We start from the raw sequence: 57671 nt of genomic DNA, 5'->3' as shown, positions 1-57671 counted from the left end.
AGGACGTCGACTTCGCCCAGGTCGGCTACCTCTTCCTGCTGTCCACGCCCGCGGAGGTCGAGGACTTCACCGCCGCCGTCGCACTGCAGAACGACCTCGGCGTGCCCAGCCGGGTGATCGAGGTCGCCGAGGCGCAGCGGCTGTCCCCGCTCGTCGACGGCGACGGCCTGCTCGCCGCCGCCTGGTCGCCGACCGACGGCCACTGCACGCCGGAGTCGGTCGTCCTCGGCTACGCCGCCGCGGCCCGCCGGGCCGGCGCCACGCTCGTGCCGCACTGCGCGGTCACCGGCGTCGACGTCGCCGAGGGGCGGGTGACCGGCGTGCGCACCCGGGCCGGGCGGGTGCGGACCGACGCCGTCGTCGTCGCCGCCGGGCCGTGGTCGGCGGAGGTGGGCCGCCTCGCCGGGATCGACCTGCCGGTGGAGCCGCTGCGCCGGCAGATCCTGGTCACCGAGCCGGTCCCGGGCCTCGACCCGCACACCCCGTTCACCATCGACTTCGCCACCTCCTTCTACTTCCACCGCGAGGGCGCCGGCGTGCTCATGGGCATGTCCGACCCCGACGAGACGCCGGGCTTCCGGCTCACCCGCTCCGAGGCGTGGCTGCCGCGGCTGGGCGAGGCGGTGGAGCGGCGCGCGCCCGCGCTGGCGTCGGTGGGCATCGCCGGCGGCTGGGCCGGGCTCTACGAGATGACCCCCGACCACAACGCCCTCATCGGCCGCTCCGCCGAGGTCGAGGGGCTGCTGTACGCCACCGGCTTCTCCGGGCACGGGTTCCTCATGGGCCCGGCCGTGGGGGAGGTGGTGCGCGACCTGTACCTGGGGCGCGAGACGCTGGTCGACGTCGCCGGCCTCGACGTCCGGCGGTTCACGACCGCGGGCGCCCGCCCCGAGCTCAACATCGTGTGAGGACCCCCGTGCCCCCACCGCGCGCACGCGCGCCGTGGGACCCCGCACGGGGCCACCAGAACAGTGGAGGATCGCAGAACGTGACCAGCCTGCCCACCGCCGAGGAGCTCCGGGCCCTCGCCCGCGAGGCCGCCGGACGCTGTGGCGTCGACCTCGACGCCGTCGCCGGGGACCACCCGGTCACCTCGCCGCTGACCGGCACCCCGCTGGCCTCGGTCCGCTGGGACACCGGCGCCGACGTCGGGACGGCCGTCGCCCGCGCCGGCGAGGCGTTCCGCACCTGGCGGACGACGCCGGCGCCGGTGCGCGGCCAGCTCGTGCGCCGCCTCGGCGAGCTGCTGCGCGAGCACAAGGCCGACCTGGCCACCCTGGTCAGCCTCGAGGTCGGCAAGATCACCTCCGAGGCGGCCGGCGAGGTCCAGGAGATGGTCGACATCTGCGAGTTCGCCGTCGGCCTGTCCCGGCAGCTCTACGGCCGCACCATCAGCTCCGAGCGTCCCGGCCACCGGCTCATGGAGACCTGGCACCCGCTCGGCGTGGTCGGCGTCATCAGCGCCTTCAACTTCCCGGTCGCCGTCTGGTCCTGGAACACCGCCGTCGCGCTGGTCTGCGGCGACCCGGTCGTGTGGAAGCCCTCGGAGCTCGCGCCGCTGTCGGCGCTGGCCGCCGCGGCGCTGCTGGACCGGGCGATCGCCGAGACCGGCGCGCCGGCCGGGCTCAGCCAGGTCGTGCTCGGCGGCGGCGACGTCGGTGAGGCGCTGGTCGACTCACCCGGCGTCGCGCTGCTGTCGGCCACCGGGTCCACCCGCATGGGCCGCGTCGTCGGCCCGCGGGTGGCCGACCGCTTCGGCCGCTCGCTGCTCGAGCTCGGCGGCAACAACGCCGCGATCGTCACCCCCTCGGCCGACCTCGACCTCGCCACCCGCGGCATCGTCTTCTCCGCCGCGGGCACGGCCGGGCAGCGCTGCACCACGATGCGCCGCGTCATCGCGCACGTCGACGTCGTCGACGCGCTCGTCGAGCGGGTCGCCGCCGCCTACCGGAACCTGCCGATCGGCTCGCCGATCGCCGCGGGGACGCTGGTCGGCCCGCTCGTCCACGACGCCGCGTACAAGGCCATGCAGGACGCGCTGGAGGCCGCGCGGCAGCAGGGCGGCGAGGTCGTCGCCGGCGGCGGACGGCGGCTGGCCGACGAGGCGCCCGACGCGTACTACGCCGAGCCCGCGCTGGTGCGGATGCCCGCGCAGACCGACGTCGTCCGCCACGAGACGTTCGCGCCGATCCTCTACGTGCTGCCCTACCGCACGCTGGAGGAGGCGGTGGCGCTCAACAACGACGTCCCGCAGGGCCTGTCGTCGTCCATCTTCACCTCCGACCAGGCCGAGGCCGAGCGGTTCCTGGCCGCCGACGGCTCCGACTGCGGCATCGCCAACGTCAACATCGGCACCTCCGGGGCGGAGATCGGCGGGGCCTTCGGCGGGGAGAAGCACACCGGCGGCGGCCGCGAGTCGGGGTCCGACGCGTGGAAGGCCTACATGCGCCGGGCGACCAACACGATCAACTACTCCGGCCAGCTGCCGCTGGCGCAGGGCGTGGAGTTCCCCATCTGACGCGCCGACACGGACCCAGTCGTCATGACGACTGGGTCCGTGTGGGAACGTCCTCCCATGGTCGTCTCCGCGGACCTCGCCGTCCGCACGCTGGGCCCCTGCCGCATCGACTCGCCCCTGGCGCCGCGGCTGGGTGCCCGGGAGACGACGCAGCACTCCGTCGTCGAGGAGGACCGCATCCTCTTCGACGACACCCTCTCGATGGCCGGCGCCCGCGGGGTGCCCCTCGAGCAGCTGCCCAGCCTGGAGCCCGGCGGCCCGCGCAAGAAGATCTACTTCGACCCGGCCAAGACCCGGGTCGGCATCGTCACCTGCGGCGGCCTGTGCCCCGGCCTCAACGACGTCATCCGCGGGCTGGTGCTGGAGCTGTCCCGGCACTACGGCGTCCGGCGGATCGTCGGCTTCCGCAACGGCTACCGGGGGTTCATCCCGGAGTTCGGCGAGGACGTCCTCGACCTCACGCCCGAGGTCGTCATGCACATCGACGACGAGGGCGGCACCATCCTCGGGACCTCCCGCGGCAAGCAGGACCCCGAGGCGATCGTCGACGCCCTCGAGCGCCTCAACATCAACATCCTGTTCGTCATCGGCGGGGACGGCACCATCCGCGGCGCGATGGACGTCGTCGCCGAGGTGGAGCGGCGCGGCCTGAAGGTCGCCGTCGTCGGCATCCCGAAGACGATCGACAACGACATCCCCTACATCGACCAGAGCTTCGGCTTCCAGACGGCGATGTCGGAGGCCACCAAGTCGATCCACGCGGCCAGCGTCGAGGCGCGCTCGGCGCCCGGCGGCATCGGGCTGGTCAAGCTCATGGGCCGGCACTCGGGCTTCATCGCCTGCTACTCGACGCTGGCCAAGGACGACGCCGACTACGTGCTCATCCCCGAGGTGCCCTTCACCCTGGACGGCGAGCACGGGTTCCTGGAGAACCTGCGCCACCGGGTGCAGGAGCGCGGGCACGCGGTCGTCGTCGTCGCCGAGGGTGCCGGCCAGGAGCACGTCGAGGGGGAGGAACCCGGCCGCGACGCCTCGGGCAACGTCCGCTTCGGCGACATCGGCCGGCTGCTGCGCCGCAAGATCGTCGAGCACCTCGACGCGCACGGTGTCGAGAACAACGTGCGCTACTTCGACCCGAGCTACGCCATCCGCAGCGTGCCGGCCAACCCCTACGACAGCGCCTACTGCCTGCGGCTGGCGCACGCCGCGGTGCACGCGGCGATGGCCGGGCGCACCGAGGTGATCGTGGCCCGCCGGCGGCGGAGGTTCGTGCACATCCCGATGGCCCTGGCGGTCAGCCGCCGCAACCACGTCGACCCCCTCGGCGACCTCTGGATGTCGGTGCTCGAGGCCACCGGCCAGCCGGTCCGCTTCGGCTGACCGGCGCCGGTCCGGGGGCTCAGCCCCCGGACCGGCGCCCGGCGCGGCTCACCGGGCCGGCGGGGTGGCGCGGCCGGGTGCCGCGGCGTCGTCGGGCCCCTCGGCGAGCAGCAGATACAGCGCCCGGCGGGCCTCGGCGAGGACGGTGGCCGCGGCGGTCAGCTGCGCCTCCGACCCCGTGCGCGACACCTGGCGGACGGCGCCGTGCACCTGCTCGAGCAGGCCGCGCAGGTCCGGGCCGGCCGCGCCGTCGGCGGCGCCGCCGAACGGGTCGGGCCAGGTGCCGCGGCGCTCCTCGACGTGCTGACGGCCGGCCTCGGTCAGGGTGACCAGCTTGCGGCCGGCCTCGGCGGTGACGGTGGCCAGGCCCTCGTCCTCCAGCGCGCTGATCGTCGGGTACACCGCGCCGGGGCTGGGCGTCCAGCGGCCGCCGCTGCGCTCGGCGATCGACTGCATGAGCTGGTAGCCGTGCATCGGCTGCTCGGCGAGCAGCAGCAGGACGGCGGTGCGGACGTCGCCGCGCGGGGCACGGCCGCGGCCGCCGCCGCGCCGGCCGCCACGGGGACCGCCGGGACCGAAGCCGGGGCCGAAGCCGCCGCCGGGGCCGAAGCCGCCGGGGCCGAAGCCGCCGGGGCCGAAGCCGCCGGGGCCGCCGGGGCCGCCGAGCGGGCCGCCCTCGCGCGGGTGGTGGTGGGGGCCGCGGAACCCGCGGCGCGGGCCGGGCTGGCGGCCTCCGGGGAAGGGGTGCGAGAACATCGCCGGACCTCCTCTGTCGTATCGGATGACGCTAACGATACATCGCTACTTGCCCACCGTCCAGGCTCGCCGCGGGGCACGCGACGGGCACAGGAGGAGCGCCACACCCATCGGCCCGGGTGACCAGCAGGCCGGCGAGCATGGCGCCGACGGCGTTGAGCAGGGCGTCGAGGGGTGAGACCACGCGGCCCAGCGACAGCAGGAACTGCAGCGCCTCGATCGCCCCGCCGGTGGCGAGCGCGGCCGCCACGAGCCGCCCGGGGGAGCCGAGCCCGGGCCACAGCCGGGCGGCCAGGGCGGCCGCCGCCACCAGCAGCAGCAGGTTGCCGCCCAGCTGCAGGAGCGTCGCCGGGGAGGTGGGGCCGGTCGGGTACCCGTGCAGCTCGGTCAGCGGCGCGCCCCAGGCCCCCCCGTCCCCTCCGGCAGGAGGGTCGGTGCCGCGACCACGAGGAGGGAGAGGGTCAGCCCGCCGGCGAGCAGGAGGCGCTGTCCGGAGGGGCCAGCAGGGGAGCGGGGGCGGTGCCCACGACCCCAGCACCGGCTCGCCGGCCGGGCCCGCCCTGGACGCGTCCTGGCAGTCCGCTGGCGACCGACCGTTATCCCCAACTGGATTGACGACCGGACACGTCGAACACCACGACCACGAGGTCACAGCAGGAGAGCGGCCCGTTCCCAGGTCGGTCACAGGAAAGCGGTCGATGCTGGTGGCTGACGGCCGGAGGGACCGGCTGCCCGGACTAGGAGTGACCCGTGCGCAAGAAGATCGTCCTCGCCGCCACCGCCGGTGCGCTCACCCTCACCGGTCTGGGACTCGCCGTGCCCGCGATGGCCGACGAGGAGACGACCACGACCGAGAGCACGACCGGGTCCACGACCGTCGAGGACCGCATCCGCGACGCCCTCTCCGGCCTGGTCGACGACGGCTCGATCACCCAGGAGCAGGCCGACGAGGTGGCCACCACGCTCGGCGGGGCCGGGTTCGGTGGTCACGGCGGGCACTGGTGGGGTGGCGGCTTCGGCCTGGAGGTCGCTGCCGAGACCCTGGGCCTGAGCGAGGAGGACCTCCGCGCCGCACTGGAGGCCGACGGCGCCAGCCTGGCCGGCGTGGCCGAGGACCAGGGCGTGGCCGTCGAGGACCTGGTCGCCGCGCTGGTCGCCGCCGCGCAGGAGCACCTCGACGAGGCCGTGGCCGAGGGCCGGCTCACCCAGGAGCAGGCCGACGAGCGCTCCGCCGAGCTCGAGACCTGGATCACCGAGCGGGTCAACGACACCGACGCCGACGGCGGCCCGCGCGGCGGCTGGGGCCACTGGGGGGACCGCGACGGCGACGGCGACTGACCCCACCGCCGACCCGAGCCGCACGCGCCGACGGCGCCGCCCGCACCGCGGGTGGCGCCGTCGCTGTCGTCCGGGCGGCCCCGGTGGGGGAATCGGACGGGGGTGGACCGATCCGTCTCCTGAGGTTAGGCTCCCCTCACTGCGAGGCGAGGAGGCGTGGGTGGGGCTGCGACTGCCGGTCGGCGACGTGACCGTGCTGCTGGGACCGGACGGTGCCCGGAGCCGGGTCATGACCGCCCTGGACGACGACAGCGGGCGCTGCGCCTCCGGGCACGCGTCGGTGCGGGTGCACCGGCTGGCCGCCCGGGCCGGTGAGGACGTGCGCGACCGCCTCGTGGCGATCGACGCCGTCGCCGCACAGGGCGCGACCATCGTGCTCGTCGACCGCTTCACCGACGGCCTGGCCGCTCCCGAGCGCCGCCGGCTGCTCGCCGCGCTCCGCCCGGTGGCCACCGCCGGGCGCGCGGTCCTCGTCGACGACGCCGACCCGGTGGCCGCGCTCGCCGTGGCCGACGGCGCGCTGCGCGCCGACCCGGCCGGCGGGCTCGTCCACGAGCCCCTGGGCGCCGACCTGCTGGCGTCCTGACCTGCTGGCGTCCTGACCTGGCGCAGGCCGGCCTGCGGAGAGGGGACTAGCGGGCCTGGTAGGTCAGGCAGTCCGCGGCGTCGGCCTCGGGGCCGACGCTGATCCCCGGCGCGGTGCACTCGAGCTTGTCGTTGTGCACGCAGTCGGAGCGGTGGCAGGCGCCGACCATCCCGTTGCGGTCGAGACCACCGCGGAAGCTGATCTCCACGAAGGTGCCGCAGTGGGCGTGGTCACCGCCGACGGTGATCGCCCCCGCGTGGCACTGGTGCTCGGCGTTGTAGGAACAGCTGCTGACCGCGCAGTCCTGCACCTGGGGCATGTCCTGGAGAGAGGTCATGGCACCCAGGCTGGCACGCCCGCGGAGGGCCCGCCAGCCAAGGAAGGCTAGCCTGACCTGCACGGACGCCGTCGGGCGGGCACGTCCGGCGGGTCCCGCGCGTTGACCTCTCGACGGCCCCGGCCGGGCACCGGCACCCTCCGGGTCAGCCACCCGGAGGGTGCCCTCGGGAGGTGTGAGATGACCGTGTCGACCGACGAGGTCCCGGTGCCCGGTGTGCCCGGTGCCGCGGCCGACGGCCCCGCGCTCGTGGTGATCGGAGGGCTGCCCGGTAGCGGCAAGACGACGCTGCTGCGGCAGGTCCTCGACCGCGAGGTGCCCGGGGTGACCGGGGTGGACTCCGAGCACGTCGCCGAGCGGCTGGCTGCCGCCGGCGTGCCCTACCGCCTGCTGCGCCCGCTGGTGCACGCCGTGCACCGCGTCGCCGTGCTGCGGGCGCTGGCCGGACCGGAGCCGGTCGTCGTCCTCACCGACCCCTGGACCAGCACCGCGTGGCGCGCGGTCGTGCTGCGGGTCGCGCACCGGGCCGGCCGGGGCGTGCGGGTGGTGCTCCTCGACACCACGCCGGAGGAGGCCGCCGCCGGTCAGCGCGAGCGCGGGCGGGCCATCTCGGCGCGGCGGATGCGCGGGCACGCCGCCCGCTGGGCGCGTCTGCAGCAGGCGCGCGCCGAGGCGGCCGGGCCGGAGGGCCCCGACGACGTCCTCGTCGTCGACCGCGAGGGAGCCCGGCGGCTCACCCTCGACGAGGTCCTGGGCCGCATCCGCGACTGAGCCTCAGTCCGCGATGCCCAGGGCCCGCTCGAGCAGGCGGAACCGGTAGACCGCGCTCAGCACGGCGAACCACAGCAGCAGCGCCGGCAGCACGGTGGCGAACACGGGGTCGGCGGCGTCGGTGAGCCCGAAGTAGTCGGTGAGCACGGGCACGAACAGCAGCCCGGTGAACGCCACCACCAGGCCGGCGACCAGCAGCGCCGGCCGCCGGTCGCCGTCGGGGTCGGTCCAGGAGGCGAAGAACCGGTTCGGCGGGCGCAGGAACAGGATGAGCAGGAAGGCCGCGTAGGACACGAACGTCGACAGGCCGGTCTGCGCGCCGATCGTGGCGGCGGCCTCGGCGAAGCCGACGTCGGAGGACGCGACCCCCGTGTAGCGCTCGAAGGCGGCCACCACCTCCTCCGGGGTCCGCGCCGTGCCGACGACCTCGATGAGCGCGGTGTAGAGCGTGGCGTACACCCCCACCCCGGCCGCCGCGGTCACCACCATCGCCGGGACGACGAACCGCCACAGCGAGGTCAGCAGGTGCGGGTCGGGCCGCTGGGGCCGTGCCCAGGTGGTGAGGAACAGCGTCGGCACGCCGACGGTGAGCAGCGTCAGCCCGACCTGCGCGGGGGAGTAGGGGAACCCCAGGCCGAGCATGGTGACCGCGACGATCACCAGCCCCTGGGTGCCCACGCGCGCGAGGAACACCTGCATCGAGGTGCCGATGCCGGTGATGATCCGGCGGCCCTCGTGCTGGGCGGGCAGCAGCGCGCCGATCGCGTCGTCGGTGAGCACGATGTCGGCGACGTCGCGGGTGACCGCGCTGCCGCTGCGCATCGCCACCCCGACCTGCGCCCGCTTGAGCGCCCGCGCGTCGTTGACGCCGTCGCCGATCATCGCGACGTAGCGGCCCTGGCGGCGCAGCGAGTCCACCAGCCGCTCCTTCTGCTCCGGCGCGATCCGGCCGAAGACGGCGGTGCGGGCCACGAGCGCGTCGAGCTCGGCGTCCGTCAGCGCCTCGAGCTCCGCGCCCGAGACCGGGTCGCCGGCGGCCATCCCGGCCTGCCGGGCGAGCGCAGCGACGGTGCGCGGGTCGTCGCCGGAGACCACCTTGAGGTCGACGCCGTCGGCGGTGAAGCGGGCGATCGTCCCGGGCACGCCCGGCCGCAGCTCGTCGGCCAGGACCACCAGCGCCAGTGGCTCGAGGTCGGGCAGGCGCGCCCGGCCGCCGTCGTCGCGCAGGGGCGCGGCCGGGTCGACCGGGCGGGCGGCGACCAGCACCCGCAGGCCCTGCGCGGTCCGGGCGGTGACGGCGTCGGTCAGCTCCGCACCGGGCACGGCGGGGGCGAGGGAGTCCGGTGCGCCCAGCACCAGCACGCCGTCGTCGGTGCGCACGGCGCTCCACCGCAGCGCCGAGGAGAACGGCACCTCCTCGAGGACGGGGCGCTGCTGCCCGGGCAGCGCGGCGGCCAGCGCGGTGGAGGTGAGGTTGGCCGCGGCGGTGCTCGCGGCCGCCGTCCCGACCAGCCGCTCCACCTCGTCCTGCGGTAGCGGGCCGACGGGCACCACCTCGGCGAGGGTGAGCCGGCCGGTGGTGAGCGTGCCGGTCTTGTCGGTGCAGACGACGTCGACGTTGCTGATCGACTCCACGGCGTTGACCTGCTGCACCAGCGCGCCGTCGCGGGCGCTGGCCGCCGCGCCGACGGTGTAGGCGAGCGCGACGAGGAAGAACAGCCCGTAGGGCACCAGGCCGGAGAGCACCGCGGTGGTCTGCACGACCCGCTCCACGGAGAACCCCTCGAGGGCGGCCTGCAGCAGGATCGTGGCGCTCATGAGCGCGACGAGCACCATGACCAGCCGGACGACGAAGTCGATCCTGCGCTGCAGCGGGGTGGCGTCGGTGCTCACCCGGCGGACGTCGGCGGTCAGCCGGCTGGCGTAGCTGGCGCCCCCGACGTCGCGGGCCAGCTGCCAGCCCTCGCCGCCGGCGGCGAAGCTGCCCGACAGCAGGTCGTCGCCGGAGCGCTTCGGCTGCGGGTCGGACTCGCCGGTCAGCAGCGACTCGTCGGCCTCGACGGCGCCCTCGAGCAGCGGGCCGTCGACGACGACCTGGTCGCCGGGGCGCACGTGCAGCACGTCGCCGCGGACCACCTCGTGGGGGAGCACCGCCACGTCGCGGCCGTCGCGGACCACCGTGACCGTGCCGCGGGAGAGCAGCTGCAGCCGGTCGAGCTTGCGCTTGGCGCGGATCTCCTGGACGGCGCTGATCGCGGCGTTAACCAGCCCCAGGCCGACGCTGGTGACCGCGTCGCTGTAGCGACCCAGGGCCAGCAGTGCCGCGCCGATGGTGAACAGGATCGTGTTGAAGAGGTTGAAGACGTTGGTGCGCAGGATCTGCGCGTACCCGCGGCTGGACCCGCGCGGCGCGGTGTTGCCCTCGCCGCGGCGGAGCCGGGCCTGCGCCTCGGCCGAGGTGAGGCCCCAGGTGCCGGCGGCTCGGTCGGTGGTGCCGGTGGACTGCACGGCGGCCACCCTGACAGGCGCCGCGCACGCGGGCACGGCGGCGGGCCGCTGCGTCCAGGAGGGGCGCGCCACGATCAATCCGGTGACCTGATCGTCGCGCGTCCTCCCGGGTGGTGGGCGGTGAGGGAGGACGCGCTGCGGTGGGGGAGGACGCTCAGGCGGGGGAGATCGCCCGGCACCGGGGACAGGGGTCGGCCGAGCCCAGCCCGCGCCGCCCGGCCCACGACCCCTGGACGACGGCGACCGGCGTGCCGCAGGCGGCCACCCACGGCGGTGGCCCGTCGGCGGCCGGGCGGGGCACCGCGTGCGCCCGGTCGCTCGCCTGGTCCCGCCCCGCCGCGTACCCGGCGGCCGCCTGCGCGCTCGTCACCGCCCCAGTCTGACCGCCCGCCCGAGAGGGACGGACGCGGGGGACGGAGCTCTCCGCTGCCGCGGCGTGACGCAGCGCACACCCCGGCGGACCGAGCGGTCCCGCCGTGTGGTTGGCTCCCGCGCACCCCACCGCGCTCCCAGCGGACTCCCAGGAGGGCGTCCCCGGAGGCTCGGTGCGGCCCGGGTCCGGCAGCTCCGCCGGGCCCGTCGCCTGCGTTGCGGAGGACCTCCATGACCCGGTTGCGCCGGACCGCCCTCACCCTGGGCGCCGCGGTGGCGCTGGCCCTGACGACCGCTCCGGCGGCCGGTTCGGCCGACACCGCCACCCCGACCCCACCCCCCGCGGCGGCGGAGTGCGCGCACGTGCACACCGACGACGTCAGCCACGGCGCCGAGGCGCGCGTGCGGCCCGGTGCCACCCGCGGCGAGCCCAATGCGGTCTCCGCCGACCAGGCCGCGGCGCTGGGCAGCCCCAAGAGCCGGCCCGTGCTGGGGCTGGGCTCGCAGACCATCACCACGGTCTTCCACGTCGTCACCGCCACGGAGGTCGACCGGGAGCGGTACCGGGCGATGATCGACGCGCAGGTCGACGTGCTCAACGACGCCTTCGCCGGGGAGGGCGCCGCCGCGGACTCGCCGGACACCCCCTTCCGGTTCGCCTACGACCCGGCGGCCACGACGTTCACCGTCGACCCGGCGTGGGCCGGCCTGGTGCCCGGCAGCCGCGAGGAGCGGGCGGCCAAGACGGCGCTGCGCACCGGCACCGCCGCCACGCTCAACGTCTACGTCGCGCCCATCGGCGGCGGACTGCTCGGCTACGCGACCTTCCCGCAGTCGGCCAAGGGCGGGCAGCTGTGGCGCGACGGCGTGGTGATCCTCGACGAGTCGATGCCCGGCGGCACCGCCGCCCCCTACAACGAGGGCGACACCGCCACCCACGAGGTCGGCCACTGGCTCGGGTTGTTCCACACGTTCCAGGGCGGCTGCACCGGCCCCGGCGACTACGTGCCCGACACCCCGGCCGAGGCCCTGCCGGCCTTCGAGTGCGCGGTCGACGCCGGCCGCGACAGCTGCCCGCGCCAGCCGGGTCTCGACCCGATCACCAACTTCATGGACTACACCGAGGACTTCTGCATGGACACGTTCTCGGCCGGCCAGGTGGCCCGGATGAGCAACGCCTGGGAGGCCTACCGGCTCCCGTCGCAGGCCTGAGCACCGACCGCACGCCGCCCGCGGCGGACCGCCCGCGGGCGGCGTGCGCCGCCGGTCTCCGGAAGCGGCCCGCCCGGTCCATGCTGTCGCCGTGACCGCCCCCGTGACGCCGCTGCCGTGGTTCCCGGCGGCCGAGGCGCCCGGCGGGACGCGGTCCCCGGCACCCCGCGGGCCCGTCGACCGGCTGGTCCTCGACCCCGCCGCCGTCTCGCTCGCCGGCCCGCGCGGGCAGGACCAGGACGCCGGCCTCGCCGGTCCTGCGCTGCTCGTGGTCGCCGACGGCGTCGGTGGCGGCAACGGCGGCGCACAGGCCGCGCGGCTGGCCGTCGCCGAGGTGGTCCGCCGGGCCGCCGCCGCACGGGAGACGGGGGAGGACGCCGCCCCCGACGCGGGCCTGGCCGCCGCCGTCGCGGCCGCCGACGCCGCCATCCGCTCGGCCGCCGCCGCCGACCCCGCCCTGGCCGGCATGGCGACCACCTGCACCGCCGCCGTCCTCACCCGCGACGGGCGGGTCGTCGTCGCCCACGTCGGCGACAGCCGCGCCCACCTGCTGCGCCGGGGCGTGCTCACCCGGCTGACCACCGACCACACGCTGGTGCAGGCCCTGGTCGCCTCCGGGGAGCTGACCCCCGAGCAGGCCGCGGCCTCCCCGATGCGCTCGGTGCTGCTGCGCGCGCTGGGCGGCTCGGCCGACCCCGGGCCCGCCGACCTCGTCGCCGTCCGGGCCGAGCCGGGCGACCGGCTGCTGGTCTGCTCCGACGGGCTCTCCGGCGTCGTCCCGGCCTCCACCCTCCAGCGGGTGCTCGGCGCCGAGCGGCGTCCCGCGGCCGCGGCGTCCCGGCTGGTCCTGGCCGCCCTTGCCGCCGGCACCCGCGACGACGTCACCGTCGTCGTCGGCGACGTCGCCCCGGCCGGCTGGGCGGGCAGCACCGCAGCGGTCGCGGTGGGCGCCGCCGACGGCTGAGACCGCGTGGGCGGAGGCCTTGCCCGGCGCCTCCGGACGGGGGCAGGGTGTGACCCGAGACACATCCCGTGACGACCCGGGAGGCCGCGGTGGGCGACCCAGCAGTCGACAGGACCGATCCCGACAGCGAGGGACCCGGCCGCCCGGCCGGGGACGACCGGCCGGGCGGCCGCCGTGGGTAGGGACGTCGTCCCGGCGCCGGCTCCGCGCGAGCCCGCCCGGGTGCGCAACGTGGCGCTGGTCGGGCACGCCGCCGCGGGCAAGACCACCCTCGCCGAGGCGCTGCTCGTGGCCACCGGGGCGCTGCCGCGTGCCGGGCGGGTGGAGGACGGCACGACCTGCCTCGACAGCGACGACGTCGAGGTCCGCCAGCAGCGCTCGGTGACCCTCGGCGTGGCCACCGTCGAGCACGAGGGCACCCGGATCACGCTGCTGGACACCCCGGGCAGCCCCGACTTCGTCGGCGAGCTGCGGGCGGGGCTGCGCGCCGCCGACGCCGCGCTGTTCGTCGTCTCGGCCGTCGGCGGGGTGGACGCCTCCACCGTGGCGCTGTGGGAGGAGTGCGCCGCGGTCGGCATGCCCCGGGCCGTCGTCGTCACCCAGCTCGACCGGGCCCGCGCCGACGCCGAGGAGACCGTCCGGCTGTGCCGGACCGTGCTCGGTGCCGGCGTCTACCCGGTGCACCTGGTCGACCGGGGGCCCGACGGCTCGGTGCAGGGCGTGGTCAACCTCTTGCAGCCCGGCGCCGAGGCACCCGACGCCGACCGGCTCCGCAGCGAGCTGATCGAGGGGATCATCGGCGAGAGCGAGGACGAGGCGCTCATGGAGCGCTACCTCGCCGGCGACGAGCTGGTCCAGGGCGACCTGATGAGCGACCTGGAGACCGCGGTCGCCCGCGGGCACTTCCACCCCGTCCTCTGCGCGGCGCCGCTGCTGGGCATCGGCCTCGACGCGCTGCTGTACCTGATCGTCCAGGGGTTCCCCTGCCCGGTGGAGCACGGCTGCCCGCCGGTCACCCGGCCCGACGGGTCGCCGGCGCCGGCGCTGTCGTGCGATCCCGACGGCCCGCTGGTGGCCGAGGTGGTCAAGACGACGACGGACCCCTACCTGGGCCGGGTGTCCCTGCTGCGGGTGTTCTCCGGCACGCTGACCCCCGACACCCCGGTGCACGTCTCCGGGCACGGCGGCGCCGACCGCGGCCACCCCGACCACGACGCCGACGAGCGGGTGGGCGCCATCTCCTCCCCGCTGGGCGCGGCGCTGCGGCCGGTGGCGGCCGGCCCGGCCGGGGACGTCTGCGCGGTGGCCCGGCTGGCCTCCGCCGAGACCGGCGACACGCTGTCCTCGCCCGGCGACCCGCGGCTGGTCCCGCCGTGGGAGCTGCCGGTGCCGCAGCACCCGGTCGCCGTCGAGGCCGCCTCGCGCAGCGACGAGGACCGGCTCGGCCCCGCCCTGGGCCGGCTGGCCGCCGAGGACCCGACCCTGCGCGTCGAGCGCTCCCGCGACACCGGCCAGCTGCTGCTGTGGTGCGTCGGGGAGGCCCACGGCGAGGTGCTGCTCGAGCGGCTGCGCACCCGGCACGGCGTCGCGGTCACCACCGTGCCGGTGCGGGTGCCCATGGTCGAGACCCTCGCCGGCCCCGCGCGGGCCACCGGCCGGCTGGTCAAGCAGTCCGGCGGGCACGGGCAGTACGCCGTCGTCGTGGTGGAGGCCGAACCCGGGGAGCCGGGGGCGGGCATCACCTTCGAGCAGCGCGTCGTCGGCGGGGCGGTGCCCTCGCAGTACCACGGCAGCGTGGAGAAGGGGATCCGCGCGCAGGCGGCCAAGGGCGTCCACGACGACCGGCCGCTGGTCGACGTCCGGTTCGTGCTCGTCGACGGCAAGGCCCACTCGGTCGACTCCTCCGACGCGGCCTTCCAGTCGGCCGGGGCGCTGGCCGTGCGGGAGCTGGCGGCCGCCGCCGGCACCAGGGTGCTCGAGCCGTGGTGCGAGGTGGAGGTGGTCGTGCCCGCCGAGCACGTCGGGGCGGTGATGAGCGACCTGTCCTCCCGCCGCGCCCGGGTCACCGGCAGCGATGCCGACCCCGACCGCGACCGCACCACCGTGCGCGCCGAGGTGCCCGAGCTGGAGCTGCTCGGCTACGCCGGAGCGCTGCGCTCGGTCAGCCACGGCACCGGGTCGTTCACGCGCCGCCCGCTGGGCCACGAGCCGGCACCGGCGTCGCTCGTCGCGGTGCCCGCCTAGCGGCCCGTCCGGGCTCGCCGCGGGCCTTCCGGCGGAGAGGAGGACGTGGGTCCGTCGACTAGCCTCGGGCACGGTGTGCAGCGGGGTGGAGGAGCAGTGACGTCGTCGCAGGGGCCGTCGGCCGCCGTGCCGGTGTCCGACGTCGACCGCAACACGCTGCCGCGCCGCGTCTGGACGGTGCCCAACGCCCTGTCGGTGCTGCGGCTGCTCGGCGTCCCGCTGTTCCTCTGGCTGCTGCTGGGGCCGCAGGCCGACGGGTGGGCGGTCGTCGTCCTCATGGTCGCGGGCGTCACCGACTACGCCGACGGCAAGCTCGCCCGCGTGCTCGGGCAGTCCAGCCGGCTGGGCGCGCTGCTCGACCCCGCCGCCGACCGCCTCTACATCGTCTCCACGCTGATCGCCTTCGTGCTCCGCGACGTCGTGCCGCTGTGGTTCGTGGCGCTGCTGGTGGGCCGCGAGTTCGTGCTCGGCGTCATGCTGCTGGTGCTGCGCCGCCACGGCTATCCGCCGCTGCAGGTGCACTACCTGGGCAAGGCGGCCACCTTCATCCTGCTCTACGCCTTCCCGCTGCTGCTGCTGGCCGACGGCGACGGCGCGCTGGTCGCCGTCGTGACCCCGGTGGCCTGGGCGCTGACCATCTGGGGCGGTGCGCTCTACCTGCTCGCCGGCGCGCTCTACGTCGTCCAGGTGCTCGGCCTGGTGCGCGCCGAGCGGGCCGTCCCGGTCCGGGCGGGTGCCGCGCCCCGTCCCGCGCCGTGAGCGCCCCCCGCGGGGGCGGGGGGGCGCGGTCGATGGGCGCCTCGCTGCTCGACCAGGTGCTCGCCGAGACCCTCGACCCGGCCTACGCCCGGGCCGCCCGGGCCCGCGCGGCCCGCGGGGCGGACGTCCGACCCGGCTGGCGGCGCCGGCTGGGCCCCGCGGCGGTCGCGCTCACCATGGTCGCCGCCGGCGTGCTGGCCGCGGTGACCTGGCACCAGGCCGCCTCCGGCGCCGAGGGCCGCCAGGAGGTCCGCGCCGCGCTGGTCACCGAGATCGAGGCGCAGTCGGTGACCACCGACGACCTCGCCGCCGAGCTCGAGGCGCTGCGCCAGGAGGCCACCGGCGCGCGCGAGGACGCGCTGGCCGCCACCGCCCAGGGCCAGCGCGCCATCGACGACCTCGACGCCGCCGAGCAGGCCGCCGGCCTCGTGCCGGCGACCGGGCCGGGGCTGCTGGTCACCCTGGCCAACGCCGAGCCCGACGCGGACTCCGACCCGGTCGGCGGCGCCGGCACCGAGGACACCCGCGGCCGGGTCCAGGACGGCGACCTGCAGCTGGTGGTCAACGCCCTGTGGGCCTCGGGCGCCGAGGCGGTGTCGATCAACGGCCAGCGGCTGGGGCCGACGACGGCCATCCGCTTCGCCGGGGAGGCGGTCCTCGTGGACTTCCGCCCGGTCACCAACCCCTACGAGGTCAGTGCCATCGGCGACCCGGACGAGCTCCGGTCGCGGTTCTTGGCCAGCCCCGAGGTCGGTGCGCTCGCCGTCGTCTCGGACCTGTACGGCCTGCGCTTCGAGTTCGCCGAGGAGGACGAGCTGTCCGTGCCCGCCGGGGGAGTCCCCGAGCTGCGATCCGCCGTCCCGGCCGGAACGGGGGGCTGAGGCGTGCTGCCCGTGATCGGCCTGGCCGTCGGCATCGTCCTCGGCCTGGTGTTCGACCCCACCGTGCCGGTGGGGCTGCAGCCCTACCTGCCGATCGCGGTGGTGGCCGCGCTCGACGCGGTCTTCGGCGGCGTCCGGGCGCGGCTGGACGGCATCTTCGACGCGAAGGTGTTCGTCGTGTCGTTCGTCTCCAACGTCGTCGTCGCCGGGCTGATCGTCTTCCTCGGCGACCAGCTGGGGGTCGGCGCCCAGCTGTCGACGGCGGTCGTCGTCGTGCTGGGCATCCGCATCTTCGGCAACGCCGCGGCCATCCGTCGGCACGTGTTCCGGGCATGAGCGGCACCCTGCGTCCCGACGACGCCGAGCAGCCCGGCCCGCCGGTCGAGGGGACCGCCGCGGAGGGGACCGCCGCGGAGGAGCCGCCTGCCCAGGAGCCGCCTGCCGAGGAGTCGCCCGCGGAGGAGCCTGCCGCCGGGGCGGCGCCCGCCCCGGCCCGGCGCCGGCAGCGGCGGGTCGCCGCCGCGCTGATCGCCGTCCTCACCCTGCTGCTGGGCTTCGCCATCGCCGTGCAGGTGCGCAACACCGACACCGGCGAGGCGCTGGCGGCCACCCGCGAGGAGGACCTCGTCGGCATCCTCGACTCGCTCGACGCCCGGGAGGCGCAGCTGCGCCAGCAGATCGCCGACCAGCGCGCCGCGCTGCGCGAGCTGAACGACACCGACAGCCGCTCGGCCGCCGCCCTCGAGGACGCCGGCGAGCGCGCCGACGCGCTGGCCGTCCTCAACGGCACCGTCGCCGCGGAGGGTCCGGGGCTGGTCATGACCATCCGCGACCCGCAGGGCCAGGTGCGCGTCGCCGACCTGCTCGACGCGGTCCAGGAGCTGCGCGGCGCGGGCGCGGAGACGATGCAGATCGACGGCGTCCGGGTGGGCGTGTCCACCGCCGTCACCGGGGAACCGGGCGGCCTGCGGGTCGACGGCCGGCCGGTGACCGCGCCCTACGAGGTCGTCGTCATCGGCTCGCCGCAGGACCTGCAGACGGCGATGAGCATCCCCGGCGGCGTCGTCGACCGGGTCGGCCGGCAGGGCGGCAGCGTCGACATCGAGCAGCGCGACCGCGTCGTGGTGGACGCGTTGCGGCCCCTCGACGAGCCTCAATACGCTCAGCCGCAGACGGGCGACTGAATTGCACCGCCCCCACCACCGACCTCCCGGAGACGACGCCGCATGACCACGCCCGACGACCGCCGCTACACCGACCAGCACGAGTGGGCGCTCGTGCAGGGGGGCGGGGACACCGGCACCGTGGTCCGCGTCGGCATCACCGACCACGCGCAGGACGCCCTGGGCGACATCGTCTTCGTGCAGCTGCCCGAGGTCGGCGCCGAGGTGACCCCCGGCAACCCGATCGGCGAGGTGGAGTCGACCAAGTCGGTCTCCGACGTCTACTCGCCGGTGGCCGGCGTCGTCTCGGCGGTGAACGAGGCCCTCACCGACACGCCGGAGACGGTCAACGCCGACCCCTACGGGCAGGGCTGGCTGGTCGAGATCACCGTGTCCGGGGACGGCGGCGACCCGACCGCCGACCTCCTCGACGCGGCCGCCTACCAGGCGCTGGTCGACGCGTCCTGACCACCCCCGGGTCCCCGGGAGGACCCCGGACGATCACTATGCTGCCCTCGGGAACGGGTCCCGCCCCGACCCGCTGGGACTGCTGTGACGTCGCCGCGACGCCCGGTTGACCCTCGGGTCGACCGCTGGTTCCATGACCAACGGCCCGCCGTGCCCGGCGCGGAGGCCGACCCACGCACGGACCGTCCGGTCCGTCGTCCGCCGGCCGCCCGCGGCAACCCCTCGCCCGCGGCGGTGCCCCCTGCACCGGAGGAGACAGACGTGCACTGCACTCGCTGTGGCCACGACAACCCCGAGGGCAGTCGCTTCTGCGCGCAGTGCGGCGCCGCCCTCTCCCAGGAGCGCGTGGGCGAGTCGACCAGCGTGATCCCCAAGGTCGGCGGCGAGGACTCCGGTGAGGTCCCCGAGGTCTCCGAGCCCGCCCCCGACGCGCACGCCGGCGCCGTCGAGTCGCTGCCGGCCGGGTCGGCCCTGCTGGTGGTCAAGCGCGGCCCCAACGCCGGCAGCCGGTTCCTGCTCGACCAGGACGTGACCACCGCCGGCCGCCACCCCGACAGCGACATCTTCCTCGACGACGTGACCGTCAGCCGCCGGCACGTGGAGTTCCACCGCGAGGGCGGCGGCTTCTCCGTCCACGACGTCGGCAGCCTCAACGGCACCTACGTCAACCGCGAGCCGGTGGACGTCGCGACGCTGGCCGGTGGCGACGAGGTGCAGATCGGCAAGTTCCGCCTCGTCTACCTGACCGGCCCCCGCACCGGCGAGCCCGCCGCCCGCTGAGCCGGTGCCCGGAGCGCCCGCCCGCGCGTCCGGGGACGACGCCGCCGACGCGCGCTCCCCGCGCCTGACCATCGGCGCGGTGCTGACCGCCCTGCGCGACGACTTCCCCGACGTCACGATCAGCAAGATCCGGTTCCTCGAGAGCGAGGGCCTGGTCTCCCCGCAGCGGACGCCGTCGGGGTACCGGAAGTTCTCCCGGGCCGACGTCGACCGGCTGCGCTACGTGCTGACCGCGCAGCGCGACCACTACCTGCCGCTGCGGGTCATCAAGGAGCACCTCGACGCGTTCGACCGCGGGTTGCCGGTGCCCGGGACCGGCCCCGCGGCACCCGCCCAGGACCGCCCGGCGGCGCCCGCCGCCCCGGCCCCGGCGGCGCCGCCCCCCGCCGAGCCGGCTCCCGAGCCGGCCGCCGAGCGCCCGCCGATGCCCGCCGACGAGTTCGCGCGCGCGGCGGGTCTCGAGCCCGGGCAGCTGGCCGACTGCGTGCAGTACGGCCTGCTGGCTCCCGACGCCGAGGGCCGCCACCCGGCCGGCGACCTGCCCATCGCGCAGGCCGCCGCGGGCCTGGCCCGGCACGGCATCGAGCCACGCCACCTGCGGGTGTTCCGCACCGGCGCCGAGCGCGAGGCGGTGCTCGTCGAGCAGCTGCTCGCCCCGGTGCTGCGGTCGCGTTCGGAGGACGCCCGGGCCCGGGCCGCCGAGGAGCTGGCGCAGCTCGCCGGCCTGTCCGCGCAGCTGCACCGGGCCCTGCTCGAGGCACGCCTCCGGGACCTCCTGCGCCCCTGAGTGCGGCGTACGGTGGACCTGCCGCCGGAGGCCGCCCGTCCGCGCCGTCCCGGCGTCCACCCGTACGCCGCAGCTGAGGGAGCAACACCGTGCAGGAACTCAGAGTCGTCGGGGTCCGGGTCGAGCTGCCCGGCAACCAGCCCATCCTGCTGCTCAAGGAGACGCAGGGGGAGCGCTACCTGCCGATCTGGATCGGTGCGGTGGAGGCCGCGGCGATCGCGTTCGAGCAGCAGGGCGTGCGGCCCGCACGGCCGATGACCCACGACCTGCTGCGCGAGGTGGTGCGCACGCTGGGCGCCGAGCTCGAGGCGGTCAACATCACCGAGATGCGCGACGGCATCTACATCGCCGAGCTCGTCTTCGGCGACGACCGGGTGGTCAGCGCCCGGCCCTCGGACGCCGTGGCCCTCGCCGTCCGCACGGGGGCGCCGATCTACGGCGCCGAGGAGCTGCTCGACGAGGTGGGGATCGAGATCCCCGACGAGCAGGAGGACGAGGTCGAGAAGTTCCGCGAGTTCCTCGACCAGATCTCGCCCGAGGACTTCGGCGCGGGGTCCGGGTCCGGCGGGTCCTGAACGGGCGGGGCGGGTGTGACCCCGTCCGCCACGGTGGTCACACGCGTCCCGGCCGCGGCCGACGGGCTACAGCAGCGCGACGCACCTGCCGATACCACCCCTCCGGGGTGCTCGCGGCGACACGCCGCCCGCGTCAGTTGACCGCCCTGGGGGCCCGGCTTACGGTCGCGGACAACACCGGTGTGATCCGTGGGGAAGCGGATCTGACCGGGACGCCCGCCGCGACCGTGGCGGCACGCGAAGGAGGACCGCTGACGTGAGCGACCAGAGCGAGGGCTCCCAGGGTCAGCTCTTCAGCGACGCCGCCGTGGGGGCACCGGACTACGACGAGGTCGACAGCGACCTGGTCGGGTACCGCGGCCCGACGGCGTGTGCCGCGGCCGGGATCACCTACCGCCAGCTGGACTACTGGGCCCGTACCGGACTGGTCGCACCCTCGGTGCGCAGCGCCACCGGCTCGGGGACTCAGCGGCTGTACTCGTTCCGCGACATCCTGGTGCTCAAGGTGGTCAAGCGGCTGCTCGACACCGGGGTGTCGCTGCAGAACATCCGCAAGGCCGTCGACCACCTGCGCAACCGCGGCATCAAGGACCTCGCCAACGTCACGCTGTTCTCCGACGGCGCCACGGTCTACGAGTGCACCTCGGCCGAGGAGGTCGTCGACCTGCTCGCCGGCGGCCAGGGCGTGTTCGGCATCGCCGTCTCCGGTGCGCTGCGCGAGCTGTCCGGGGAGCTGGCCGAGCTGCCCGCCGAGCGTCTCGACGGCGCCCCGCTGCACGCGGCCGAGGACGAGCTGGCGCAGCGTCGTCAGCGCCGCGCGCAGACCGCCTGACAGCGACACCGCACGTCCCGGAGGGGCGCCCCGCACGCAGCGGGGCGCCCCTCCGGCGCGTCCGGGGCGTGGCGCATGCCACGGCTGCGGGGCTGCTCCTCGCGCTCCCGGGTCCTGCAGCACCCCGGCGGCCGGCACGGCACCCCGGGAGGCAGTCGCCGGGGTCCCGTGGTCGCGGGCGCTGGTCGCGGGCGCACCGACGGCGCCGTCCCCGCCGTGCCCGCCCTGCAGCCCCCGCGCCCGGGCGAGGACCACCGGTGATCCCGACCGGGACGGCGGTGCGATCCCCGCTGGTAGCGTCGATGCAATGGCGGACGCTGCTGCTGGCCCCCTCCCGTCACTGTCCGCGCTGAGCCCCGCGGGCTCGTTCGCGGCCCGGCACATCGGCCCCCGCGCCGACGAGACCGCCGCGATGCTCGAGACTGTCGGGTACGACTCGCTGCAGTCGCTGGTCGACGCCACCGTGCCCGAGGTGGTGCGCGACCGTGACGAGCTGAGCCTGCCGCCGGCCGCCGACGAGGCCGCCGTCCTCGCGGAGCTGCGCGAGCGGGCCGCGGCCAACGAGGTCAGCGTCCCGATGATCGGCCTGGGCTACTCCGGCACGGTCACCCCGGCGGTGATCCAGCGCACCATCCTGGAGAACCCCTCCTGGTACACCGCCTACACGCCCTACCAGCCCGAGATCAGCCAGGGCCGGCTCGAGGCGCTGCTGAACTTCCAGACGATGGTCGCCGACCTCACCGGCCTGCCCGTCGCCGGCGCCTCGATGCTCGACGAGGCCACCGCCGCCGCCGAGGCCATGACCCTGGTCCGGCGGGCGGGGCGCGCCAGGTCCGGCGCCGTCTTCGTCGTCGACGCCGACACGCTGCCGCAGACCCTCGCCGTGCTCGAGACCCGCGCCGAGCCGCTCGGCATCGGCCTGCACGTCGCCGACCTGTCGCAGGGCTGGCCCGCCGACCTGCCCGAGGCCGGCGCGTTCGGCGTGCTGGTGAGCTACCCCGGTGCCAGCGGCGCGGTCCGCGACCACCGGGCGCTGGCCGAGGCCGCGCACGCCGCGGGCGCGGCGGTCGTGGTGGCCGCCGACGTCCTCGCGCTGACCCTGCTCGAGGCGCCGGGGGAGTGGGGCGCCGACGTCGCCTGCGGCAGCACCCAGCGCTTCGGCGTCCCGCTGGGCTACGGCGGCCCGCACGCCGGGTACCTGTCGGTGCGCGAGGGACTGGCCCGCCAGCTGCCCGGCCGGCTGGTCGGGGTGTCGGTGGACGCCGACGGCGACGTCGCCTACCGGCTCGCGCTGCAGACCCGCGAGCAGCACATCCGCCGCGAGAAGGCGACCAGCAACATCTGCACCGCCCAGGTGCTGCTCGCCGTCATGGCCGGCACCTACGCCGTCTACCACGGGCCCGAGGGGCTGACCGCGATCGCCGCCCGCGTGCACCGCAGCGCCCTGGCGCTGGCCGGGTGGCTGCGCGCCGGCGGCGTCGAGGTCGTGCACGACGCCTTCTTCGACACCGTGCAGGCCCGCGTGCCCGGCCGCGCCGACGAGGTGGTCGCCGCCGCCGCGGCGCGCCGCATCGACCTGCGCCGGGTGGACGCCGACACCGTGGCGGTGGCCTGCGACGAGACGACGACGCCGGAGGTGCTGCGCCAGGTGGCCGCGGCGTTCGGCGTCGCCGCGGACGGGTCCGCGCTGGACGACGACGGCCCCGACGCGCTGCCCGACGCGCTGCGCCGGCGCACCCCGTTCCTCACCCACCCGGTCTTCTCCGCGCACCGCTCGGAGACGGCGCTGATGCGCTACCTGCGCTCGCTGTCGGACAAGGACCTGGCGCTCGACCGCACGATGATCCCGCTGGGCTCGTGCACGATGAAGCTCAACTCCGCGGTCGAGATGGCCGCGATCACCTGGCCGGAGTTCGCCGGGCTGCACCCCTTCGCGCCGGCCGGGCGGGCCCGCGGCTACCGGCAGCTGATCGACGAGCTGTGCACCTGGCTGGCCGAGATCACCGGCTACGCCGCGGTCAGCGTGCAGCCCAACGCCGGCTCGCAGGGCGAGTTCGCCGGGCTGCTGGCCATCCGCGGCTACCACCGCTCGCGCGGCGAGGAGCACCGCGACGTCTGCCTCATCCCGTCCTCGGCGCACGGCACCAACGCGGCCAGCGCCGTCATGGCCGGCATGCGCGTGGTCGTGGTGGCCTGCGACGAGGCCGGCAACGTCGACCTCGCCGACCTGCGCGCCAAGGTCGACCAGCACGCCGGGCGGCTGGCCGCGATCATGGTCACCTACCCGTCGACGCACGGGGTCTTCGAGACCGACATCCGCGACATCTGCGCGGCGGTGCACGACGCCGGCGGCCAGGTGTACGTCGACGGCGCCAACCTCAACGCGATGGTCGGGCTGGCCCGGCCGGGGCGCTTCGGCTCCGACGTCAGCCACCTCAACCTCCACAAGACGTTCTGCATCCCGCACGGCGGCGGCGGTCCCGGCGTCGGCCCGATCGGCGTCCGGGAGCACCTGGTGCCCTTCCTGCCGGGCCACCCGCTCGTCGACACCGGGGGTCGAGGCCCGGCGGTGTCCGGTGCGCCGTGGGGGTCGGCGGGCATCCTGCCGATCTCGTGGGCCTACCTGCGGCTGATGGGCCCCGACGGGCTCACGAGAGCCACCGAGCACGCGGTGCTCGGCGCCAACTACCTCGCCGCCCGGCTGCGCGAGCACTACCCGGTGCTCTACACCGGCGCCGGCGGGCTGGTCGCCCACGAGTGCATCCTCGACATCCGCCCGCTCACCCGGGCCACCGGCATCACCAACGACGACATCGCCAAGCGGCTGGTCGACTTCGGCTTCCACGCGCCGACGATGAGCTTCCCGGTGGCCGGCACGCTGATGGTCGAGCCCACCGAGAGCGAGGACAAGGACGAGCTCGACCGGTTCGTCGAGGCGATGGTGACCATCCGCGGCGAGATCGGGAAGGTGGCCTCCGGGGAGTACGACCGCGAGGACAACCCGCTGCGCAACGCGCCGCACACGCTCAAGATGCTCGCCGGCGACTGGGACCGGCCCTACCCGCGGTCGGCGGCGGTCTTCCCGGTGCCCTCGCTGACCACCCGCGGCTACCTGTCCCCGGTGCGACGGATCGACCAGGCCTTCGGCGACCGCAACCTGGTCTGCTCGTGCCCGCCGCCGGAGGCGTTCGCCGACCCGGAGCCCGCGCAGGCGCCGCAGACGCACGTGCCCGACCGCGGCGAGGGTGCGCCCGACGACCTCGGCACCGCCGCCGACGTGGTGGGCGCCGGCCAGGCCTAGCCCGCTGCGGGGGCTCCGGGGAGCGGGGTGCGCCCGGCGGCGGAGGCGATGCCCAGCCAGGTGTGCCGGTTGCCCGCCCAGCACCAGCCGACCCTGGCGGTGTCCCGGCGCTGAGGCCCGTCGCGTCCGGTGCCGTTGCTGATCCACAGCGCCGGCGTGCGGGCGTCCAGGGACCCGTCGGGCCGCCGCAGCCGGGAGCCGATGGTCATCGTGCAGGCGTTGCGCTCGAGCACCTCCGGGCTCTGCAGCAGCCAGGTCAGCCCCTCGGCCGCGGTGAGCGGCGTCCGGCCGGCCGCGCGGATCCGCGGCAGCGTCTCGTCCGGGGTGCAGTTGCGGTGCCCGTCACCGCGGTCGGGGTCGCGCAGGGCGTAGAGGGGCCGGGCGGCGGGACGGCGTCGGCCAGCGGCGTGAAGTCGTCGAGATCGGTCAGGTCGACGACCACGAAGGCCGGGCGGTCCCGCCACCGCACCGCGGGCACCAGCGCCGAGGCCGGCACCCGGTCGGGCGCGAGCACCAGCAGCGCGTCGCTCGGGCACCCGGCGGCGGCCGCCCGCAGCTCGGCGGCGGCGAGCCCGGCGTGCTCGTGCAGGCCCAGGGCGACCAGCCGGTCGGCCTGGGTGGCGGGGGAGGGCAGCGTCAGGGGGACGGCGCGGGTCACGGGACACCTCCGGGGGAGGGACGGCGGACCGTCCGGCAACGCGCGGGCCCGCGGAACGGTTCCTCCCCGTGGCGGGTCGACGCCCTCGCGCCCCGGGGGGACGATCGGCGGCATGGTGCGCAGCGGGCGGGGACGGATCGGATCGGGACGGATCGGGGCGGCACGGATGGCGACGGCTTCGGCAGCCGTGGCGGCCGGCGTGGCGCTGACGGCCGGGTGCGCGGGCGCTCCCGACGCCGCGGCCCCGGTCAGCCCGGCGGCGGCGACCACCCCGGTAGCGGGTCCGGCGTCGCCCGACGACCTGCGCGACCGGCTGCTGCCCGCCACGGCCTTCGGCGCCGACGCGACCGTCGTCGGCGTCACCCTGGAGCAGGCCGGCACGGGCCTGGCCGGCCTGGCGGGGGACTGGTGGGGCGGTGCCGACGATGGTGCCGACGCCGGTGCCGACGCCGGTGCCGACGCCGGCGCCGACGCCGCGGCGGCCCCCACCGTGGAGCCCGCGCTGTGCGGCTCGGCGCTCGGGGCGCTGCCCGGGGCGAGCGGGGCCGGCGAGGGCGCCGTCCCCGTCCTCGCCGGGCAGGCGGCGCTGGGGCCGCAGGTGCGGACGCTGCAGGTGCTCGCCGAGTCGCCCGGGCTGGAGGGTGTGCAGCTGCCGGTCGGTCAGCTCCTGGCCGCCTGCGCGACGGTCACGGTGACGTCGACGGAGGGGGAGACCGCGACGATCCGGCTGGCCGCGCTCGACGCCCCCGAGCTCGGGGACACGAGTGCCGCGCTGCGGGTGACGGTCGACCGGGCGGGTCAGGACACCGTGACCGCGCTGGTCGGCGTCGTGGTGAACGGCAGCCGGGGGTTGATGCTGGCGCAGACGGCCGCGCCGGACGCGGGCGACCCGGACGAGGCGGCCTTCACGGCGCTGCTCGGGGACGCGGCCGAGACCGCCGCCGGCTGAGCGGAGGGCGCCCCGGGGCCCGGAGACCCCGGGGGCAGGAGGGCCCTCCGTCAGGCCGGGACCAGCCCGGTGCGCCACTCGTGGTGGTCGGGGACGGCGCGGCCGTCGGGGAGCAGCTCGCCGTCGTCGTCGAAGAGGACGACGCCGTTGCACAGCAGGCTCCAGCCCTGCTCGGGGTGGCTGCTGACGACGGCGGCGAGGTCACGCACCTCGCTGCTGGGGTGGGGACACGGGGTGGGGTGTACGCACATCAGGATCGACTCCCGATCGGCCGGCGGGGAGGCCGGGGTGACTGGCGGTGAGCGTCCGAGTACCGGACGTCTCGAGTGTGCGCCGCCGATCGGGCTGCGTGTGGTGACGAACCTCACGACGTGACCCGAAGGGGTCGTCAGCACCTGCCAGCCGGGCGGCCGGGGACACGCGCGGCCGTACAGCTCCTCCGACCGTTATCCCCAACAGTGTCGTGCAGAGATCGGCTGCGGCAGGGGCCGGACAACAGCGAAGGGGAGGAGCCCCGCGGGTCGGTCAGAGCTTGCGGAGCAGGACGCGGCGCACCGAGTGGTCGGCGGCCTTCTGCAGCACCAGCCGGGCACGGGAGCGGGTGGGCGTGATGTTCTGCCGGAGGTTGGGGCCGTTGACCGCGTCCCAGATGGACAGGGCGGTGGCGCGGGCGTCGTCGTCGCTGAGGCCGGCGTAGCGGTGGAAGTAGGCCGACGTGTCGGCGAAGGCCGTGCGCCGCAGTGCGAGGAAGCGCTCCACGTACCACTGCTGGACGTCGGACTCGGCGGCGTCGACGTAGACGGAGAAGTCGAAGAAGTCCGACAGGAACACCTCGGGCACCCGGCCGTCGTCGCGGCGGCCGGCCTGCAGCACGTTGAGCCCCTCGAGCACGAGGATGTCGGGGCGGTCGACCACCTGGTGCTGCCCGCGCAGCACGTCGTAGCTCTGGTGGGAGTAGACCGGCGCGCTGACCTCGCCGCGGCCGGACTTCACGTCGGCGAGGAAGCGCACCAGCGCCCGCCGGTCGTAGCTCTCCGGGAAGCCCTTGCGGGCCAGGAGCCCGCGCTGCTCGAGGACGGCGTTGGGCCACAGGAAGCCGTCGGTGGTGACGAGGTCGACCCGCGGTGAGCCCGGCCCGGCGGCCAGCAGCGTCTGCAGCAGGCGGGCGGTGGTGCTCTTGCCGACGGCCACGCTCCCGGCGACGGCGATGACGTAGGGCACCTTGGCGGTGGTGTCGCCGAGGAAGCGGCTCTGTGCGGCCCACAGCCGCTGGCTGGCGGTGACGTGCAGGGCGAGCAGATCGGCCAGCGGCAGGTAGACGGTGGCGACCTCGCCGAGGTCGATGCGGTCGCCGAGGCTGCGCAGCGCGCGCAGGTCGGCCTCGTCCAGCGGCAGCGTCCGGTCGCCGGCCAGCGCCCGCCACGTGGCGCGGTCGAACGCCGCGTAGGGCGAGATCTGGGTGCGGGTCCCTGCCGTCACGCCGCCCATCGTGCCGCCCGCGCCTTCCCGTGCGGGTCGCCGGGGTCCCTCGCCGGGGGGAGTCGCGCCGGGGACGGCGTCGCGCGCGGGCCGGCGGCCCGGCCCGCGTCTAGGGTTCCGGTGTGCCGACCCGCCCCGGCCTGCTCGACCGTGTCGAGCAGTACGCCGCCGCCGCGCCGCTGGCCGACGCGCGGGTGGTACCGGTCGGCGCCCTCGACGTCCCGATCGGTTCCCCGGCCTGGCCCTACCCGGCGCGCCCGCGGCCGGGGACGCGCACGGTGGGGGCCGACGACGTCCGGCGGGCGGTGGCGCTGCAGGACGAGGCGGGGCTGCCGGCCGCGGTCGAGTGGGTGGTCGAGCGCACGCCGTCGCTGGCGGCCGCCGCCCGCGCGGCCGGTCTCGTGGTGACCGAGTTCCCGCTGCTGGTCGTCGACGACCCGGTCGAACTGCTGCTGCCGCACGGGGTGCGGCTGTACCTGGTGGGGGCGGAGGACCCGCTGCTGCCGTGGTACCAGGAGCTGCTGGAGACGGCGTTCGCGCCGGACGCCGAGGCGGCCGGTGCCCCGGACGGCGCCGGTGCGGAGGACGCGCGCACCGCGGTGCTGCGCGAGCGGGTGGCGACCGGCCGGACGGTGGTGATGGTGGCGACGGAGGACGGCCGGCCGGTGGCGGTGGGCGCGCACCAGCCGGTCGACGTCGGGGGCCGGGAGGTCAGCGAGGTCGTCGGGGTCGCCAGCTCCCCGCGCCGCCGGGGCCGCGGCGTGGGCGCAGCGCTGGCCTCCGCGCTGGTGGCGCACGCCCGCGACACCGCCGACCTGGTGTTCCTCACCGCCGGCGACGACGACGTGGCCCGCACCTACGAACGGGTCGGCTTCGCGTGGGTGGGCGCCACCGGCGTCGCCGACCGTCCCGGCCCGCGCTGAGCACGGCCCGCGCGGGGTCCGGTCCCCGCCGTCAGCCGGGGTCCGACGACGGCAGCGCGGCGGCGGCCGCGGTGAGCGCGGCCCGCGCCCGGTCGTAGGACACCCCGCGCGGCACCTCGCTGAGCAGCACGACCGCCCGGCCGTCGACGACGCCGACCGAGTGCAGGTGCCGCTGGCCGCCGAGGCAGCACATCCAGCCCTGCTTGACCGCCGTCGACGGCGGCGCGGTGCCGAAGACGCCGAAGCGCTGGTCGAAGCCGTCGGCGGCGATCGGGGTGGCGGTGCTCATCCAGGACAGCAGCGTGGCGGCGTCGGCGGGGTCGGCGACCCGGCGCAACGTGGCGAGGAACCGGGCCAGGTCGCGGGCGGTGGTGGTCGTCTCGCCCCACTGGGTGGGGTCGGCGGGGGGAGCGGTGCCGCTGAGGCCGTAGCGGGCGGCGACGTCGCGCACCATCTGCGGGCCGTCGAAGCGGTCCCACAGCTCCGAGGCGGCCGGGTCGTCGGACGCGCTGACCATGTCCTGCAGCAGCCGCCAGTCCCGCTCCCCCAGGGCGACCGTCCCCGCGCGGGCCCGGTGCAGCAGGTCCTCGGCGAGGAAGAGCTTGACCAGCGAGGCGGTGGGGAGGGGCCGGCCGGCCGCGTCCCCGTTGTCGGCGGTGCGCAGCACGAACCGGTCCCGGGAGCCGTCCAGCGCCTGCTGGGTGAGCCCGGGGGCGACCGGCACGAGGGCGGAGACCGCCACGGCCAGCGTGCCCCCGGGGACGCCGTGGGCGCCGACCACGGCGGGGACCACGGCGGGGACCACGGCGGGGACCACCGCAGGTGCCGGCGGCGCGGCGGCGGCACGGCGGGGACCGCCGAGGAGGAGGTGCGCGAGCAGCAGGGCCAGCACGAGGAGGGGGACGAGCGCGCGCCGCGACGGCGGACGGGCCGGCGCGGGAGGTGCGGGGGCCGGCCGGGTGGGTTCCCGGGACGCCATGATCCGTGGATACCCGGTTCCCCCGCCGGGCGCGTGCCCCGGCGGCCTACGACCCCGTTACCGTTCCGTGTCCTGCCGGAGCGTCGTCACTGTTGGGAGTAGGTGGGTACCAGGACGGCACGGGCGAGGGTGTGGCCGAAGAGGGTGAACCCGTGGAAGGCGGGCGAGGCGTCCTCGGGCACGCCGGTGTCCTCGACGTCGAGGGCGTGCACGACGGTGTAGTAGCGGTGCGGTCCGTGCCCGGCCGGGGGAGCGGCGCCGACGTAGCCGGGGAAGCCCGCGTCGTTGCGCAGCTGCCGTGCGCCGGCCGGGAGCCCCGAGCCGTCCCGGTCGCCGGCGCCGGCGGGCAGCTCGGTGACCGAGGCGGGCAGGCCGGTGACGATCCAGTGCCAGAAGCCGCTGGCCGTCGGGGCGTCGGGGTCGTAGACGGTGACGGCGAACCCCTTGGTGCCCTCCGGGAAGCCCGACCACGACAGCTGCGGCGAGCGGTCCTCCCCGCCGGCGCCCAGGACCCCGCTCACGTGCGGCATCGGCAGCACCTCCCCGTCGCCGACGTCGGTGCTGGTCACCGTGAACGACGGGACGGGGGGCAGGAAGTCGTAGGGGTTCGGGGGCGCGGGCCGCTCGGCCATGGGGTCCTCTCCTCGGGTCCGGGGCGGCGCGTCCTGCCACCTCCACGCCGACCCTAGTGACAGGGCCCGCTGCCCCCACCGCTCGCAGACTCCCGGCGGGCCCCTGCAGCGGGGCCGGAGGGTGCCCCGCCCGCCGGCGCCGGCACCCGGACAGGTGGTCGACCCGTCGCCGCCATGCGCGCGCCGGTAGCGTCGGCGCGTGCTCGGACTCCCCGACGGCATCCGTGCCTGTCTCTTCGACATGGACGGCGTGCTCACCCGCACCGCGACGGTGCACATGGCCGCGTGGAAGCGCACCTTCGACGAGTACCTGCGTGCCGGCGACCCGCAGGCGCCGCTGTTCACCCAGCTGGACTACAACCGCTACGTCGACGGCAAGCCGCGGGCCGACGGCGTCCGCGACTTCCTGGCCAGCCGCGGCATCACGCTGCCCGAGGGCACACCCGACGACCCGGCGGACGCGGCGACCGTGCACGGCATCGGCCGCCGCAAGAACGAGCTGCTGCTGGCCGAGCTCGCCGAGAACGGCGTCGAGGTCTACCCCGGCTCCCTGGCCTACCTGCGCGCGGCCCGGGACGCGGGGCTGGCCACCGCGGTGGTCACCGCCTCGGCCAACGGCGAGCAGGTGATCGCCGCCGGCGGGTTCGCCGACCTCATCGACGCCCGCGTCGACGGCCTGGTCACCGCCCGCGAGGGGCTGCGCGGGAAGCCCGCACCCGACACCTTCCTGGCCGGCGCGCGGGCGCTGGGCGTCGAGCCCGCCGAGGCCGCCGTCTTCGAGGACGCCCTGGCCGGTGTCGAGGCCGGGCGGGCCGGGCGGTTCGGCCACGTCGTGGGGGTGGACCGGGTGGGGCAGGCCGAGGCGCTGCGCGCGCACGGCGCCGACGTCGTCGTGACCGACCTCGACCAGCTGCTCGACGGCGGCGCCCGGTGACCGAGGGCCGGCCCAGCTTCCCGATCGAGCCGTGGTCCCTCACCGAGATCGGCCTCGACCACGCCTCCCTCGGCGTCCACGAGTCGGTGTTCGCCCTGGCCAACGGGCACATCGGCATGCGCGGCTCGTTCGAGGAGGGGGAGCCGATCGTCGTCCCCGGCACCTACCTCAACGGCTTCTTCGAGGAGCGGCCGCTGCCCTACGCCGAGGCCGGCTACGGGTTCCCCGAGCAGGGGCAGACCGTCGTCAACGTCACCGACGGCAAGCTGGTGCGGCTGCTGGTCGGCGACACCCCGCTCGACCTCGACTACGGCGAGGTCGTCGACCACCGCCGCACCCTCGACCTGCGCCGCGGCGTGCTGCGGCGGGTGACCGAGTGGCGCTCGCCCAACGGGCGCACGGTGACGGTGACCAGCACCCGGCTGGTCTCGCTGCGCCGGCGCTCGATCGCCGCGATCGAGTACTCGGTGGAGTGCAGCGACGACCGCGGCGACCTCTACGTGGCGCTGCAGTCGGACCTGCTGGCCAACGAGCCGGTCGACAGCGGCACCGAGGGCGACGACCCGCGCGCGGCCGCCGCGCTGCGCCGCCCGCTGGTCAACGAGCTGGCCGTCGGCCGCGGCCAGCGAGCGGTGCTGGTGCACCGGACGCGGCGCAGCAGGCTGCGGATGGCCGCGGGCATGGACCACGTCGTCGACGTCCCCGACACCGCCACGCAGGACATGGAGGCCGGCGAGGACCTGGCCCGCTTCACCCTCGCCGCCCGGCTGCCGCAGGGCTCCTCGCTCAAGCTGGTCAAGTACCTGTCCTACGGCTGGAGCTCGCGCCGCTCGGCCGCGGCGCTGCGCGACCAGGTGGAGGGCGCGCTGGCGACGGCGAAGCTGGCCGGCTTCGAGCGGCTCATGCGCGAGCAGAAGGAGGTCCTCGACCACCACTGGGCGCTGGCCGACGTCGAGATCGACGGGGACGGCGAGCTGCAGCAGGCCGTGCGGGTCGGTGTCTTCCACGTGCTGCAGGCGGGCCTGCGCGCCGAGCGCCAGCCGATCCCGGCCAAGGGGCTCACCGGCCCCGGGTACGACGGGCACACCTTCTGGGACACCGAGACCTACGTGCTGCCCGTGCTCACCTACATCGCGCCCGACGCCGTCCGCGACGCCCTGCGGTGGCGGCACTCGACGCTGGACCTGGCGCGCTCGCGGGCGCGCGAGCTGGGCCGGCAGGGTGCGGCCTTCCCGTGGCGGACCATCCGCGGCGAGGAGACCAGCGGCTACTGGCCGGCGGGGACGGCGGCCTTCCACATCAACGCCGACATCGCCGACGCCGTCGTCCGCTACGTGCACGCGACTCAGGACGAGGAGTTCGAGCGGGACTTCGGCGCCGAGCTGCTCGTGGAGACCGCCCGGCTGTGGGCGTCGCTGGGCCACTTCGACGCCGAGGACGGGTTCCGCATCGACGGGGTGACCGGCCCCGACGAGTACACCGCGGTGGTGGACAACAACGTCTACACGAACCTCATGGCGCAGCGGAACCTGCGCGAGGCGGCCGCGGCGGTCGAGCGCCAGCCCGACGTCGCCGGGCGGCTGGAGGTCACCGAGGAGGAGGTCGCCCACTGGCAGCGGGCCGCCCGGCTGATGCGCGTGCCGTGGGACCCGCGCCTGGGCGTGCACATGCAGTCCGAGGCGTTCACCCACCACGAGGAGTGGGACTTCGCCGCGACCCCGCCCGACCGCTACCCGCTGCTGCTGCACTACCCGTACTTCGAGATCTACCGCAAGCAGGTGGTCAAGCAGGCCGACCTGGTGATGGCGCTGCACCTGCGCGGCGACGCCTTCACCCACGAGGAGAAGGTCGCCGACTTCGCCTACTACGAGGCTCGCACCGTGCGCGACAGCTCGCTGTCGGCCGCCCAGCAGGCGGTCGTGGCGGCCGAGACCGGGCACCTGGAGCTGGCCTACGACTACTGGGGCGAGGCCGCGCTGACCGACCTGCAGAACCTGCACGGCAACGCCGGGCACGGCCTGCACATCGCCTCCCTGGCGGGGGGCTGGATGATCGCCGTCGCCGGGTTCGGCGGCATGCGCGACCACGACGGCCGGCTGCTGTTCAGCCCGCGGCTGCCCTCGCGGATCGACCGGCTGCGCTTCCGGCTGGCCTACCAGGGCCGTTGCCTGCAGGTGACCATCGAGAAGGAGCGCACGACCTACTGCCTGCGCGACGGCGAGCCGCTCGACGTCCACCACCACGGCCGGCGGGTCACCGTGGGCGACGCCGACCTGGTGCTGGACAACCCGCCCGCGCCGGAGGTGGCGCCGGTGTCCCAGCCGCCGGGCGCCGCGCCGCGCCGCCGGGGCAACGGCCGCCGCGACTAGCCCGCCAGCAGCCAGGTCGCGGCGAGCACCAGCGCGGCGACGTCGACGAGCAGGAAGACGGCCACCCACACCGCGGCGGGGACGTGGGTGAGCCGGGCGAGCTGGTCGGCGTCGGAGTCCGGGGTGCCGCGGCGGCGCCGTTCGGCCTGCAGCTCGAGCACCGTCCGCGGCGCGGCGAGCAGCAGGAACCAGGTGACGACGGCGGCGAACGCGGCCTGCGCGGCCGCCGGCAGCCACCCGGTGACGCCGACGACGACGGCGCCGGTCACCAGCACCGCCCCCAGGCCGTAGAAGTTGCGGATCTGCAGCAGCAGCAGCGCCAGCAGGGCGAGGACGGCCCACAGCACCCCGACGGCGTAGCCGGCCGCCAGCAGCGCGGCCGCACCCAGCCCGAACAGCCCGGGGCCGACGTAGCCGGCCAGCAGGGTGAGCACCATGCCCAGCCCCGTGGGGCGCCCGGCGGACACCGTCAGCCCCGAGGTGTCCGAGTGCAGCCGGATGCCGGCCAGCCGGCGGCCCGTGGCGACCGCGGCCAGGCCGTGCGCGCCCTCGTGCGCGATGGTCACCACCGTGCGGGCCGGCCGCCACAGCGCCGGGCTGGTCACCACCACGAGCGCGACCAGGGCGGTGAGGACGAGCACCTCGAGGGGGAGGGGCACCTCGGCGGTCGCGCGGGTCCAGAGGCGGTCGAGGGCGTCCACGGCGGCGAGTGAACAGCACCGGGCTGGGAGGCCGCGGTCAGGCGGCTGACCGTCCACCGCCGTGGGCCCGCGGGACCTCACGAGCGCGACGCAGCGGAGTCGCCCGGGGACCGGCCGTGGGCCGGGACGGTGCCCGCTCCGCACGGCTGACCTCGACGGGCGGCGACACGCCGGTGCGGATAGTGTCTTCGGGCTGAGGCGACACGGGGGTGGTTCGCGTGACCGAGCACGTTCGACAGAGGGTGGACCCGGACGTGGTGGTGGCCACGCCCGGGTCCGCGGCGACGGCCCCGCCGCCACCGCCGAAGGCCACGGCGCTGAGCCTGGAGGCCCCCTGGCGCAACCCGGAGCCCTGGTGGCTCCGCGGTGGTGTCCGGCCCTACCTGGTCCTCGCCGACGTCGTGGCCTTCGTCGTCGCCACCGCGATCACGCAGCCGACGTCACCCATCCACGGGGTGGTGCTGCTCGTCAACATCACGGTCTTCTACATCGCCGGCCTGTACCGATCGAGGTTGAACCTCTCCCTGCTCGACGACCTGCCCTACCTCGTGGCCGCGTCGTTCGTCGGCTTCGCGTTCAAGCTCGCCATGATCTCCCTGCTGCCGCACGTGGACCCCCCGCCGCGGCAGGTCCTGCACGCGGCCGTCCTGCTGGCGGCGGTGCTCGTGGTGCGTCGGATCGCCTACTCGGTCGTCCGGCGGGCCCGCTGCCGGGGGTTCGTCCGCCACCGGACCCTCATCGTCGGTGCCGGACACGTCGGGATCCGGCTGGCCGACACGCTCCTGGAGCGCCGGACCTACGGTCTCGACCCGGTGGGGTTCATCGACGACGACCCGCCGGCCGACGACACGCCCCTGCTGCCCGCCCCCGTGCTCGGCGCCTACCGGGACCTGGGACGGGTCATCCGCGAGCAGTCCATCCGCGACGTCATCGTGGCCTTCGGGTCGGCGCAGGAGGACGAGCTCGTCGACATCCTGCGGACGTGCGACCGGCTCGACGTCGAGGTCTTCCTCGTCCCCCGCCTGTTCGAGCTGCACAACGCCAACCGGTACACCGACGAGATCTGGGGCATCCCCCTCGTCCGGGTCCGCCGCGCGGTCTTCCGCAGCCCCTGGTGGACGGCGAAGCGGGTGGCCGACGTCGCCGTCGCCGGCCTGGCCTTCCTCTGCCTCTCCCCGATCATGGCCGCCGTCGCGCTCGCGGTCCGGTACGAGGGTGGCCCGGGCATCATCTTCCGCCAGCAGCGGGTGGGCATCGACGGGCGGCCGTTCGACGTGCTGAAGTTCCGTTCCCTCAAGCCGGTCGACGACACCGAGTCGCAGACCAACTGGAACATCAAGCACGACGACCGCCTGGGCCCGGTCGGCAGGTTCATCCGGGCGACGTCCCTCGACGAGCTGCCGCAGCTGTGGAACATCATCCGGGGTGACATGAGCCTGGTCGGTCCGCGCCCCGAGCGTCCCCACTTCGTCGAGCAGTTCTCCTCGCACATCCCGCGGTACACCGCCCGCCACCGCGTGCCGGCCGGGCTGACCGGGTGGGCCCAGGCGCACGGCCTGCGGGGGGACACCTCCATCGAGGACCGTGCCCGCTTCGACAACTACTACATCGAGAACTGGTCGCCGTGGCTCGACATGAAGATCGTCGTGAAGACGGTGGGCCAGGTCGTGCGACGGCAGGGAGGTTGACGGCGTACGTGCCGGCCGTTCCCCGCAGCCTGGAGGGGGCCGGAGAGGACACCGGTGCGCGGCCCCCGCGCAGCCGGCTGTTGCGCGTCACGCTCGTCGCCACCCTCGCGCTGGCCCCGCTCGAGGGGTACCTGCAGGACGTCGACGCCAACCTGGGCAAGGTGGCACCGGCCCTGTTCCTGGTGACGTGGCTGGTCGGCCGCCTGGCACGCGGACGCCCGGTCGGCGTCTCCCACCCGGTCGTCTGGTGCGCCGTGGGCCTGGTCCCCCTGGTGCTGGCCTCCACCGCGGTGAACCTGGACAACGGCTACGCGCTGTCCTACGCCATCCGCTGGTTGCCCTTCCTGCTGCTGGTCGTGGCGCTCGTCGACGTCCTCACCCGCGACGTCGACCCGTGGGTGGGGCTCTACGCGCTGGTCGCCGGGGCCGCGGCGAGCGCCGCGGGCGCCGTGGTCAGCTTCGCGTTCCTCGGCTCCCCCCGGGCGACCGGACCGCTCGAGGACCCCAACGACCTCGCCTACGTGATCACGGCGGCCGTCCCGATCGTCCTGCTCGCCGTCCGGAAGGCCGCGCGACCGCTGACCTCGCTGGCCTGGGGAGCGGTCCTCGCCCTGCTGCTCGTGGGCGCGCTGGCCACGCTGTCCCGGGGCGGGATCATCGCCACGACCCTCGTCCTGGTCTGGGCCCTGGCCCGGGGTCTGGTGCCGGCCCGCTTCCTCGCGGCGGCCGGGGCGCTGCTCGCCGCCCTGGCCGTACCCATCCTGGTGCTGGCCCAGGACGTGGTGCAGCAGGCACTGGACCAGAAGACCTACATCGCCGCGAGCAACGTCGACACCCGGCTGCTGCGCTGGCAGGCCGCGGCCCGGATGCTCGCGGACAACCCGCTCCTGGGCGTGGGACCGGGCGGCTTCCGTGGCGGGTACGTCGAGTACTCCGGCTTCGCGGAGCTCGCCGAACTCACCCCGGTGGCCCACGAGATGTACCTCGAGGTGGGCGCCGAGCTCGGGCTGACGGCTCTGCTGCTGTTCGTCGGCGGGATCGTGGCGGCGCTCGTGGCCAGCGAGAACGCCGTCCGGCGGCGCCGCGCCGACCGTGCCGCCGAACGGGACCCCTGGCTGCTGGCGGCCCTCGCCGTCCAGGGGAGCCTGCTGGCCGTCTGCGTGAGCTCGGTGTTCCTGTCCGAGCAGTACTACATGCCGCTGTGGGCGGGCCTGGCGATCGCCGCCGCCCTCGACCTGCGCAGTCGCACCGGCGACCCCGGCCGGGAGAGGAGAGCTGTCGATGCACGTCCTGCACGCCATCGGTGAGATGGGCACCGGGGGTGCGGAGTCCCTGGTCGTCGAACTCGTGCGGCGGGGACCCCAGGTCGGGTGGCGCTCGTCGGTGGCCAGCGCAGGCGGCTCCCGGGAGGACGAGATCGTCGCGGCGGGACTGGCCGACGTCCACCGGGTGCCCCTGTCGCGGCGCAGCGCCGGAGGACTGGCGCGTGCCGTCGCGGCGACGCGCCGGGCGCTGGCGGCCACCGATCCCGACGCGGTGATCGCGCACAACGTCGGCGTCACCGCGGCGGTGGCGCTGGCGCAGCTGACCCGTCGACGCCGGGTCCCGGTCGTCACCGTGTTCCACGGCGTGGCCGCCGAGGACTACCGCCCGGCCGCCCGGCTGCTCGGGGTGGCGCCCCGGGCGGTGGTGACCGTCAGCGAGGCGATCGCCGGCCGGCTGCGCGCCGCGGGCCTGCGTCGCCGGCCCGTCGTCATCCCCAACGCGGTGACCGCCCCCGACCTGCCGGACCCAGCGGACGCCCGGCGCGAGCTGGGCCTGGCGCCGGACGCCCCGGTGGCCCTCTGCGCGGCACGGCTGGTGGACCAGAAGCGGCACGACGTCCTGCTGAGGGCGTGGGCCCGGGTGCCCGGTGACTGCGTCCTCCTCGTCGCCGGGGACGGGCCCAACCGGCCGGCGATCGAGGCGCTGCACGCCGACCTGGGGCTCGGGGACCGGGTGCGGCTCCTGGGCAACCGGTCGGACGTGCCGCGCCTGCTCGCCGCCGCGGACGTCGCCACGCTCGCGTCGGACTGGGAGGGACTGCCCGTCTTCGTCCTGGAGGCCATGGCGGCCGGACGGCCGGTCGTCGCCACCGCGGTCGACGGTCTGACCGAGGTCCTCCGGGACGGTGGCGGCCTGCTGGTGCCGCCCGGAGCGCCCGAGGACCTCGCCGCCGCCCTCGGACGGGTCCTCACCGACCACGACGCGCGCACGGCTGCGTCGGAGGCCGCGAGACGCACGATCGCGGAGAGGTACGACCCCGTGCAGATGACCCGGCGGTACGACGCGCTCCTCCGCGCGCTCCTGGGCGACCGCGCGGGGTCCACGGCCCACGGAGCCGCCCGGTGACCCGCTCCCAGGCACTGGCGGCCCTGCGCCGGGCGCTCGTCCCCGCCGTCCTCGCCGCGGCTGCGACCCTGGCGCTGGTCCTGGCGCTGCTGCTGAGCCGTGCTCCCGAGTACCAGGCGAGGGTGGGGATCGTGGCCACGCCCGTGGCCACCGGGAACCAGGCCGACCCCGACTACGGAGCCGTGGTCAGCTCGGTCATGCCGGCGCTCCCCGAGGTGGCCGTCTCGTCCCCGGTGCTGGACCGTCTCGCCGACCGGTTCCCGGACATGGACGCCGCGACGCTCGCCGAGTCGGTGTCGGTGGAGCTGGTCCCGGCCTCCGGCGTGGCCCGGGTGACCGCCACCGGGGACAGCCCCCAGACGGCGACCGCCGTGCTCCGGGCGGTGGTCGACGAGATCGTCGACAGCGACCTGGTCGCGCCCGTCGGGACGTTCAGCCTCCTGGGGGACGTCGAGGCGGAGACCACCCGCGTCGGACCCGATCCCCTGCTGGCCGGCGGGTTGGGGCTGCTGGCCGCAGTCGTGGTGGGCCTCCTCGCGGTGGCGGCCGTGCAGGTCCTGCGGCCCCGGCTGCTGACCGTCCCCGACGTCGAGCGGATCGTCCGCTCGGTCGCCTCCCCCGACGTGCCGGTCGTCGCGGTCGGGAAGGGGGACCGGGGACTGGACGTCGTCGTCACGCGCCTGGCCCTCGCGGCACCGGGTGTGCGCCAGGTCTGGTCCTTCCCGGCAGGGGCCGGCGCCGAGGACGGCGTGGTGGACGCGATCGGCGAGCGGCTGGTCCGGCGGGCGGCCGACCGTCCGGCGGCTGCCTGGGAGAGGGACGAGGACCACGCCTCGAACGGCGTGACCGACCGCCGGACGGCGACCGAGGCCCGGCACCGGGTCCGCGAGGCCACGCCGGTGGAGCTCGCGGTGGTCACCGTGCACCTGCGGCGCACGACGCCGGACCAGCTCACGGCGGCGCTGCTGCAGGCCCTCGAGTCCGGGCACGCGATCGGCGCCGTGGTGGTCCGGTGACCACGTCCGGCGCGGCGAGGGCGCGGTGCACCGGCCGGTGCCGCCCGTGAGCCAGGGGCTGGCCGGCGCGGCCTCGCGGGGAGCGCTGTGGCTCGGTCTGGTCAACCTGCTGAGCAAGGGCTCGCAGGTGTTCGTCACGCTCGCCCTGGGACTGTTCCTCACGGCCGCCGAGCTCGGCTCGGTGACGGTGACGGTGGCACTGGTCAACCTGGCGCTCGTGGTGCAGTCCGCGGGGGTGTACGACGTCATCGCCCGCACCTCCGAGGAACCCCGTCGCTTCGCCGGCACGGTCGTCACGATCTCCGTCGGCCTGGGTGCGCTCATCGCCGTCCTGGCGGCCGTCCTCGCCCCGCAGCTCGCGGAGCTGGCCGGCGCCCGCACGGCCACGGACCTCCTGCGCGTCGCCGTGCTGAGCCTGCCCTTCACCGCGCTCGCCGGCGTGCAGATGGCCTACCTGCACCGCCAGCTCGACTTCCGCCGGCGGCTGGTCCCGGACGCGGGCAGCGCGCTGGCCGGTGCGGCCGTCACGGTCGTCGGAGCCGCGGCCGGGCTCGGCGAGTGGTCGCTCGTCGCGGGGCTGGTGACCACCGCCGTCCTCGCGCCGCTGCTGGGCACGGCGGTGGGGATCCGGCTGCGGCCCCGGTGGTCGGCGGCGCACGCACGGACCGTGGGCCGCTGGGCAGCGGTCACCGGCCCGGGTGCGGTGCTCGGCCTGGTGCTGCTCAACCTCGACTACGTGGTCGTCACCCGGGTCCTCGGGGAGGCCGCGACGGGGGTCTACTCCTTCGCCTTCCGCATCGCCTTCGTGCCCTACGTGATGGGTGCGGTGGTGCTCGGCGGCGTGGCCTTCCCGCTGTACGCCCGGCTCATGGCGTCCGGCGGCGAGCGGGCCATGGCGCCGGCCGTGGTGCGTTTCGTGCACGTCCTCGCGGCGACCACCGGGGGCGCCTACCTCGCCCTCGCCCTGCTGGCCGACCGCATCGTGGTCATCGACCCGCGCTGGGCCGGGTCGGCCCCGGTCCTGCGGGTGCTCACCGTCTACGGCGTCCTGCTGGGGCTGGTGCTCATGGGCCACGAGGCCCTGCGCGCCTCGGGCCGGCCGGGGTCCTACCTGCGCGCCCAGGTCGTGCACGTCGTGGTCCTGCTGGTCGCTGCCGTGACCCTCGTCCGGTTCGGGATCGTCGGCATGGCCTGGGCCCAGGTCGGCGCGGTCGCGGTCGCCGCCGTCGTCGTCGTCGTGATGCTCGCCCGGGCCGGCGTCCTCGGGTCCGGCCTCGGCCGTGCGCTGCTCCCGCCGCTCGGCGCCGCCGCGCTCGTCGCCGTCGGCCACCAGGCGGCGGGCCGGGCGGGGCTCCTGCCGCCTGCGGACTCGCTGGTCGGCGGTGCCGTCGTCGGGGTGCTCGTGCTGCTGGCCTACGTCGGCGCGCTCGTCGTCGTCGACCGGCCCCTGGTCCGGGACCTGCGGGCAGCGGTGGCGCGGTGAGCAGGACAGCGGTGGAGCGGCGGACGGGAGGGACCCGACGATGAGCAGTGGCCCGACGGAAGCCCGGCGGCTGGCCTTCCTGCTGACGCAGGACCGGGGCGGGCCGGTCGACGTCACGGTCGAGCTGGCCCTGGCCCTGAGCCAGGTACCGGGGTGGACGGTGCAGGTCTTCGGTCCGCGGCCCGCCCGGGGCGCGGAGCGCATCGCCGCCCTGCACACCGAGGTCCTGGTCGAGGGCAAGGGCGCGCTCGACGCGATCCTCCGGGCCCGCCGGCAGGTGGGCGCCTGGCGGCCGGACGTCGTGCACGCCCAGGACCGCCGCTCGGGGCTGGTCTGCGCCGGTGCGGCCTGGGGGCCGCAGCGGGCCGGGCGGCCGCGGGCGGTGGTGCACAGCTACCACGGCGTCCCCGACGACGTCACCGAGCCGTGGTTCCGCGGTGTCGGCGGGCCGCCGCCCTCGCGCTACACCCGCACCGTCCTGGCCGCGGACGCCGTGGTGGCCCGGACCGTGACCCGCACCGTGGTGCCCGCGGCGTCCATGGGCCGGTTCCTGCAGCAGCGGCTCCGGGTCCCCGCCCACCGCGTCGTCCACATCGACAACGGGCTGCCGCTGCCCCCCGCGTCCGTGCCGGCGGGCCCGGTGCGTCGGCTGCTCTTCGTCGGACTGCTCGTGCGCCGCAAGGGCGTGCACCTCCTCCTCGAGGCGATGGCCCGGGCCGCCCTGCCGCCGGACGTGGTGCTGCAGGTGGCGGGGGACGGCCCCGAACGCGCTGATCTCGAGGCGACGGCATCCCGGCTGGGGCTGCAGGGCCGGGTGACGTTCCTGGGTTTCCGAACCGACGTGCCCCGGCTGCTCGGTGAGGCCGACGCGTTCGTGCTGCCGTCGGCCATGGAGCAGCAGCCGCTGGTGCTCATCGAGGCGCTCGGCGCGGGCAAGCCGGTCGTCGCCACCGACGTCGGAGGGGTCGCTGACATGGTGACGGGTGCGGGCACCGTCGTCCCGCCGGGGGACGTCACGGCGCTGGCGCGTGCCCTCGAGGAGCTCACGACGGGAGATCGGGCCGTGGACTGGGGACGGCGGGCCGCCGTCCTCGCGCGGGAGCGGTTCTCGGTGGAGGTGGCGCGGGACGCACACCTCGCCCTCTACGAGGACCTGCTGGCGAACGGGTCGGGGGCACGCGCGTGACCGTGCACGTGGTCCACGTCGCCCAGCCGACGAGCGAGGGGGTCGCCCGCTGCGTCGTCGGGCTGGTCCGCCACCAGGTGGGCGCGGGGCTGCAGGTCAGCGTCGTGTGCCCGGACGACGGCTGGCTGGCCGCCGAGGTCACCGCGGCCGGGGGGCGGCACCTGTCGTGGGCGGCCCAGCGGAGTCCTGGTCCGGTCGTGGCCCGCGAGACGTCGGTGTTGCGGCGCCTCCTGCGGGACCTCGACCCCTCGCTGGTGCACCTGCACAGCGCCAAGGCCGGCCTCGCCGGCCGCCTCGCGCTGCGCGGCCGGGTCCCGACGATCTACCAGCCGCACGCCTGGTCCTTCCTCGCGGTGCAGGGCGTCCTCCGGCGGGCCACCCTCGCCTGGGAGGTGTTCGCGGTGCGCTGGGCGCAGCGGATCGTCTGCGTCAGCGAGGCCGAGTGCCGGGACGCCGTCGCGCTGGGCGTGCCGCTGGAGGGGAGGGCGCGGGTCGTGCCCAACGGTGTGGACACCGACCGGTACGCCCCCCGCGAGCGCGTCGGCGCGCGGGCGCGGCTGGGAGTCGCGGACGCGCCGCTGGCCGTGTGCGTGGGACGGCTCAGCGAGCAGAAGGGTCAGGACGTGCTGCTCGCGGCCTGGCCCGCGGTCCGGCGGTCGGTCCCGGACGCGCGCCTGGCGCTCGTGGGGGAGGGGCCGTGGCGGGAGCGCCTGTCCGCGGCTGCCGGGGAGGGCGTCCTCGTCGCCGGCAACAGCTCGGACCCGCGGGACTGGTACGCCGCCGCGGACGTCATCGTGGTGCCCTCCCGCTGGGAGGGGATGGCCCTGGTCCCGCTCGAGGCCGGGGCCAGTGGCCGCAGCGTCGTGATCAGTGACGTGGCCGGTGCACGGGAGGCCGTCGTCCCCGGTACCGGGGCCGTCGTCCCGGTGGAGGACCCCGCCGCACTCGCGGAGGCGGTCGCCGCCCGACTCCGCGACCGGGTGGGGGCCGACCGGGAGGGCGTCGCCGGCCGGGACCACGTGACCGGTGCGTTCGGGCTCGACGTGAGCGGCGCCCGGATGCTGGACGTCTACGCCGACCTGCTCGGTGACCCGTGGGCCGACGCGACCGGCGGGGCGGCCCGCGGGTAGCCGGTGTCCTCCACGTAGCCGGCAGCACCGTTCAGGCGGACGACCCGGGCCGGGACGCCGACCACGACGGGACGGTCCGGGACGTCGTCGAGCACGACGCTGTCGGCGCCGATGGCGACGTCGTCGCCGATGCGCACGGCTCCGACCAGCCTGGCGCCGGGACCGAGACAGCCGTCGTCGCCGATGACCGGGTGCCCTCCGGGCGGGGCCCGGTCGGCCTGACCGAGGGTCACCTGCTGGGAGAGGTTGCAGTTGTCGCCGATGACCGCCCGATCGTGGACGACGCTCCCACCGCAGTGTCCGGTGTAGGGGCCGTGGCCGATGGAGGTCGTGTGCGGGGTGTCGAACCCGTACTCGTCGGTGTCGTGCCGCAACACCGTCCGGCTCACCGGGTACCGGGTCAGGCGCGGCAGCGCGTGGGTGACGGCGAAGCCGCACGTCCGCACCCAGAGGACGTACTGGAGGGCCCCGGTCGAGCCGCCCACGACCGGGTGACGGAGCAGGGGGACCGGGCCGGTCTGCGCGCGCGGGCGGTGGAGGTCCGACCCGACCAGGTCCCGGTCGTGGCGGACGGTCATCCTCGTCCCGGACGTGCCCCGTATCGGGAGGCACGCGACACGGATCAGCGACGAGGGCGGTCACCGGACGGCGGGGTACCGGACCCGGGTCACCCCGACGGGGCATCCAGCCCGCACGTGGATGCGCCGATCCCTCCTCGTGTGACCCGTATCCCCAGACCTCGCACGGTGTGGCGCACGAGTGGGACCCTGCTGGCGATGGTCCTGACGGCGCTGCCCAGTGCCTCGGTCCCGGGACGGGAGCAGCACGACGCCTCGGTCCTGAGCGCGTGCCGGCCCGCCGCGACGGCGTCCGCAGATCCCGTCGTCCGCCGGGGCTTCTGGTACGCGATCGGCGACCGGCCGACCGTGGAGGAGGTCGATGCCGCGGCCTCCCGCTACGGCGTGGTCGTGCTCAACCCCTGGGAGACCTGGGCCCTCGACCGGATCAAGCAGCGGGACCCCTCGGTGGTGGTGCTGGTCTACAAGGACCTCTCCAGCACCCGCAGCTACCACACCGGCCCCCTGCCCCCGACGGGTGTGGCCCATGCCGAGGCCGACCCGTCCTGGTTCGCCGTCGACGAGGCGGGGGAGCGGATCGAGTGGGACCCCTACCCGGGCCACTGGCAGATGGCCGTCTGGGACCCCGCGTACCAGCAGCGCTGGGTGGACGACGTCGTGGCGGAGGTCCGCACGGCCGGCTGGGACGGCGTCCTCGCCGACAACGACCTCGCCACCCTGGGGTGGTACGACTCGGCGCTCCTCGCGGGAACGGGTTCACCGGCCGAGACCGACGCCCGGTTGCGCGACGGGCTCGACGCACTCGTGGTCCGCGCCGGCCAGGCCCTCCAGGCAGAGGGCCGGCTGCTCGTCCCCAACGTCTCCGACGCCCGGCTGACGGACGGCCGGTGGGCGTCCCACGCGGCGTACGGCGGCGCCATGGAGGAGAACTTCGCGCACTGGGGCACCGACCCGTACGACGGCTTCCTGTGGGACTGGGGCCCGACCGGCTGGGTGACCCAGACCGAGCAGCTGGCGAGCCCCGGGCTGACCGTCTCGGTGACCCGGGCCGCCGCCGGCGACGACCGGACCCTGCGCTACGCCTACGCCAGCGTCCTCGTCCGTGGCGACGGGCAGGACTACTGGAGCCCCTCGACGACTCCGGCCGGGGACTACACCCGGCCGGAGTCCCTCCCCGAGATGGATCTCCCGCTCGGGGAGCCGACGGCCGGGGCCGTCCGGCTGTCCTCGGGCGCGTGGACCCGCACGTACGCATCCGGGTGGGCAGCCGTCAACCCGACGCAGGCGACGGTCACCCTCACCCCGCCGAAGGGAGCCGTGGACCGCAGCGGTCAGCGGGTCACGTCGGTGACGCTGCCCCCGACGTCCGGGACCGTCCTGCGGGTCGACTGCCGCCGGTGACCTCGCCGGCCTGACCGGCACGGGCCCGGTGCACCCGGGACAGCGGGCCCCTGGGTCGGATCCTGTTCACCCGTTATCCCCAACAACAGCGCAAGACACAGTAAGGGACAAGACCACGACACCGAAGAAGCCGATCGGAGCGCGCTGTCGCGGGTGGGCCGGGTGCCGCTCGGCACGATCGCCGCCTCGAGATGGCCCACCGCTGGTCCGTATGGCTGCCGTCGGGGCCGGCCGGCTAGGGCAGGGGAGGGGAGGGGCGGTGTGCAGCACCGGCCGCTCCACCCCAGGCAGCCGTGTTCCCGTCGGGGCGGGCGTGCACGGAGGCTCGGTATGTGCGGGTCCGGGCGGGGTTCCGCAGCGCCGCCACGGTCCGCTGACGGAGAGCGACACGGAGCGCCTCGGCGTCCCGCGTGCGGAGGGGTCGACAGGGCAGCATCCACTGCCGGGCCCGGTCGATCTCGGTCGGTCCGCTCGGAGCCCCGTACCGTAGTCTTCCGTTATCCCTAACCTGACTTAACAACTTGTATTTCTGGCGACAAAAGTGATCAAGCAATTGCAGCCCCAGCTTCAAGGCCTCGTCCTGCGGCTCAGGTGACGCGCGACCGGGCCTGGGGGAGTCCGGTGCCGACGACCCGGGGGAGGGGACCGGCTCAGCGGTGCGCCCGGCGACCACGCGGGCCCTCGCCGAGGCGCCCGAAGGCGGTGACCGCCACGACGAGGACGAGGTTGGGTCCGATCAGTGCGTGCGGCGCCCGGGACGACGCCTCGCCGCCCTGCGGCAGCAGGATGCCCCAGGACTCGACGGGGCGTTGCAGGCCGACCCCGACGAAGGTGAGGACGGCCTCGGCGGACACGAGGACGCCGGCGCAGGCGCTGGCGAAGACCGCCAGCGACCGGACGGTGTGCGGGACGACGTGCCGGGTCAGCAGCCGCACCGGGCCGGCGCCCAGGGCGCGCGCCGCGGTGACGTGGTCGATCGTCATCGCCTGCCGGGTGGCGGCCCGCACGATCCGGACCATGGGCGGTCCGCTGAAAGCCGTGAGCACGGCGACGACCAGCAGCACGCCGCTCCGGTCGGTGGAGCTGAGCAGGATGACGCCCCCGAGGACGAGCGGGATGCCCGACCAGACGTCGCCCGGCGCAGATGGTGCTCAGCCTGTGGGCGGCCGTCACCCTGGTGTTCGTCGCCGTGACGCAACTGCCCGGGGACCCGGTGCGGGCACTGTTCGCCTCCGCCTCCGGCGCTCTACACGCGCATCCGCAACGACTTGCACCTCGACGAGCCGTTACCCGTGCAGTACGGCCGGTCCGGCAGGGGGGTCACGGCGGTGGCGCCGTTGCTGGTGGGCACGCCGGTCGTCGTCGCGGCATACGTGCTGCGGTTCGTGTTCGTCTCGGAGCTCGGCTGGGCGCCGTTCAACGCCCGCAGCGGCGAGCCGGCGGCGTACGTGCTGCCGGTCGTGGCGCTCGCCGCGCTGCCCACCGGCTCCGTCGCGCTGATCACCCGCGCCGAGGTGGGCGACACCCTGCGGGCGCCGCTCGTGCAGGCGGCGCGCGGCCGCGGGCTGACGACCCGGCGGGTGGTCGGTGTGGACGCGCTGCGTCCGGCGCTGACCCCGGTCGTGGCCTTCGTGGCCGCGAACCTGGGCCAGCCGGTCGTGGCGCTCGCCGTCGTGGAGGGCGTGTTCGGCATGCCCGGGGTGGGCAACGCGATGCTGGGTGCCATCAGCGGTGGCGACCGGGCACTGCTGGTCGGGTTGACGACGGTGGTGATCGCCGCCGTCATCGTGGCCAACGCGGTCGCCGGCGTTGTCGCGGCGGCACTCGATCCGCGGGTGCGGCTGCAGGAGACGTGACGGAGGAGCGGGCTGCAGGGACTCGCAAGTCGGGCCCCTCCGGGCTACCTGACATAATGTGCATTATCGGCACACACTTCGGAGGCGGATCGGGCCTCGGTCGACGGGGTCCTGACGGTTCGCCGAGCACCGGCCGGATCGGGACGTCGGCACCCGCGACGACACCGTGCGGTCTCCCAGGGACTGCGACGGCGAGCGCGCCACGGACGCCGTCCCGGGCCTCCGGTGCGCCCCCGGCATCCCGGCTCGACGTCCGGCTCGCCGGCTCCTGCCCGTCCGCGCCGCCGGCCTCCTCGGGCCGTCCCGTCCGCATCCGTCGCTGCCGCCGACGCCTCACCCGATGCCCCGGCCCCGGGCACCCGACCGGCCCGCCGGCACGCCGGCGTGCCGCCCCTCCCCGACACCCACGGACACCACCGTCATTACGTCACAGTGACGTATTGGCGGTGGTGTCCGTGGCTTCGACGGGCGCTCCACCCGGGTGCTCCGTAGGGTCGACGACATGGAGCTCCGACGTCCGATCGCCGCACTGATGACCGCCCTGGCTCTCTTCGGCGGCGGTGCCACGCTGACGGCGTGCGGCGACCCGGCGGGGACGGACCGCAACGACGGCACGACCGACGACAGCGAGAACACCAGCGGCGAGGACCCGTCGGAGGAGTCGCAGGACAACCTCCCGGACAACAGCAACCCCGACCCGGGCGCGCCCGAGGACCAGGACGACGACACGCAGGACCCGGACTGACCGGGCGCCGGCGCGGGGACGCGGAGGTCAGCCGGCGGCGCGCTCGGTGACCCAGAGCCTGTCCAGCCGGCCCGTGGAGTGCACCAGGTCGGCCAGCGAGCGTTCGAGCTCGGCCTTGGTGTGCCGCTCGGACAGCAGCGTCTGCACGTCCTCGATGGCGCAGCGCAGCTGGTAGAGCCGGTCCTGCAGTCCGTCGAGCTCGGCGCGCTTGACGAGCACGACGTCGCCGGGCAGGCCGGCCTGGGCGGTGGCGTTGCGCTGCTCGTAGGCGCGCTGCCGGCAGGCCTGTCCGCAGTAGAGACGGGGCCGGCCGACCGACCCGGCCTGCGGGAGGACCCGGCGGCACCAGCCGCACCGGCGTTCCCCGCCGCTCCCCTGCCGTCCCTCCGCCACCGGGGCGGCCGTCTCCAGCTGCGTCGTCGTACCGACCGCCTTCCCCACCGTCCTGCGGGCGCGCTGCTCTGCCACGGCCCGCACGGTAGACGGATCCACCGACAGTCCTCGCGGACACGCCCGCAACGCGCTGGTGGAGGGCACCTCCGGCGTGTCGGGCGGCGACGCTAGCGTGTCGGCCGTGCTCCCCGCCCGGTTCGCCTACCTCGACGGGCCGACGCCGCTGGCGATGGCCCACCGGGGTGGCGCGATCGAGCACCTGGAGAACACCCGCCCGGCGTTCGAGGCGTGCGTGGCCATGGGTTACCGGTACCTGGAGACCGACGTCCGGGTGACCGCCGACGGCGTGCCGGTGGTGTTCCACGACCCGATCCTCGACCGCGTCACCGACCGCACCGGCCGCATCGAGCACCTGCCGTGGGCGGAGGTCGCCACGGCGCGCATCGGCGGCCGGGAGCCCATCCTGCGCCTCGAGGAGCTCTTCGGCGCCTGGCCCGACGTGCGGTTCAACCTCGACATCAAGGCCGCCGGGGTGCTCGCGCCGCTGGTGCCCCTGGTGCGGCGCACCGGGGTGGCCGACCGGATCTGCCTCGGGTCGTTCTCCGACGCCCGGGTGGCCGCGGCCCGCCGGGTGTTCGGCCCCTCGGTGTGCACCTCGCTGGGCCCGCGCGGGGTCGCCGCCCTGCGGCTGTCGTCCTACTCCCCCCGCGCCGCCGGGCTGGTGCGGCTGCCGGCCGGCTGCGCCCAGGTGCCGCTGCAGCTGGGCGGCCGGGCGCTGGTGGACGAGCGGTTCGTCGCCGCCGCGCACGCCCGTGGCCTGCAGGTGCACGTGTGGACGGTCGACACCCCGGAGGAGACCGCGACGATGCTCGACCTCGGGGTCGACGGGATCATGACCGACCGCCCGGCGATGCTGAAGGGCGTGCTGCAGGCCCGGGGCCGGTGGACGCCGCGGTGAGCGGGTGGGCCGGGTGGCTGGGCACAGCGGTCCGGGACTGGCGGCCGGCCCCGCCGCCGCTGCCCGACCACCTCGAGGGCATCCTGCGCGACGGCGACCCCGAGTGGTTCGCCCGCGAGCTGGCCATCGCCGCGGCACCGCCCTGGGAGGTCTGGCTGTTCCTGCTGCGCCGGTTCTCCTGGCTGGTCGACGTCTTCGGCCGGGTGGAGGTCACCGGGTCGATCCCCGAGGAGCTGCGCCGGGGCCCGCTGCTGCTGGCGGCCAACCACGTCGGCGACTTCGACCCGTTCCTCGTCGCCGTCGCCCTGTACCGGCTCGGCGTCGTCCCGCGGATCATGGCCACCGGCGGGATCATGACCGCGCCGGTCGCCGGCCCCCTGCTCGAGCGCGCCGGCGGCATCCGGGTGGACCGGGGTACGGAGGTCGCGCGGCACGCGGTGCGGGTCACCGAGGTGGCGCTGGTGCACGGCGGGCACGTGGTGGCCTACCCCGAGGGGCGCGTCGGCCTGGCACCCGACGGCTGGCCCGAGCGCGGGCGCACCGGCATGGCGCGGCTGGCCCTGGGCGTGCGGGTGCCGGTGATCCCGGTCAGCCAGTGGGGTGCGCAGGAGGTGCTGCAGTACGGCAACGACTGGGGCAAGCTGCGCACCCTGGCGCGGTCGCTGGTGCAGCGGCCGGTGCTGCGGGTGCACGTCGGGCCGCCGGTGTTCATGGAGGACCTCGAGGTGGGCCGGGTGGGCGACGCCAACCGGGCGCGGATGCGCATCGCCGCGGCGATCACCCGGGGGTTGGTGCCGCTGCGGGCGGCCGGCGACCCGCTGCACCCGGACCCGACCCGGCCGACGACGGGTGCGGCGGCCTTCCCCGGCGGCGTCGTCCCCGACGACATCCCGTGACCGGACGGTGCTGGACCGCATCGGTCCCGGCTGACACCCTGCGCTCGTGACCGAGCGTGCGAGGCCACGCGAGAGCACAGCACCGTCGGTCACGACGCCGACGAGCGCAAGCGAGGAGGAGTCGTGACCGCCCCCGTCGCCGCCCGCCAGGCCGATCCCGCGCTGCGCCGGGAGCGCCTCGGCTGGTACTCCTACGACTGGGCGATGTCGGTGTTCAACACCAGCGTCACCACGGTCTTCCTGGGGCCCTACCTGACCTCGGTGGCCGAGACCGCGGCCGGGCCGGACGAGCGGTTGCCGTTCCTGGGCCTGTCGATCCCGCCGGGCAGCTGGTTCTCCTACGTGCTGTCGTTCTCCGTCGTCCTGCAGGTCGTCGTCCTGCCGCTGACCGGTGCCGTCGCCGACCGCACCGCCCGCAAGCGGCACCTGCTCGGGGCGCTCGCGGCGCTGGGCGCGCTGGCCGCGACCTGCCTGTTCTTCGTCGCCGACGGCCGCTACCTGCTGGGCGCGGTGCTGTTCGTGGTGGCCAACGTCAGCTTCGGCGCGGCGACCGTCGTCTACTACTCGTGGCTGCCCGACCTGGCCGCGCCCGACGAGCGCGACGCGGTCTCCAGCCGCGGCTGGGCCTTCGGCTACGTCGGTGGCGCGCTGCTGCTGGCCGTGCACCTGGGGCTCTTCCTCGGCGCCGGCTCGCTGGGGCTGACCGAGGGCGAGGCGGTGCGCATCTGCCTGGCCACCGCGGGCCTGTGGTGGGGCCTGTTCACCCTCGTCACCGTCTCGCTGCTGCGCGACCGCCGGCCCCGGGAGGCCGCCGCCGGGCCGGCGACCAGCGGCTTCCGCCAGCTGTGGGGCACGCTGCGCGAGATGCGTGCCTTCCCGCTGACGCTGTGGTTCCTGGGCGCCTACCTGCTGTTCAACGACGGCGTGCAGACGGTCATCTCGCTGTCGGCCACGTACGCGACGGAGGAGCTGGGACTGTCCCAGTCGGTGCTGACCGGCGCGATCCTCATGGTGCAGGTGGTCGCCGTCTTCGGGGCGCTGGGCCTGGGCCGGGTGGCGGCGCGCTACGGCGCCAAGCGCACGGTGCTGGGCTGCCTGGTGGCCTGGACGGCGGTGCTGGTGGCGGCCTACACGCTGCAGGAGGGCGCGGTCGCGCAGTTCTACGCGCTCGCCGCGGTGATCGGGCTGGTGCAGGGCGGCACGCAGGCGCTGTCGCGGTCGCTGTTCAGCCACCTGATCCCGGCGGGCAAGGAGGCGGAGTACTACAGCTTCTACGAGATCAGCGACCGCGGGACGAGCTGGCTGGGGCCGCTGGCCTTCGGCCTGACCTACCAGCTCACCGGCTCCTACCGGTACGCGATCATCAGCCTGGTGGTCTTCTTCGTCGCCGGCTTCCTGCTGCTGGTGCGGCTGCCGATGCGCCGCGCGGTGATCGCGGCCGGCAACACGCCGCCGGAGCGCCTGTGACCGACCCGTCCGTCCCGCCGGTGGCGGTCCCCGCCGCCGGCGACCGCCGTCGCGCGCCCGCGCCGGCCCACCTGCGCTTCTTCCACGGCCCCATGGACTGCGGCAAGTCCACCCTCGCCCTGCAGGTCGACCACAACCAGAGCCGCCAGGGCCGCTCCGGACTGCTGCTGACCCAGGGCGACCGCTCGGCGCGGCCGCTGATCAGCTCCCGGGTGGGCCTGTCGCGCACCGCCGTCGACGTCGACGCCGGGACCGACCTGCTGCTGCTGGTGCGCAGCCACTGGGCGGGGGGTCGCCGGGTGGACTACCTGATCGTCGACGAGGCGCAGTTCCTCACCCCGGGTCAGGTCGACCAGCTCGCCGAGCTCGTCGACGCCTCGCACGTCGACGTCTACGCCTTCGGCCTGACCACCGACTTCCGCGCCCGGCTGTTCCCGGGCACCCAGCGGCTGCTCGAGGTCGCCGACGACGTGCAGCGCATCCAGGTCGAGGTGCTGTGCTGGTGCGGCCTGCCCGGGCTGCTCAACGCGCGCGTGGTGGACGGCGCCATGGTGCGCTCGGGCGCCACCGTCGTCGTCGCCGACACCGCGCCCACCCCCGCCCCGGGGGACGGCGCCGGCGACGACAGTGGTGACGGCGGCGGTCCCGGCTCGGAGGTGCACTACCAGGTGCTGTGCCGGCACCACCACGTGCTCGGCCAGCTCGGCCCCACCGCGGCCGGTCCGGGGCAGCTGGCCCTCCCCTGAGCGGGGTGGTCCCCCGACCGGGGGGTGCCCGCAGCAGCCGATACCACTCCATGCGATGATGGGGAACCGACTCAGCGGAATCTCTTCGCGAAATCCGTCGTTGGTCTCTTTCGACTCCCCTGCGCAGTGGGTAGCTCCCTGCTGCGACGAGGACTCCTGACCGACACCCGAAGCACGAGAGGACGGTGTGCCATGGGCGAGCGTTCCCTGCGCGGCAGCCGACTGGGCAGCGTGAGCTACGAGACCGAGCGGAACACCGCTCCGATCGAGCGGCAGTACGCGGAGTACAAGTGCCCCTCGGGCCACCAGTTCACCGTGCCGTTCGCCGACGACGCCGAGGTGCCCGACACCTGGGAGTGCAAGTTCGACGGCGCCGCGGCCAAGCTGGTCGGCGGCAGCGAGCCGGCGCCCAAGAAGGTCAAGCCGCCGCGGACCCACTGGGACATGCTGCTCGAGCGCCGCTCCGTGGAGGACCTCGAGGAGGTCCTCGCCGAGCGCCTCGAGGTGCTGCGCGGCCGGCGGACCCGCGCCAGCTAGGGAAGGACCGTCGACGGCCCCGGTGGGATCCCCACCGGGGCCGTTCCGCGTCCGGGGGCCGATGACTTCCCGCCCCCCCGCGGGTCTGCACCGGCAGCACCCGACCGAGGAGGACCACCGTGGCGCAGGTGATCGCCGGCATGACCATGTCCCTGGACGGCTACGTCGCCGACCCCCACGGGGACTTCGGCGTGCTCTACGCCGACCTCGGCACCCCGGCCGGCGGCGAGTACCTGGCGGCGTCCCAGGCCGAGACCGGCGCGGTGCTCATGGGCCGGCGCACCTACGACGGCGCGCCCGACCCCGACTCCTACGCCGACGACTACGAGTACCAGGTGCCGATCGTCGTCCTGACCTCGCGCCCCCCGACGACCCCGCCGCGGCGCAACGACCGGCTGTGGATCACCTTCTGCGGCGACCTGCACGAGGCGGTGGCCACCGCCCGCGAGCTGGCCGGCGACCGGGCCGTCACCGTGGTCGGCGGGGCCGACCTCAACCGCCAGCTGCTCGACGCCGGGCTGGCCGACGAGCTGCGTGTCGACCTGGTCCCGGTGCTGCTCGGCGGCGGCCTGCGGGCCTTCGACGGCGTCGCCCCCGGCCGGCTCGAGGCGACCGGCGTCGAGCGGGTGGGCGAGCGCACCTGCCTGCGCTTCCGGCCCCTCCCCCGCGGCTGACCCGTCAGGCGCCGGACGGCCAGGCGCGCGGACCCGCGTCGACCACGGCGCCCTCGACGACCTCCCCCTCGGCGACCTCGCCCTCGATGACGCGCACCGGCGGGCGGGCCGACGCCGCGCCGGGCACCCGGGTGCTGCGCACCCGCACCGGGCCCGCCGCGACCAGCCCGAGCCGCACGGCCAGGCCGCGGCCGACCGCGGCCCGCACCAGCGGGCGGGTGGGCGGCAACAGGCACAGCAGCCCGACGACGTCACCGAGGAAGCCGGGCAGCACCATCAGCGCGCCGCCGACGGCGACCAGCCCCCCATCCCCGATCGTCCGGCCTCGCTGCAGGGGCCCGCCGCGAGCTCGCGAGCGGAGGGGGGCAGCGAGGTCCTTCAACTGACGCGCCATCAGCGTCCAGCCCAGCACGGTGGTGGCCAGCGCGGCGAGCACGGTCGCGCCCACGCCGATCCAGCTCACCACCAGCACGAAGACGGCGACCTCGGCGAGGGCCCACAGCCCCGCCAGCACCCGAACGCGGTGTCCCACGGCTCTCCTCCGGCCCGGTGAGGGGCGGCCCGGGTCCGCCTACCGGACCGCGCTGGACCGCCCGCCGTCGCGGACCCGTCCCGGTACGGCGCGGGGGACCCGGCCCGGCAGCCAGTCGGCCAGCCGGTCCTGCAGGCCCCACCACGTGACCCGCACCAACGCCTCTTCAACGATCGAGGCGGTCATCTTGCTCCGGCCCAGCGCCCGTTCGCTGAAGGTGATCGGCACCTCGACCACGCGGGCTCCCGAGCGCCACGCCCGCCAGGCCCAGTCGACCTGGAAGCAGTAGCCCTGGCTGGCCACCTCGTCGAAGGGCAGCCGGTCGACCAGCTCCCCGCGGACGGCCCGAAACCCGCCGGTGGCGTCGGCCAGCGGCAGCCGCAGCGCCCAGCGGGTATAGCGGTTGCCCACGCGGGAGAGCACCAGCCGCCGCCGCGGCCAGTCCTCGACGCGGCCGCCGGGCACCCAGCGCGAGCCCAGCACCAGGTCGGCGTCCGCCAGCGCGGCCAGCAGCAGCGACAGCTGCTCGGGGTGGTGCGAGCCGTCGGCGTCCATCTCCACGAGGACGTCGTAGCCGCGCTCGCGGCCCCACCGGAAACCGGCGACATAGGCCGGGCCCAGCCCGGACTTCTCCGTGCGCCGCAGCACGTGCACCCGCGGGTCCCCGGCGGCCAGCTTCTCGGCGAGCTCGCCGGTGCCGTCGGGTGAGCCGTCGTCGACCACCAGGGCGTGCGCCTCGGGGACGGCGGCGCGCAGCCGGTCGAGCACCGGCTCGAGGTTGTCCACCTCGTCGTAGGTCGGGACGACCACGAGGACCCGCGACGGGGCGTTCACCGGCCGCGCCGCCGGGCCCGCACGGCGACGGCGAGCACCGCGCCGGCGCCCAGCGCGGACAGCGCCCACTCGGGGGCGGCGCCGAGGCGCTGTGCGAGCGTGGTGGTGTCGCGCCGGGCGATCTCCTCGACGAACACCGCCGAGGTGAACAGCTGCGACTGCCGCACCAGCGACCCGTCGGGCGCGATGACCGCCGAGATGCCGCTGGTGGAGGCCAGCGCCACCGAGCGGCCGAACTCCACCGCCCGCACCTGCGCGGCGGCGACCTGCTGGGCGCTCTCGTCGCTGAAGCCGAAGGTGGCGTTGTTGGTCTGGACGACGAGCAGCTCGGCGCCGGCCTCCACGGTGTCGGCCACCAGGGAGTCGTAGACCACCTCGAAGCAGATGACGTCGCCCACCTGCGCGCCGCCCATCTCCAGCACGCCGGCCTCGTTGCCCCGGGTGAAGTCGCGGCGGACCAGGTCGACCTTGTCGCTGAAGAAGCGGAAGAAGGCGCGCGCGGGCACGTACTCGGCCAGCGGCACGGGGTGGCGCTTGACGTAGGTGTCGCCGGGGCCGGTCGCGGGGTCCCACACGATGCCGGTGTTGCTCAGGTACTCCCCCGGCCCGTCGACGACGGCGCCGACCAGGATCGGCGCGCCGACCGCCTCGGCGGCGGTGCCGATGGCCCGCGCGGCGTCGGCGTTGGTGTAGGGGTCGATGTCGGAGCTGTTCTCCGGCCAGACCACCAGGTCCGGCTGCGCCTGGTCCCCGGCGGCCACCGCGGCGGCCAGCCGCAGGGTCTGCTGCACGTGGTTGTCCAGCACCGCGCGGCGGCGGGCGTTGAACTCCAGGCCGGCCTCGGGGACGTCGCCCTGCACGACCGCGACGGTGACCGTCGGCCCGCCCGCGGTGAGCGAGCTGCCGGGCAGCGGCAGCCAGGCCAGCCCCCCGAGCAGCGGGACGGCGAGCGCGCCGGCCACCGCCGCGGCCGCCGTCCGCACCGGGGCGCGCCCCGGTGCCCCGCGGCCGAGGGCGAGCACGGCCGCGGCCAGCAGCGCGCCGCACAGCGCGACGGCGAAGCCGACCAGCGGCACCCCGCCGTAGGCGGCCAGTGACAGGAACGGCCCGTCGGTCTGGCTGAACCCCAGCCGGCCCCACGGGAAGCCGCCCAGCGGCAGCCGGCCGCGCAGCGCCTCGCCGGCCACCCACAGCGCCGCCGTCCACAGCGGCCACAGCCGCAGCCGCGAGGTCGCCGCCGTCGCCGCGCCCAGCAGCGCCAGGAACAGCGCCTGGGAGACCGCCAGCGCCAGCCACGGGAACGCACCGACGTAGGTGCCGCTCCAGGACAGCAGCGGCACGAAGAAGGCCAGCCCGAAGACCAGGCCCAGCCAGGCGCCGCCGCGGGCGCGCTGCCCGTGCACCGCCAGGGCCAGAGCCGCGGTGGCGGGCACCGCGAGCAACGGCAGCGACCAGCCGGGGAAGGCCAGCAGCAGCAGGAGGCCCCCGGCCGCGGCCAGCGCGGTGCGCCACGGCAGGCGCCGGCGGGCGGCCGGGGGTCGCTCGGGGCCGGTGCGGGGCCGCTGCGTCTCCGGCGCGGCTGCTGCGGGCACCCTCGGCCTCCCCGCGACGTGGTGCTCCGGGCGGGCCCGGGCGTCCGGCTGGCGCCCGCCGCGCGGCGGGCGCGGACCACCGCGTGGTCCGCCGACCAGCATCCCACCCCCGCGCCGGCCACCGGCCTCCCGACCGGCGACGTCCCCCGACGGAGCGTCGCCCACCGCTTCGTCACATCGGCTGTACGGCGGTCACTGCAGCGGCTCCCCCGCCACCACCAGGGCCCGGCAGCCGGGCCGCTCGCGCCCCTCGAGCGCCCCGGACAGGGTCGCGCCGGTCGCCCACAGGGCCAGGTCGGCCGGGGCGCCCACCGACAGCGGCCCGGCGGCAGCCTCGGCCCGGGCGGCGTGCCAGCCGCCGTGCGTGGCGGCGTCGAAGGCGTCGAAGGGGCGCAGCCCGGCGCCGGGCGTGCGGTGGTCGACGGCGGCGTGCACCCCGCCCCACGGGTCCATCGGGGTGACCGGGGCGTCGCTGCCCAGCGCGAGGGCGACCCCGGCGTCGGCGAGGTCGGCGAACGGGTTGGTCGCCAGCGCCCGCTCGACCCCGAGCCGCTCGGCGTACATGCCGGCGTCCCCGCCCCACGCCGCGTCGAACGCCGGCTGCACGCTGGCCACCATGCCCCAGGCCCGCATCGCCTCGACGGCGTCAGGGGACGGCATCTCCACGTGCTCGAGCCGGTGCCGGCAGGCGCGCACCGCGGCCGCGCCGAGCTCCTCGACCACCGCGCCGACCGCGTCGAGCACCTGGGCCACCGCGGCGTCGCCGATGCAGTGGAACCCGGCCTGCACGCCGGCCCCGGTGCACGCCCGCACGTGGTGCACCAGGGAGGCGGTGTCGAAGCGCAGCGCGCCGGAGGTGTCGGGCCGGTCGCGGTAGGGGCTGCCCAGCGCCGCGGTGTGCGACCCGAGCGCGCCGTCGCAGAACAGGTCGCCGCCGGCGCCGGCCAATCCCAGCTCGCGCACCAGGTCCAGCCCGCCGCGCTCGGCCAGCTCACCCCAGTAGCCGACCACCCGCGGCCCGGGCCGCTCGCCGGCCAGCGCCAGGAGCGCGCGCAGGTCCTCGGCGCTGGACACCTCCGGCCCGGCCATCTCGTGCACGGTGCCGATGCCCAGCCGCGCCGCCTCGGCCAGCGCCGCCGCCTGCGCGGCGGCCCGCTGGGGGCCGGTCACGGCGCCGTAGGCGGCCTGCCGGGCGGCGTGGTGGGCGTCGAGGCGCAGCTGCCCGTCGGGCGAGAAGCCGGGTAGCTCCCGGATGCCGGGGACCCGGTCGAGCAGCGCGGTGGACACCGTCGCCGAGTGCACGTCCACCCGGGCCAGGTAGGCCGGCCGGTCGCCGACGACGGCGTCGAGGTCGGCGCGGGTGAGGCCGCGGCCCTCCGGCCAGCCGGTCTCGTCCCAGCCGGTGCCCAGCA

The 57671-nt window shown here is 76.0% G+C and carries 55 protein-coding genes and 2 pseudogenes (2 of these 57 only partly in view); 39 read left to right on the top strand and 18 right to left on the bottom strand.

The features are described 5' to 3' along the window. From BMZ33_RS02925 to BMZ33_RS02915, 3 genes are all read left to right on the top strand, one after another. Positions 1–908, top strand: the 3' portion of a protein-coding gene (locus BMZ33_RS02925) for an NAD(P)/FAD-dependent oxidoreductase (protein ID WP_091107537.1). Its footprint begins 250 nt before the window's first position; 908 of the gene's 1158 nt are visible here — the last part of the coding sequence; its start codon lies beyond the left edge, outside the window; its stop codon occupies positions 906–908. Between the two features lie 80 nt (positions 909–988). After that, positions 989–2518: an L-piperidine-6-carboxylate dehydrogenase gene (gene amaB / locus BMZ33_RS02920; protein ID WP_091107535.1), complete on the top strand. Its 1530-nt coding sequence runs from the start codon at positions 989–991 to the stop codon at positions 2516–2518. Between the two features lie 57 nt (positions 2519–2575). Further along, positions 2576–3898 (top strand): ATP-dependent 6-phosphofructokinase, encoded by a 1323-nt coding sequence (locus BMZ33_RS02915; RefSeq protein ID WP_091107533.1) that lies wholly within the window; start codon positions 2576–2578, stop codon positions 3896–3898. Positions 3899–3946: 48 nt separating this feature from the next. On the opposite strand, the gene BMZ33_RS24375 is transcribed toward BMZ33_RS02915, so the two are convergent. Beyond that, positions 3947–4654, bottom strand: a complete 708-nt coding sequence (locus tag BMZ33_RS24375) for a PadR family transcriptional regulator (protein ID WP_091107531.1) — start codon at positions 4652–4654, stop codon at positions 3947–3949. A 31-nt stretch (positions 4655–4685) separates the two neighbouring features. Continuing rightward, entirely contained in the window at positions 4686–4964 is a 279-nt protein-coding gene (locus BMZ33_RS02905; RefSeq protein WP_091107529.1) for a VanZ family protein, read from the bottom strand. A 440-nt stretch (positions 4965–5404) separates the two neighbouring features. Here BMZ33_RS02905 and BMZ33_RS02900 point away from each other — a divergent pair, with 440 nt between their 5' ends. Beyond that, positions 5405–5992, top strand: a complete 588-nt coding sequence (locus tag BMZ33_RS02900; protein ID WP_091107526.1) for a hypothetical protein — start codon at positions 5405–5407, stop codon at positions 5990–5992. Positions 5993–6152: 160 nt separating this feature from the next. Further along, a complete protein-coding gene (locus BMZ33_RS02895) occupies positions 6153–6578 on the top strand; it encodes a hypothetical protein (RefSeq protein WP_091107525.1) in 426 nt (141 codons plus the stop codon). 46 nt (positions 6579–6624) lie between these two features. Here the strand turns inward: BMZ33_RS02895 and BMZ33_RS02890 are convergent, their stop codons facing one another. Beyond that, complete coding sequence (locus BMZ33_RS02890) at positions 6625–6915, bottom strand: DUF1540 domain-containing protein (RefSeq protein WP_091107941.1); 291 nt, start codon at positions 6913–6915, stop codon at positions 6625–6627. Between the two features lie 180 nt (positions 6916–7095). On the opposite strand from BMZ33_RS02890, the gene BMZ33_RS02885 reads away from it, so the two are divergent. Continuing rightward, a complete protein-coding gene (locus BMZ33_RS02885; protein ID WP_091107524.1) occupies positions 7096–7686 on the top strand; it encodes a P-loop nucleotide/nucleoside kinase family protein in 591 nt (196 codons plus the stop codon). A gap of 3 nt (positions 7687–7689) precedes the next feature. Here the strand turns inward: BMZ33_RS02885 and BMZ33_RS02880 are convergent, their stop codons facing one another. Further along, entirely contained in the window at positions 7690–10194 is a 2505-nt protein-coding gene (locus tag BMZ33_RS02880) for an HAD-IC family P-type ATPase (protein WP_091107939.1), read from the bottom strand. A 154-nt stretch (positions 10195–10348) separates the two neighbouring features. Next, complete coding sequence (locus BMZ33_RS02875) at positions 10349–10564, bottom strand: hypothetical protein (protein ID WP_091107522.1); 216 nt, start codon at positions 10562–10564, stop codon at positions 10349–10351. Positions 10565–10797: 233 nt separating this feature from the next. Here BMZ33_RS02875 and BMZ33_RS02870 point away from each other — a divergent pair, with 233 nt between their 5' ends. From BMZ33_RS02870 to gcvP, 13 genes are all read left to right on the top strand, one after another. After that, entirely contained in the window at positions 10798–11778 is a 981-nt protein-coding gene (locus BMZ33_RS02870; protein ID WP_091107520.1) for a zinc metalloprotease, read from the top strand. Positions 11779–11869: 91 nt separating this feature from the next. Beyond that, positions 11870–12742 carry a PP2C family protein-serine/threonine phosphatase gene (locus BMZ33_RS02865; protein ID WP_169063807.1) on the top strand — a complete coding sequence of 291 codons (873 nt, stop codon included), beginning with the start codon at positions 11870–11872 and terminating at the stop codon, positions 12740–12742. A gap of 174 nt (positions 12743–12916) precedes the next feature. Next, complete coding sequence (locus BMZ33_RS02860) at positions 12917–14986, top strand: elongation factor G-like protein EF-G2 (RefSeq protein ID WP_091107516.1); 2070 nt, start codon at positions 12917–12919, stop codon at positions 14984–14986. Positions 14987–15082: 96 nt separating this feature from the next. Beyond that, the gene (gene clsA, locus BMZ33_RS02855) at positions 15083–15745 is read left to right on the top strand and encodes a cardiolipin synthase ClsA (protein WP_169063806.1); all 663 of its coding nucleotides are present in this window, start codon (positions 15083–15085) and stop codon (positions 15743–15745) included. Further along, positions 15742–16626 (top strand): DUF881 domain-containing protein, encoded by an 885-nt coding sequence (locus tag BMZ33_RS02850; RefSeq protein WP_091107514.1) that lies wholly within the window; start codon positions 15742–15744, stop codon positions 16624–16626. The genes clsA and BMZ33_RS02850 overlap by 4 nt, the downstream gene beginning before the upstream one ends. Positions 16627–16629: 3 nt before the next feature. Next, complete coding sequence (locus BMZ33_RS02845; RefSeq protein WP_091107512.1) at positions 16630–16962, top strand: small basic family protein; 333 nt, start codon at positions 16630–16632, stop codon at positions 16960–16962. After that, on the top strand, positions 16959–17810 hold the full coding sequence (locus tag BMZ33_RS02840) for a DUF881 domain-containing protein (RefSeq protein ID WP_091107511.1): 852 nt from the start codon (positions 16959–16961) through the stop codon (positions 17808–17810). The genes BMZ33_RS02845 and BMZ33_RS02840 overlap by 4 nt, the downstream gene beginning before the upstream one ends. Positions 17811–17852: 42 nt before the next feature. Further along, entirely contained in the window at positions 17853–18257 is a 405-nt protein-coding gene (gene gcvH / locus BMZ33_RS02835; protein ID WP_091107510.1) for a glycine cleavage system protein GcvH, read from the top strand. A 261-nt stretch (positions 18258–18518) separates the two neighbouring features. Beyond that, positions 18519–19037, top strand: coding sequence for an oxoglutarate dehydrogenase inhibitor Odhl (gene odhI / locus BMZ33_RS02830; RefSeq protein ID WP_091107509.1), 519 nt, complete (start codon positions 18519–18521; stop codon positions 19035–19037). Between the two features lie 4 nt (positions 19038–19041). Further along, positions 19042–19824, top strand: coding sequence for a transcriptional regulator FtsR (gene ftsR / locus BMZ33_RS02825; protein ID WP_091107507.1), 783 nt, complete (start codon positions 19042–19044; stop codon positions 19822–19824). Positions 19825–19913: 89 nt separating this feature from the next. Continuing rightward, the gene (locus BMZ33_RS02820; protein WP_091107506.1) at positions 19914–20399 is read left to right on the top strand and encodes a bifunctional nuclease family protein; all 486 of its coding nucleotides are present in this window, start codon (positions 19914–19916) and stop codon (positions 20397–20399) included. 256 nt (positions 20400–20655) lie between these two features. Continuing rightward, complete coding sequence (locus BMZ33_RS02815) at positions 20656–21231, top strand: MerR family transcriptional regulator (RefSeq protein ID WP_091107505.1); 576 nt, start codon at positions 20656–20658, stop codon at positions 21229–21231. Between the two features lie 307 nt (positions 21232–21538). Continuing rightward, the gene (gene gcvP / locus BMZ33_RS02810; protein ID WP_091107499.1) at positions 21539–24532 is read left to right on the top strand and encodes an aminomethyl-transferring glycine dehydrogenase; all 2994 of its coding nucleotides are present in this window, start codon (positions 21539–21541) and stop codon (positions 24530–24532) included. On the opposite strand, the pseudogene BMZ33_RS23660 reads toward gcvP, so the two are convergent. Next, positions 24529–25304 (bottom strand): annotated as a pseudogene (locus tag BMZ33_RS23660) (DUF5701 family protein). The gene gcvP and the pseudogene BMZ33_RS23660 sit on opposite strands and share 4 nt — an antisense overlap. Before the next feature lie 52 nt (positions 25305–25356). Here BMZ33_RS23660 and BMZ33_RS02800 point away from each other — a divergent pair. After that, positions 25357–26139 (top strand): hypothetical protein, encoded by a 783-nt coding sequence (locus BMZ33_RS02800; protein WP_136697179.1) that lies wholly within the window; start codon positions 25357–25359, stop codon positions 26137–26139. Between the two features lie 50 nt (positions 26140–26189). Here the strand turns inward: BMZ33_RS02800 and BMZ33_RS02795 are convergent, their stop codons facing one another. Next, on the bottom strand, positions 26190–26390 hold the full coding sequence (locus BMZ33_RS02795; protein ID WP_091107494.1) for a DUF5999 family protein: 201 nt from the start codon (positions 26388–26390) through the stop codon (positions 26190–26192). Between the two features lie 274 nt (positions 26391–26664). After that, positions 26665–27627 carry a type I pantothenate kinase gene (gene coaA / locus BMZ33_RS02790; RefSeq protein WP_091107492.1) on the bottom strand — a complete coding sequence of 321 codons (963 nt, stop codon included), beginning with the start codon at positions 27625–27627 and terminating at the stop codon, positions 26665–26667. 113 nt (positions 27628–27740) lie between these two features. On the opposite strand from coaA, the gene BMZ33_RS02785 reads away from it, so the two are divergent. Continuing rightward, on the top strand, positions 27741–28541 hold the full coding sequence (locus BMZ33_RS02785) for a GNAT family N-acetyltransferase (protein ID WP_091107490.1): 801 nt from the start codon (positions 27741–27743) through the stop codon (positions 28539–28541). Between the two features lie 31 nt (positions 28542–28572). On the opposite strand, the gene BMZ33_RS02780 is transcribed toward BMZ33_RS02785, so the two are convergent. Further along, positions 28573–29520 (bottom strand): serine hydrolase, encoded by a 948-nt coding sequence (locus tag BMZ33_RS02780; protein ID WP_091107488.1) that lies wholly within the window; start codon positions 29518–29520, stop codon positions 28573–28575. Positions 29521–29606: 86 nt separating this feature from the next. Then, positions 29607–30152 carry a YbhB/YbcL family Raf kinase inhibitor-like protein gene (locus BMZ33_RS02775; RefSeq protein WP_091107486.1) on the bottom strand — a complete coding sequence of 182 codons (546 nt, stop codon included), beginning with the start codon at positions 30150–30152 and terminating at the stop codon, positions 29607–29609. 199 nt (positions 30153–30351) lie between these two features. Between BMZ33_RS02775 and BMZ33_RS02770 the strand changes: the two genes are divergently transcribed. Continuing rightward, positions 30352–31086: an HAD family hydrolase gene (locus BMZ33_RS02770; protein WP_091107485.1), complete on the top strand. Its 735-nt coding sequence runs from the start codon at positions 30352–30354 to the stop codon at positions 31084–31086. Then, on the top strand, positions 31083–33455 hold the full coding sequence (locus tag BMZ33_RS02765; protein ID WP_091107483.1) for a glycoside hydrolase family 65 protein: 2373 nt from the start codon (positions 31083–31085) through the stop codon (positions 33453–33455). The genes BMZ33_RS02770 and BMZ33_RS02765 overlap by 4 nt, the downstream gene beginning before the upstream one ends. On the opposite strand, the gene BMZ33_RS02760 is transcribed toward BMZ33_RS02765, so the two are convergent. After that, a complete protein-coding gene (locus BMZ33_RS02760; protein WP_091107480.1) occupies positions 33452–34156 on the bottom strand; it encodes a M50 family metallopeptidase in 705 nt (234 codons plus the stop codon). The two genes, BMZ33_RS02765 and BMZ33_RS02760, sit on opposite strands and share 4 nt — an antisense overlap. Before the next feature lie 242 nt (positions 34157–34398). Between BMZ33_RS02760 and BMZ33_RS02755 the strand changes: the two genes are divergently transcribed. Genes BMZ33_RS02755 through BMZ33_RS02725 form a run of 7 tightly spaced genes read left to right on the top strand, consistent with a single transcriptional unit; the run spans position 34399 to position 43050 of the window. Continuing rightward, positions 34399–35844: a sugar transferase gene (locus tag BMZ33_RS02755; protein WP_169063801.1), complete on the top strand. Its 1446-nt coding sequence runs from the start codon at positions 34399–34401 to the stop codon at positions 35842–35844. 8 nt (positions 35845–35852) lie between these two features. Next, positions 35853–37151 carry an O-antigen ligase family protein gene (locus BMZ33_RS02750; protein WP_169063800.1) on the top strand — a complete coding sequence of 433 codons (1299 nt, stop codon included), beginning with the start codon at positions 35853–35855 and terminating at the stop codon, positions 37149–37151. After that, positions 37126–38235, top strand: coding sequence for a glycosyltransferase (locus BMZ33_RS02745; protein ID WP_091107477.1), 1110 nt, complete (start codon positions 37126–37128; stop codon positions 38233–38235). Before BMZ33_RS02750 ends, BMZ33_RS02745 begins: the two co-directional genes overlap by 26 nt. After that, a complete protein-coding gene (locus BMZ33_RS02740; protein WP_091107475.1) occupies positions 38232–39251 on the top strand; it encodes a YveK family protein in 1020 nt (339 codons plus the stop codon). Before BMZ33_RS02745 ends, BMZ33_RS02740 begins: the two co-directional genes overlap by 4 nt. A gap of 46 nt (positions 39252–39297) precedes the next feature. Then, positions 39298–40734, top strand: coding sequence for an oligosaccharide flippase family protein (locus BMZ33_RS02735; protein WP_169063799.1), 1437 nt, complete (start codon positions 39298–39300; stop codon positions 40732–40734). Between the two features lie 40 nt (positions 40735–40774). Beyond that, entirely contained in the window at positions 40775–41920 is a 1146-nt protein-coding gene (locus tag BMZ33_RS02730) for a glycosyltransferase family 4 protein (RefSeq protein WP_091107471.1), read from the top strand. Next, positions 41917–43050, top strand: coding sequence for a glycosyltransferase (locus BMZ33_RS02725; RefSeq protein ID WP_091107468.1), 1134 nt, complete (start codon positions 41917–41919; stop codon positions 43048–43050). Before BMZ33_RS02730 ends, BMZ33_RS02725 begins: the two co-directional genes overlap by 4 nt. Here the strand turns inward: BMZ33_RS02725 and BMZ33_RS02720 are convergent. Further along, positions 42990–43628: an LbetaH domain-containing protein gene (locus BMZ33_RS02720; protein ID WP_091107466.1), complete on the bottom strand. Its 639-nt coding sequence runs from the start codon at positions 43626–43628 to the stop codon at positions 42990–42992. The genes BMZ33_RS02725 and BMZ33_RS02720 overlap by 61 nt on opposite strands. 198 nt (positions 43629–43826) lie before the next feature. Here BMZ33_RS02720 and BMZ33_RS02715 point away from each other — a divergent pair, with 198 nt between their 5' ends. After that, positions 43827–45029, top strand: a complete 1203-nt coding sequence (locus BMZ33_RS02715; RefSeq protein WP_091107464.1) for a putative glycoside hydrolase — start codon at positions 43827–43829, stop codon at positions 45027–45029. A gap of 650 nt (positions 45030–45679) precedes the next feature. On the opposite strand, the pseudogene BMZ33_RS02710 reads toward BMZ33_RS02715, so the two are convergent. Continuing rightward, positions 45680–46150 (bottom strand): annotated as a pseudogene (locus BMZ33_RS02710) (ABC transporter permease subunit); the annotation flags it as partial. Positions 46151–46357: 207 nt separating this feature from the next. On the opposite strand from BMZ33_RS02710, the gene BMZ33_RS02705 reads away from it, so the two are divergent. Both BMZ33_RS02705 and BMZ33_RS02700 read left to right on the top strand, forming a co-directional pair. Continuing rightward, positions 46358–46885 carry an ABC transporter permease subunit gene (locus tag BMZ33_RS02705; protein ID WP_169063798.1) on the top strand — a complete coding sequence of 176 codons (528 nt, stop codon included), beginning with the start codon at positions 46358–46360 and terminating at the stop codon, positions 46883–46885. A gap of 502 nt (positions 46886–47387) precedes the next feature. After that, positions 47388–47630: a hypothetical protein gene (locus BMZ33_RS02700; protein ID WP_091107458.1), complete on the top strand. Its 243-nt coding sequence runs from the start codon at positions 47388–47390 to the stop codon at positions 47628–47630. Positions 47631–47657: 27 nt separating this feature from the next. Here BMZ33_RS02700 and BMZ33_RS02695 read toward each other — a convergent pair whose 3' ends face one another. After that, entirely contained in the window at positions 47658–48098 is a 441-nt protein-coding gene (locus BMZ33_RS02695; RefSeq protein WP_169063797.1) for a hypothetical protein, read from the bottom strand. Positions 48099–48204: 106 nt separating this feature from the next. Here BMZ33_RS02695 and BMZ33_RS02690 point away from each other — a divergent pair, with 106 nt between their 5' ends. The 6 genes from BMZ33_RS02690 (at position 48205) to BMZ33_RS02665 (ending at position 53301) form a co-directional block, all read left to right on the top strand. Further along, positions 48205–48981 (top strand): glycerophosphodiester phosphodiesterase family protein, encoded by a 777-nt coding sequence (locus BMZ33_RS02690; protein ID WP_169063796.1) that lies wholly within the window; start codon positions 48205–48207, stop codon positions 48979–48981. Next, positions 48978–49877, top strand: a complete 900-nt coding sequence (locus BMZ33_RS02685) for a lysophospholipid acyltransferase family protein (protein ID WP_169063795.1) — start codon at positions 48978–48980, stop codon at positions 49875–49877. The genes BMZ33_RS02690 and BMZ33_RS02685 overlap by 4 nt, the downstream gene beginning before the upstream one ends. Before the next feature lie 123 nt (positions 49878–50000). Further along, on the top strand, positions 50001–51344 hold the full coding sequence (locus BMZ33_RS02680) for an MFS transporter (protein WP_091107456.1): 1344 nt from the start codon (positions 50001–50003) through the stop codon (positions 51342–51344). Continuing rightward, a complete protein-coding gene (locus tag BMZ33_RS02675; protein ID WP_091107454.1) occupies positions 51341–52090 on the top strand; it encodes a thymidine kinase in 750 nt (249 codons plus the stop codon). The genes BMZ33_RS02680 and BMZ33_RS02675 overlap by 4 nt, the downstream gene beginning before the upstream one ends. A 192-nt stretch (positions 52091–52282) precedes the next feature. After that, on the top strand, positions 52283–52627 hold the full coding sequence (locus tag BMZ33_RS02670; RefSeq protein WP_091107452.1) for an RNA polymerase-binding protein RbpA: 345 nt from the start codon (positions 52283–52285) through the stop codon (positions 52625–52627). Between the two features lie 119 nt (positions 52628–52746). Then, positions 52747–53301: a dihydrofolate reductase family protein gene (locus BMZ33_RS02665; protein ID WP_091107450.1), complete on the top strand. Its 555-nt coding sequence runs from the start codon at positions 52747–52749 to the stop codon at positions 53299–53301. 4 nt (positions 53302–53305) lie between these two features. On the opposite strand, the gene BMZ33_RS02660 is transcribed toward BMZ33_RS02665, so the two are convergent. From BMZ33_RS02660 to BMZ33_RS02645, 4 genes are all read right to left on the bottom strand, one after another. Then, positions 53306–53833 carry an FxsA family protein gene (locus BMZ33_RS02660; protein WP_091107448.1) on the bottom strand — a complete coding sequence of 176 codons (528 nt, stop codon included), beginning with the start codon at positions 53831–53833 and terminating at the stop codon, positions 53306–53308. A 39-nt stretch (positions 53834–53872) separates the two neighbouring features. Further along, positions 53873–54667, bottom strand: coding sequence for a polyprenol monophosphomannose synthase (locus BMZ33_RS02655; RefSeq protein ID WP_091107446.1), 795 nt, complete (start codon positions 54665–54667; stop codon positions 53873–53875). Next, positions 54664–56259, bottom strand: a complete 1596-nt coding sequence (lnt, locus tag BMZ33_RS02650; protein WP_169063794.1) for an apolipoprotein N-acyltransferase — start codon at positions 56257–56259, stop codon at positions 54664–54666. The genes BMZ33_RS02655 and lnt overlap by 4 nt, the downstream gene beginning before the upstream one ends. 192 nt (positions 56260–56451) lie before the next feature. After that, positions 56452–57671, bottom strand: the 3' portion of a protein-coding gene (locus tag BMZ33_RS02645; RefSeq protein WP_091107444.1) for an amidohydrolase. The gene runs 298 nt beyond the window's last position; only the last 1220 of its 1518 coding nucleotides appear in the window; its start codon lies beyond the right edge, outside the window; it ends in the stop codon at positions 56452–56454.

Origin of the sequence: Geodermatophilus dictyosporus, assembly GCF_900115505.1 — a bacterium.
Classification (GTDB): domain Bacteria; phylum Actinomycetota; class Actinomycetes; order Mycobacteriales; family Geodermatophilaceae; genus Geodermatophilus; species Geodermatophilus dictyosporus.
Note: the sequence above shows the minus strand (reverse complement) of the source record. Positions and strands in the feature narration are given on the sequence as shown.

Coding starts and splice junctions, on each gene's coding strand:
- BMZ33_RS02915 (WP_091107533.1), top strand. CDS start 2,576: ATGGTCGTCTCCGCGGACCTCGCCGTCCGCACGCTGGGCCCCTGCCGC.
- BMZ33_RS24375 (WP_091107531.1), bottom strand. CDS start 4,654: ATGTTCTCGCACCCCTTCCCCGGAGGCCGCCAGCCCGGCCCGCGCCGC.
- BMZ33_RS02890 (WP_091107941.1), bottom strand. CDS start 6,915: ATGACCTCTCTCCAGGACATGCCCCAGGTGCAGGACTGCGCGGTCAGC.
- BMZ33_RS02885 (WP_091107524.1), top strand. CDS start 7,096: ATGACCGTGTCGACCGACGAGGTCCCGGTGCCCGGTGTGCCCGGTGCC.
- BMZ33_RS02870 (WP_091107520.1), top strand. CDS start 10,798: ATGACCCGGTTGCGCCGGACCGCCCTCACCCTGGGCGCCGCGGTGGCG.
- BMZ33_RS02840 (WP_091107511.1), top strand. CDS start 16,959: ATGAGCGGCACCCTGCGTCCCGACGACGCCGAGCAGCCCGGCCCGCCG.
- gcvH (WP_091107510.1), top strand. CDS start 17,853: ATGACCACGCCCGACGACCGCCGCTACACCGACCAGCACGAGTGGGCG.
- gcvP (WP_091107499.1), top strand. CDS start 21,539: ATGGCGGACGCTGCTGCTGGCCCCCTCCCGTCACTGTCCGCGCTGAGC.
- BMZ33_RS02800 (WP_136697179.1), top strand. CDS start 25,357: ATGGCGACGGCTTCGGCAGCCGTGGCGGCCGGCGTGGCGCTGACGGCC.
- BMZ33_RS02795 (WP_091107494.1), bottom strand. CDS start 26,390: ATGTGCGTACACCCCACCCCGTGTCCCCACCCCAGCAGCGAGGTGCGT.
- coaA (WP_091107492.1), bottom strand. CDS start 27,627: ATGGGCGGCGTGACGGCAGGGACCCGCACCCAGATCTCGCCCTACGCG.
- BMZ33_RS02780 (WP_091107488.1), bottom strand. CDS start 29,520: ATGGCGTCCCGGGAACCCACCCGGCCGGCCCCCGCACCTCCCGCGCCG.
- BMZ33_RS02775 (WP_091107486.1), bottom strand. CDS start 30,152: ATGGCCGAGCGGCCCGCGCCCCCGAACCCCTACGACTTCCTGCCCCCC.
- BMZ33_RS02745 (WP_091107477.1), top strand. CDS start 37,126: ATGCACGTCCTGCACGCCATCGGTGAGATGGGCACCGGGGGTGCGGAG.
- BMZ33_RS02730 (WP_091107471.1), top strand. CDS start 40,775: ATGAGCAGTGGCCCGACGGAAGCCCGGCGGCTGGCCTTCCTGCTGACG.
- BMZ33_RS02720 (WP_091107466.1), bottom strand. CDS start 43,628: ATGACCGTCCGCCACGACCGGGACCTGGTCGGGTCGGACCTCCACCGC.
- BMZ33_RS02715 (WP_091107464.1), top strand. CDS start 43,827: ATGGTCCTGACGGCGCTGCCCAGTGCCTCGGTCCCGGGACGGGAGCAG.
- BMZ33_RS02700 (WP_091107458.1), top strand. CDS start 47,388: ATGGAGCTCCGACGTCCGATCGCCGCACTGATGACCGCCCTGGCTCTC.
- BMZ33_RS02670 (WP_091107452.1), top strand. CDS start 52,283: ATGGGCGAGCGTTCCCTGCGCGGCAGCCGACTGGGCAGCGTGAGCTAC.